The sequence below is a fragment of the Plantactinospora soyae genome (assembly GCF_014874095.1).
GTDB classification, from domain to species: Bacteria; Actinomycetota; Actinomycetes; order Mycobacteriales; family Micromonosporaceae; genus Plantactinospora; species Plantactinospora soyae.
The window spans coordinates 8,377,960-8,435,630 of the sequence record NZ_JADBEB010000001.1; the positions used below are offsets into that span (position 1 = coordinate 8,377,960).

Annotated in this window: 52 protein-coding genes and 2 riboswitches (2 of these 54 only partly in view); of the genes, 17 read left to right on the forward strand and 35 right to left on the reverse strand. The window is 71.8% G+C overall.

Features of this window, described 5'->3' with window-relative positions:
• The 4 genes in view from H4W31_RS36675 to H4W31_RS36690 are tightly spaced (at most 35 nt apart) and all read right to left on the reverse strand, a layout consistent with a single transcriptional unit that may run on beyond the window.
• Positions 1-514 carry the 5' portion of a carbohydrate ABC transporter permease gene (locus H4W31_RS36675; protein ID WP_192770788.1) on the reverse strand. Its footprint begins 329 nt before the window's first position, so the window shows 514 of its 843 coding nt (coding positions 1-514); its start codon is at positions 512-514; its stop codon lies beyond the left edge, outside the window.
• A 35-nt stretch (positions 515-549) separates the two neighbouring features.
• Complete coding sequence (locus H4W31_RS36680) at positions 550-1,590, reverse strand: ABC transporter ATP-binding protein (protein ID WP_192772688.1); 1,041 nt, start codon at positions 1,588-1,590, stop codon at positions 550-552.
• Positions 1,591-1,613: 23 nt separating this feature from the next.
• Entirely contained in the window at positions 1,614-2,900 is a 1,287-nt protein-coding gene (locus H4W31_RS36685) for an ABC transporter substrate-binding protein (protein WP_192770789.1), read from the reverse strand.
• The gene (locus tag H4W31_RS36690; protein ID WP_192770790.1) at positions 2,897-3,730 is read right to left on the reverse strand and encodes a carbohydrate ABC transporter permease; all 834 of its coding nucleotides are present in this window, start codon (positions 3,728-3,730) and stop codon (positions 2,897-2,899) included. Before H4W31_RS36690 ends, H4W31_RS36685 begins: the two co-directional genes overlap by 4 nt.
• 162 nt (positions 3,731-3,892) lie before the next feature.
• Here H4W31_RS36690 and H4W31_RS36695 point away from each other — a divergent pair, with 162 nt between their 5' ends.
• On the forward strand, positions 3,893-4,405 hold the full coding sequence (locus H4W31_RS36695) for a hypothetical protein (RefSeq protein WP_192770791.1): 513 nt from the start codon (positions 3,893-3,895) through the stop codon (positions 4,403-4,405).
• 141 nt (positions 4,406-4,546) lie between these two features.
• Positions 4,547-4,807 (forward strand): hypothetical protein, encoded by a 261-nt coding sequence (locus H4W31_RS36700; RefSeq protein ID WP_225945875.1) that lies wholly within the window; start codon positions 4,547-4,549, stop codon positions 4,805-4,807.
• Positions 4,808-4,923: 116 nt separating this feature from the next.
• Here the strand turns inward: H4W31_RS36700 and H4W31_RS36705 are convergent, their stop codons facing one another.
• Positions 4,924-5,289: a MerR family transcriptional regulator gene (locus H4W31_RS36705; protein ID WP_192770792.1), complete on the reverse strand. Its 366-nt coding sequence runs from the start codon at positions 5,287-5,289 to the stop codon at positions 4,924-4,926.
• Between the two features lie 91 nt (positions 5,290-5,380).
• On the opposite strand from H4W31_RS36705, the gene H4W31_RS36710 reads away from it, so the two are divergent.
• A complete protein-coding gene (locus tag H4W31_RS36710; protein ID WP_192770793.1) occupies positions 5,381-5,821 on the forward strand; it encodes a hypothetical protein in 441 nt (146 codons plus the stop codon).
• Between the two features lie 25 nt (positions 5,822-5,846).
• On the opposite strand, the gene H4W31_RS36715 is transcribed toward H4W31_RS36710, so the two are convergent.
• On the reverse strand, positions 5,847-6,521 hold the full coding sequence (locus tag H4W31_RS36715) for a sulfotransferase family protein (protein WP_192770794.1): 675 nt from the start codon (positions 6,519-6,521) through the stop codon (positions 5,847-5,849).
• 185 nt (positions 6,522-6,706) lie between these two features.
• Here H4W31_RS36715 and H4W31_RS36720 point away from each other — a divergent pair, with 185 nt between their 5' ends.
• Entirely contained in the window at positions 6,707-7,834 is a 1,128-nt protein-coding gene (locus tag H4W31_RS36720; protein ID WP_192770795.1) for a hypothetical protein, read from the forward strand.
• A 30-nt stretch (positions 7,835-7,864) separates the two neighbouring features.
• Here H4W31_RS36720 and H4W31_RS36725 read toward each other — a convergent pair whose 3' ends face one another.
• Genes H4W31_RS36725 through H4W31_RS36735 form a run of 3 tightly spaced genes read right to left on the reverse strand, consistent with a single transcriptional unit; the run spans position 7,865 to position 9,493 of the window.
• Positions 7,865-8,467, reverse strand: a complete 603-nt coding sequence (locus tag H4W31_RS36725) for a histidine phosphatase family protein (RefSeq protein ID WP_318783627.1) — start codon at positions 8,465-8,467, stop codon at positions 7,865-7,867.
• A 2-nt stretch (positions 8,468-8,469) separates the two neighbouring features.
• Entirely contained in the window at positions 8,470-9,276 is an 807-nt protein-coding gene (locus H4W31_RS36730) for a CbtA family protein (RefSeq protein ID WP_192770797.1), read from the reverse strand.
• Positions 9,277-9,289: 13 nt separating this feature from the next.
• Positions 9,290-9,493: a CbtB domain-containing protein gene (locus tag H4W31_RS36735; protein ID WP_192770798.1), complete on the reverse strand. Its 204-nt coding sequence runs from the start codon at positions 9,491-9,493 to the stop codon at positions 9,290-9,292.
• Between the two features lie 35 nt (positions 9,494-9,528).
• Positions 9,529-9,669: riboswitch (cobalamin riboswitch) on the reverse strand.
• A gap of 151 nt (positions 9,670-9,820) precedes the next feature.
• Between H4W31_RS36735 and H4W31_RS36740 the strand changes: the two genes are divergently transcribed.
• Entirely contained in the window at positions 9,821-10,573 is a 753-nt protein-coding gene (locus H4W31_RS36740; RefSeq protein ID WP_318783628.1) for a cobalt-precorrin-6A reductase, read from the forward strand.
• A 21-nt stretch (positions 10,574-10,594) separates the two neighbouring features.
• Here the strand turns inward: H4W31_RS36740 and H4W31_RS36745 are convergent, their stop codons facing one another.
• The 3 genes from H4W31_RS36745 to H4W31_RS36755 are packed head-to-tail and all read right to left on the reverse strand — an operon-like array spanning position 10,595 to position 14,057.
• Positions 10,595-12,166: a precorrin-2 C(20)-methyltransferase gene (locus H4W31_RS36745; protein WP_192770799.1), complete on the reverse strand. Its 1,572-nt coding sequence runs from the start codon at positions 12,164-12,166 to the stop codon at positions 10,595-10,597.
• Positions 12,163-12,792: a precorrin-8X methylmutase gene (locus tag H4W31_RS36750; protein WP_192770800.1), complete on the reverse strand. Its 630-nt coding sequence runs from the start codon at positions 12,790-12,792 to the stop codon at positions 12,163-12,165. The genes H4W31_RS36745 and H4W31_RS36750 overlap by 4 nt, the downstream gene beginning before the upstream one ends.
• Positions 12,789-14,057 (reverse strand): precorrin-3B synthase, encoded by a 1,269-nt coding sequence (locus tag H4W31_RS36755; RefSeq protein WP_192770801.1) that lies wholly within the window; start codon positions 14,055-14,057, stop codon positions 12,789-12,791. The genes H4W31_RS36750 and H4W31_RS36755 overlap by 4 nt, the downstream gene beginning before the upstream one ends.
• Positions 14,058-14,124: 67 nt before the next feature.
• A riboswitch (cobalamin riboswitch) is annotated at positions 14,125-14,200 on the forward strand.
• A 56-nt stretch (positions 14,201-14,256) separates the two neighbouring features.
• Between H4W31_RS36755 and cobN the strand changes: the two genes are divergently transcribed.
• On the forward strand, positions 14,257-17,913 hold the full coding sequence (cobN, locus tag H4W31_RS36760) for a cobaltochelatase subunit CobN (RefSeq protein ID WP_192770802.1): 3,657 nt from the start codon (positions 14,257-14,259) through the stop codon (positions 17,911-17,913).
• 179 nt (positions 17,914-18,092) lie between these two features.
• On the forward strand, positions 18,093-19,667 hold the full coding sequence (locus tag H4W31_RS36765) for a pectate lyase family protein (protein ID WP_192770803.1): 1,575 nt from the start codon (positions 18,093-18,095) through the stop codon (positions 19,665-19,667).
• An 84-nt stretch (positions 19,668-19,751) separates the two neighbouring features.
• Here H4W31_RS36765 and H4W31_RS36770 read toward each other — a convergent pair whose 3' ends face one another.
• A complete protein-coding gene (locus H4W31_RS36770) occupies positions 19,752-20,006 on the reverse strand; it encodes a hypothetical protein (protein WP_192772834.1) in 255 nt (84 codons plus the stop codon).
• A gap of 14 nt (positions 20,007-20,020) precedes the next feature.
• Between H4W31_RS36770 and H4W31_RS36775 the strand changes: the two genes are divergently transcribed.
• Entirely contained in the window at positions 20,021-20,179 is a 159-nt protein-coding gene (locus tag H4W31_RS36775) for a hypothetical protein (RefSeq protein WP_192772835.1), read from the forward strand.
• Positions 20,176-20,541: a GntR family transcriptional regulator gene (locus H4W31_RS36780; RefSeq protein ID WP_192770804.1), complete on the forward strand. Its 366-nt coding sequence runs from the start codon at positions 20,176-20,178 to the stop codon at positions 20,539-20,541. Before H4W31_RS36775 ends, H4W31_RS36780 begins: the two co-directional genes overlap by 4 nt.
• 7 nt (positions 20,542-20,548) lie before the next feature.
• On the opposite strand, the gene H4W31_RS36785 is transcribed toward H4W31_RS36780, so the two are convergent.
• On the reverse strand, positions 20,549-21,322 hold the full coding sequence (locus tag H4W31_RS36785; RefSeq protein WP_192770805.1) for an SDR family NAD(P)-dependent oxidoreductase: 774 nt from the start codon (positions 21,320-21,322) through the stop codon (positions 20,549-20,551).
• A gap of 160 nt (positions 21,323-21,482) precedes the next feature.
• Between H4W31_RS36785 and H4W31_RS36790 the strand changes: the two genes are divergently transcribed.
• Positions 21,483-22,388, forward strand: a complete 906-nt coding sequence (locus tag H4W31_RS36790; protein WP_192770806.1) for an AraC family transcriptional regulator — start codon at positions 21,483-21,485, stop codon at positions 22,386-22,388.
• Between the two features lie 69 nt (positions 22,389-22,457).
• Here the strand turns inward: H4W31_RS36790 and H4W31_RS36795 are convergent, their stop codons facing one another.
• From H4W31_RS36795 to H4W31_RS36805, 3 genes are read right to left on the reverse strand one after another with little or no spacing between them, the layout of a single operon-like run.
• Positions 22,458-23,918, reverse strand: a complete 1,461-nt coding sequence (locus H4W31_RS36795; protein WP_192770807.1) for a cobyrinate a,c-diamide synthase — start codon at positions 23,916-23,918, stop codon at positions 22,458-22,460.
• Positions 23,915-24,529 carry a cob(I)yrinic acid a,c-diamide adenosyltransferase gene (gene cobO, locus H4W31_RS36800; protein ID WP_192770808.1) on the reverse strand — a complete coding sequence of 205 codons (615 nt, stop codon included), beginning with the start codon at positions 24,527-24,529 and terminating at the stop codon, positions 23,915-23,917. Before cobO ends, H4W31_RS36795 begins: the two co-directional genes overlap by 4 nt.
• Complete coding sequence (locus H4W31_RS36805) at positions 24,529-26,763, reverse strand: magnesium chelatase subunit D family protein (RefSeq protein WP_225947589.1); 2,235 nt, start codon at positions 26,761-26,763, stop codon at positions 24,529-24,531. Before H4W31_RS36805 ends, cobO begins: the two co-directional genes overlap by 1 nt.
• Before the next feature lie 287 nt (positions 26,764-27,050).
• Here H4W31_RS36805 and cbiE point away from each other — a divergent pair, with 287 nt between their 5' ends.
• The 4 genes from cbiE to H4W31_RS36825 all read left to right on the forward strand — a co-directional run bounded on the left by cbiE (position 27,051) and on the right by H4W31_RS36825 (position 30,867).
• Complete coding sequence (gene cbiE, locus H4W31_RS36810) at positions 27,051-28,277, forward strand: precorrin-6y C5,15-methyltransferase (decarboxylating) subunit CbiE (protein ID WP_192770810.1); 1,227 nt, start codon at positions 27,051-27,053, stop codon at positions 28,275-28,277.
• On the forward strand, positions 28,274-29,035 hold the full coding sequence (cobM, locus tag H4W31_RS36815) for a precorrin-4 C(11)-methyltransferase (protein WP_192770811.1): 762 nt from the start codon (positions 28,274-28,276) through the stop codon (positions 29,033-29,035). The genes cbiE and cobM overlap by 4 nt, the downstream gene beginning before the upstream one ends.
• 13 nt (positions 29,036-29,048) lie before the next feature.
• A complete protein-coding gene (gene cobF / locus H4W31_RS36820) occupies positions 29,049-29,822 on the forward strand; it encodes a precorrin-6A synthase (deacetylating) (RefSeq protein WP_192770812.1) in 774 nt (257 codons plus the stop codon).
• 124 nt (positions 29,823-29,946) lie between these two features.
• Positions 29,947-30,867, forward strand: a complete 921-nt coding sequence (locus H4W31_RS36825; RefSeq protein WP_192770813.1) for a glutathione S-transferase C-terminal domain-containing protein — start codon at positions 29,947-29,949, stop codon at positions 30,865-30,867.
• Positions 30,868-30,907: 40 nt separating this feature from the next.
• On the opposite strand, the gene H4W31_RS36830 is transcribed toward H4W31_RS36825, so the two are convergent.
• The 11 genes from H4W31_RS36830 to H4W31_RS36880 all read right to left on the reverse strand — a co-directional run bounded on the left by H4W31_RS36830 (position 30,908) and on the right by H4W31_RS36880 (position 42,939).
• Positions 30,908-31,390 carry an NADPH-dependent FMN reductase gene (locus H4W31_RS36830; RefSeq protein ID WP_192770814.1) on the reverse strand — a complete coding sequence of 161 codons (483 nt, stop codon included), beginning with the start codon at positions 31,388-31,390 and terminating at the stop codon, positions 30,908-30,910.
• The gene (locus tag H4W31_RS36835; protein ID WP_192770815.1) at positions 31,387-32,451 is read right to left on the reverse strand and encodes an aldo/keto reductase; all 1,065 of its coding nucleotides are present in this window, start codon (positions 32,449-32,451) and stop codon (positions 31,387-31,389) included. Before H4W31_RS36835 ends, H4W31_RS36830 begins: the two co-directional genes overlap by 4 nt.
• Before the next feature lie 7 nt (positions 32,452-32,458).
• Positions 32,459-33,805: an LLM class flavin-dependent oxidoreductase gene (locus H4W31_RS36840; protein WP_318783630.1), complete on the reverse strand. Its 1,347-nt coding sequence runs from the start codon at positions 33,803-33,805 to the stop codon at positions 32,459-32,461.
• 2 nt (positions 33,806-33,807) lie between these two features.
• A complete protein-coding gene (locus H4W31_RS36845; protein WP_192770816.1) occupies positions 33,808-35,163 on the reverse strand; it encodes an LLM class flavin-dependent oxidoreductase in 1,356 nt (451 codons plus the stop codon).
• Positions 35,160-35,924 (reverse strand): ABC transporter ATP-binding protein, encoded by a 765-nt coding sequence (locus tag H4W31_RS36850; protein ID WP_192770817.1) that lies wholly within the window; start codon positions 35,922-35,924, stop codon positions 35,160-35,162. Before H4W31_RS36850 ends, H4W31_RS36845 begins: the two co-directional genes overlap by 4 nt.
• Positions 35,900-36,823, reverse strand: coding sequence for an ABC transporter permease (locus tag H4W31_RS44600; RefSeq protein ID WP_318783631.1), 924 nt, complete (start codon positions 36,821-36,823; stop codon positions 35,900-35,902). Before H4W31_RS44600 ends, H4W31_RS36850 begins: the two co-directional genes overlap by 25 nt.
• Complete coding sequence (locus H4W31_RS36860; RefSeq protein WP_192770818.1) at positions 36,820-37,911, reverse strand: ABC transporter substrate-binding protein; 1,092 nt, start codon at positions 37,909-37,911, stop codon at positions 36,820-36,822. The genes H4W31_RS44600 and H4W31_RS36860 overlap by 4 nt, the downstream gene beginning before the upstream one ends.
• Before the next feature lie 142 nt (positions 37,912-38,053).
• Positions 38,054-38,551, reverse strand: coding sequence for a flavin reductase family protein (locus H4W31_RS36865; protein WP_192770819.1), 498 nt, complete (start codon positions 38,549-38,551; stop codon positions 38,054-38,056).
• A 543-nt stretch (positions 38,552-39,094) separates the two neighbouring features.
• Positions 39,095-40,225 carry an MsnO8 family LLM class oxidoreductase gene (locus H4W31_RS36870; RefSeq protein ID WP_192770820.1) on the reverse strand — a complete coding sequence of 377 codons (1,131 nt, stop codon included), beginning with the start codon at positions 40,223-40,225 and terminating at the stop codon, positions 39,095-39,097.
• A 129-nt stretch (positions 40,226-40,354) separates the two neighbouring features.
• Entirely contained in the window at positions 40,355-41,713 is a 1,359-nt protein-coding gene (locus tag H4W31_RS36875; RefSeq protein ID WP_192770821.1) for an NtaA/DmoA family FMN-dependent monooxygenase, read from the reverse strand.
• Positions 41,714-41,730: 17 nt separating this feature from the next.
• Positions 41,731-42,939, reverse strand: coding sequence for an LLM class flavin-dependent oxidoreductase (locus tag H4W31_RS36880; protein WP_192770822.1), 1,209 nt, complete (start codon positions 42,937-42,939; stop codon positions 41,731-41,733).
• 464 nt (positions 42,940-43,403) lie between these two features.
• Between H4W31_RS36880 and H4W31_RS36885 the strand changes: the two genes are divergently transcribed.
• Both H4W31_RS36885 and H4W31_RS36890 read left to right on the forward strand, forming a co-directional pair.
• Entirely contained in the window at positions 43,404-43,829 is a 426-nt protein-coding gene (locus H4W31_RS36885) for an RrF2 family transcriptional regulator (RefSeq protein ID WP_192770823.1), read from the forward strand.
• Between the two features lie 42 nt (positions 43,830-43,871).
• Complete coding sequence (locus tag H4W31_RS36890; protein ID WP_192770824.1) at positions 43,872-44,816, forward strand: sulfite exporter TauE/SafE family protein; 945 nt, start codon at positions 43,872-43,874, stop codon at positions 44,814-44,816.
• Positions 44,817-44,950: 134 nt separating this feature from the next.
• Here H4W31_RS36890 and H4W31_RS36895 read toward each other — a convergent pair whose 3' ends face one another.
• From H4W31_RS36895 to H4W31_RS36925, 7 genes are all read right to left on the reverse strand, one after another.
• On the reverse strand, positions 44,951-45,841 hold the full coding sequence (locus tag H4W31_RS36895; protein WP_192770825.1) for an META domain-containing protein: 891 nt from the start codon (positions 45,839-45,841) through the stop codon (positions 44,951-44,953).
• Positions 45,841-47,394, reverse strand: coding sequence for an MFS transporter (locus H4W31_RS36900; RefSeq protein WP_192770826.1), 1,554 nt, complete (start codon positions 47,392-47,394; stop codon positions 45,841-45,843). The genes H4W31_RS36895 and H4W31_RS36900 overlap by 1 nt, the downstream gene beginning before the upstream one ends.
• Before the next feature lie 115 nt (positions 47,395-47,509).
• Complete coding sequence (locus tag H4W31_RS36905; RefSeq protein WP_192770827.1) at positions 47,510-50,257, reverse strand: discoidin domain-containing protein; 2,748 nt, start codon at positions 50,255-50,257, stop codon at positions 47,510-47,512.
• 152 nt (positions 50,258-50,409) lie between these two features.
• Entirely contained in the window at positions 50,410-53,250 is a 2,841-nt protein-coding gene (locus tag H4W31_RS36910) for a hypothetical protein (protein WP_192770828.1), read from the reverse strand.
• Complete coding sequence (locus tag H4W31_RS36915; RefSeq protein WP_318783632.1) at positions 53,247-54,179, reverse strand: carbohydrate ABC transporter permease; 933 nt, start codon at positions 54,177-54,179, stop codon at positions 53,247-53,249. Before H4W31_RS36915 ends, H4W31_RS36910 begins: the two co-directional genes overlap by 4 nt.
• Positions 54,176-55,120, reverse strand: a complete 945-nt coding sequence (locus tag H4W31_RS36920; protein ID WP_192770829.1) for a carbohydrate ABC transporter permease — start codon at positions 55,118-55,120, stop codon at positions 54,176-54,178. The genes H4W31_RS36915 and H4W31_RS36920 overlap by 4 nt, the downstream gene beginning before the upstream one ends.
• Positions 55,121-55,262: 142 nt before the next feature.
• Positions 55,263-56,534, reverse strand: a complete 1,272-nt coding sequence (locus tag H4W31_RS36925) for an ABC transporter substrate-binding protein (protein WP_192770830.1) — start codon at positions 56,532-56,534, stop codon at positions 55,263-55,265.
• A gap of 212 nt (positions 56,535-56,746) precedes the next feature.
• On the opposite strand from H4W31_RS36925, the gene H4W31_RS36930 reads away from it, so the two are divergent.
• Positions 56,747-57,671: the 5' portion of a LacI family DNA-binding transcriptional regulator gene (locus H4W31_RS36930; RefSeq protein ID WP_225945876.1), read on the forward strand. It continues 110 nt past the right edge of the window; only the first 925 of its 1,035 coding nucleotides appear in the window; its start codon is at positions 56,747-56,749; its stop codon lies off the right edge, out of view.

Below are 57,671 nucleotides of genomic sequence, written 5' to 3' on the forward strand. Positions count from 1 at the left end.
GCCCGTCCAGCATCCGACGGGCCGCGAGGACCACGATGAAGCCCTCCCCGATCGGGAACAGCAGCATCAGGATCACTCCCACCCGCGCGGTCGTGGGCTCGGCGAGCCAGGTGAAACCGGGATGGCCGACCAGGCCGAGGAGCTGGTTCAGCGGGCCGTAGAGCGGGTTGAGCACCCAGAGGAACAGCACCGCCAGCGCCACGTCGGGAATCACCGTCGGCAGGTAGACGGCGGTCCGGAACCACCGACCACCGGGGCGTGGGGCGGCGAGCAGCAGCCCGAGCCCGACCGCCGCGAGCAACCGCAGCGGGACCGAGACCGCCACGTGGAACAGTGACGCCTCCAGGCTGTCGAGGAAGAAGTCGTCGGCGAGCAGCCGGCGCAGGTTGGCCAGCCCGACGAACTGCGGATCCCGGGTCAGTCCGGTGTGGTCGGTGAAGGCGTAGCCGAAGTTGAGCAGTGCCGGCAGCGCGATCAGCAGTACGACCGCCACGCCGTACGGGGCCAGGAACATCCACGCTGATTGGGGACGCCGGGTCCGCGCCGCGGTCATCGACGGCGACCCGTCTCGGTGTCGAACCGATGGATCCGGGCCGGGTCGGGCCGCAGTCGCAGCCGGTCGCCGGGACGAACACCGTGGCGTGGACCGGTCCGGACCGTCAGCCGGACACCGGCACCGGCAGCAGCAGCGGCAGCAGCAGCAGCAGGGTCGCGGGTGCTGGCACGGGCGCGGGTCAGCAGGATCGCCTCGCTGCCGAGCGTCTCCATCGCCTCGACCGTGACCTCGATTGGGCCCTCCGGGTCGAGCGCCAGGTCCTCGGGACGCACCCCGAGAGTGAGCCCGGGGGCGTCGCCCAGCACACCACCGCCGACGACGAGGTTCATCGGCGGGCTGCCGAGGAACCCGGCCACGAAGACGTCGGCGGGTTCGTCGTACACCTCCTGGGGTGGGCCGACCTGCCGGACCCGACCCCGGTCCAGCACCACCACCCGGTCCCCGAGCGTCATCGCCTCCGCCTGGTCGTGCGTGACGTGGACCATCGTCGTCCGCAGTTCCTGGTGCATGGCGAGCAGATCGGTCCGGGTGGCGAACCGCAACTGGGCGTCGAGGCTGGCCAGCGGCTCGTCGAGCAGGTACACGCTGGGGTCCCGGACCAGGGCCCGGGCCAGGGCGACGCGCTGGCGCTGCCCGCCGGACATCTGGTCCGGGTACCGGTCGAGCAGGTCGGCGATCTCCAGTCGTTCCGCCGCCGCCCGGGCCTGCCGGTCGGCCTCGGCGCGCGGCACCCGGCGGACCCGCAACCCGAAGAGCAGATTGTCGCGTACGGTCAGGTGCGGGTAGAGCGCGTAGTCCTGGAAGACCATCGCGATGGCCCGGCGGTGCGGCGGGACCCGGCCGACGTCCTTCCCGTCGACGAGGACCCGACCGGCGTCCGGCCGGTCCAGTCCGGCGATCAGGCGCAGGATCGTCGACTTGCCCGAGCCCGACGGTCCGACCAGGGTGATCAGCTCACCGGCCCGTACCTCCAGGTCGACACCGTCGAGGGCGGTGACCCGCCCATAGCTCTTCGACAGCGATTCGAGCCGGATCTGCCCTGGCGCGACGCCCACCCTCACCGGGGCGGTTCCGCAAAGAGCGGACGGATCTTCTCCTCCAGTTCCCGCAGTCCCTTCTCACGCTCGACCCGGCCGTAGAACAGCTCTTCGAGCAGGGCGTCCGTCTCCCGCTCCACCCGGGACCAGGTGGCGGTGCGCGGGGTGGCCCGCAGATGCGGATCGGCGTCGAGATAAACCTGTGCCGAGCGCGGCGGCAGACTCGGCTTCAGGAAGGCGTCGGACCTGGCCACGTCGAGCCGGGACGGCACCGTCCGGCCGGACTCCGCGAGGATTCCCTGCCCCTTCGGGCCCATCGCGAACTCGATGAACCGCCAGGCGTCGGTGTGGTTGGGCCGGCCGGCGCTCATGCAGTAGGCGTCGCTGTGCAGGATCGAGGCGGGGGCGCCGCCCGGTGCGACCGGCAGCGGCGCCACGTCCCAGCCAAAATCCTTGATGGTACGCAGCGTCGGCACCGCCACCCGGCTGTTCAGGTACATGCCCAGTGTTCCGCGTAGGAAGCGCGCCTCGCTCGACTCGCTCTGCTCCTCGGCGTCCGGCGGGACGACCTTGTGCACCAGTTGGAGGTCCAGGAACCAGTCGACGGCCTTCCTGGTCGCCGGCTGGCCGGTCAGGGTCAGCCGGGTGGGGCGGTTCGGGTCGTCGACCAGTTCGCCCCCGTTGGACCAGACGAACGGGGCGATCCGCGGCACCGACGGCTCTACACCCACGCCGTACCGTCCGTCGCCGGTGAGCGCCTTCGCCGTGACGAGGAAGTTGTCCCAGGTCCAGCCGGCCTTCGGCACCGGTACGCCCGCCTTGGCGAACAGGTCGGCGTTGTAGTAGACGACCAGGGACGACAGGTTCTGGGGCATACAGGTCAGCGCCTTGCCGTCGAATCGGAAGGCGTCCAGGGCGCGCGGGCTGAAGTCGCCCTCGTCCAGCGCCTCGCTGCCGTCCAGGTACGACTGTGCCGGCTCGATCGCCCCCTGCGCGGCGAACTGGCCGTAGCGGCGGTAGTTCAGCAGGAAGACGTCCGGCGGCGTCCCACCCGCGAACGACGTCGTCAGCTTGGCCATCAACTCGTCCTGGGTGGCAACGGGAGACAGCGTGACGTCGACGTCGGGGGTGGCAGCCTCGAAGGCCTCGACCATGGTGCGGTAGCCGGCGATCTCCTCGGCGTCACCGAACAGCACGACGGTGATCCCCGACGCGCCCTCGGTGCGGTCGTCCGCCCCACATCCGGCGAGCAGGGCGGCGACGAGCAGTCCCGCACACCAGCGCGGCCACGATCGGGTTCTCGTCATCTGCGTCCTCCAGATCTCAGTGCCACCAACGGGTTGTCGTTCAGCAGAATCCGCTGAGCCAGTAGGAACACCAGTACGCACGGCGCCGTCGCGATCACGCAGCCGGCCATCAGCAGCGGCCAGTCCGTCGGGTTCAGCAGCCGTAGGAACTGCAGGCCGAGCGCGTAGGTGTAGCGGTCGCCGCTGTGCAGGTACAGCAGCGGGTCGATGAAGTTGGCCCAGTGGAAGGTGAACGCGAGCACCGCCACCGCCAGGGTCGCCGGCCGTACCTGGGGCAGCGCCACCCGCCGCCAGATCGCGATCCACCGGGCGCCCTCCAGGCGGGCCGCCTCAAGCTGGGTGTTCGGTACGCCGCCGAAGCTCCAGGCGTAGAGCAGGACCAGGAACGGGCTACCCGCGAGCATCGCCGGCGCCAGCAGCGGGATGTACGTGTCGACCACCCCGGCCAGCCGGAACAGCTCGAACCGGGTCGCCCAGACCGCGGTGACGGGAACCAGGAGCACCACCAGCAGGCCGATGGTCACCCGCCGACGCGCCGACGAGGCGAGCAGTCGCAGCCCGAACCCGGTCAACGAGGCGACGACGACGGTCAGCGGTACGGCGAGCGCGACGACCAGCGCCGAGTTCGCCAGGTACCGGAACAGCGGCATCAGCTCGGGCAGCCGGGTGTAGGCGGCCACGGTCGGATCGGGCGGAAAGATCTCCAGCGTACGCGGCGGCGGCAGGCCGACGGGACGGAGCGAGCCGACCGCCATGAACCACAGTGGCGCGGCAAATAACGCCGCGAACAGGGCCGGTACGACGAACCGCCCGATCAGTCGAGATATCACGCGGTCCCACCCGTCGCCGCCAGGCGCCCATCCTACGCTGATGATCGACTATGTCATCCAGTGCTGGGGCCCGGCTCTGCGTTCCACCTGGACGAGTAGGGGCTCTGGGATCGGTGGCGGCTGACGTTGCAGCGGCAAACCGACTCCTCATAGGTTGATCTCATGGGACTCTTCGACAAGCTGACCGGAACCAAGCGCCCCGTCGACGGTGTCGCCCCGCGGTCCGCCGCCGAGGTCCACGCGGCGGTGCTCGGGCTCAACCGCCCCGACGTCCCGTACGTCATCCGGGACGGCCGCGAGGAGGGCGCGGATCTGGTGGCCGAGTGGCGCATCCTGGACCCGGCCTGGCGGACCTTCTTCGTCGGCACACAGGTGAGTCGAGTGTTCCAGGTCCGTATGCGCCTGGTGCCGGAGAAGAACGAAGTCCGCTCTCTCGACCAGCAGTACGAGGTCACCTGGGTCGGCGACACCCCGAGGCTGGCCATCGCGGCCGAGGCCCAGCGTGGCCAGGTGCGGACGGTCTCGAAGCGCTGGACGCTCGGCCGGGGCGAAGACAACGGCCTCGAAGCGACCGAGACGTTCAGCTTCGACAGCTCTGACCTGAAGAACCCCCTGCGGGACACCGTCCTGGGTGCGGGGTGGACCTGGCGCGGAGTCGTCATCGGCAAGCTGTGAGGTTGGCGAGCCCCTGACCGCCCTACCGCACCGCAGCGCGTACCCCCGGTCGGCGAACCGGCAGCGGAAGGTCCCCTGCCAGACGAGCGTTTCCGTGGCAAGCACGTCGAGCCGGCCGACCCGGTGCATGTGGTCCGCGTCGTGGCCCCGGCGAGGCGCTGCTCTCCCCTGCCGGCGGGGCTCGCGGCGCTCCTCGACAACATCCCGTACCTCGCCACCATGGCGCCGGTGGTCGAGGGGCTGGTCGCGGAGGCGCCGGACCCGGGCACCGGTCAGGCGCTCTGGTGGGCCTTCGGCTTCAGCGGGGACTTCGGCGGCAACGGCACCGCAGTCGCGGCCAGCGCCAACGTGGTGGCTATCGGCATCGCCGCCCGGACGGGTCACCAGATCTCGTTCCGGTAGTTCACCCGGTACGGCATCGTCGTCACGATCATAAGCGCCCTGATCGCCTGGCTGTACGTCTGGCTGCAGTACTTCTAGCCTGGGCCACCCGGTACCCCGACCGGGTGGCCCGGTGTTCAGCCGGCCTGGCCGGCCGCCCGCAACGGGCATCCGGTGCCGATGCGCGTGTCGAGGTCGGCCCGCAGCGCGGCGAGTTCGGCCATGCGCGCGTCGATGATCCGGATCTTCTCCTCGAACAGCGCGGACAACGCCTCGGCGGCGTCGGGCGCGGCACGCAGCTCCTCGCCGAGCCGTCCGATCTCCGCCAGCGAGAACCCGAGTGCCTGCGCGGTACGGACGTACCGCAGCCAGGCCACGGTCTCGGGTGCGAAGTCGCGGTAGCCGTTGGCGAGCCGTCGTCCCTCGACCAGGCCGACCTTCTCGTAGAACCGGATGGTGTCCCTGGTCAAGCCCGCCTGGGCGGCCAGCTCTCCGATACGCATGATCCTCCGCCAGACGACGCGGCTTGACCTTGGAGCCTACTCCACTGTTTAGCGTGGATCGTCGCTGTCGCGAGACCAACGGGAGTCCATCGTGATCCGCCTGTCCACCCCTTCCCACCCCGGCTATCTCCGCGTCGTGCGCGCGAGTGCCTGGTACGACCTCGTCGTCACAGCGGGATTCGCGACACCGTGGACGTACGCGCTGCTGCACCGCGCACTGTCGTCGCTGGGCGGCGCGCTGGGCCTCGGCGTCCTACCCGCTCCCGACCCGGTGCTGACCCTGTACGCGAACCTGATGGGTTCGGTCGTGGTCGTCTGGGCCCTGTTGCGCATCGTCAGGCCGCTGTCGGTGTACGGACTGGCCGACGGCGTCGCCCGCACACTGTTCGCGATGTGGCAGGCCTACGCACTGGCCCACGGCGCCTTCCGGGTGCTGTGGCTGCTCCTCGTCGCCGAGGTGGCGTTCGGCGTCGTCCAGCTCGTGCCGTGGTGGCGGAGCCGGCACACCCACAAAGTCGCGCCGCTGAGGTGAGTACCCGACGTCGCCATCGGTCCGCTCAGGGTTCGCGCCGCAGGCCGGCCGGGTCCGCAAGCTGCCGCCGGAAAGCGGCCGTCGTGTTCAGCAGCGGAAACGGCGTCTCCGGTACCTCGACACCGAGGAAGTCGCAGAGCGGCTCCCAGCCCTGCGCCGGGTCGAATTCGAGCAGCCGCTCGGCCGGTACGGTGGTCCGTACCTCAGCGACGTGGTCGGCGTAGACGCGCAGCGCGTACTCCCGGTCGTCGAACCGGCCGTCGAAGATCCCCTGCCAGATGAGCGTCTCCGCCAGCCTCGGCTGGTCCCGCAACTCCGGTTGGGCCTCGACCGCCTGCTGCAGGCCGGGCGGCAGGTTCTCCGGATCGAAGGACTTGCCCCGGTAGATGGTGTTGCTGACGCTGTCGTACCAGCGTTCCGGGTCGCGTACGGTCAGCAGCACCTTGGCCTCGGGGTAGACCCCCATCAGCTCGCGCCAGTACGCGGCGCTGGGCCAGTCCACCGCCGAGCGGTAGCCGCCGAGCAGCCCGTCCCAGTCGGCCGACCCACCCTGTGCCACGCGCAGCCAGTCCCCGATCGTCTCCGGGTGCGCGAACAGTTCGGTCATGTGGTGGCAGGGCCCGAGGCCGAGCAGCTCCAGGGCTTCCTTCGTCGACTTGGTGCCCGTACGCCCGAAACCCGCACCGATGACCTTCAGCATGCCGTCCCTCGCCCGTAGTGACCGTCGATCGGCCACAGTCTTCACCAAGCAGGCGGGTTGGTCGACCCTGCTCGATCAGTCCCACGACGTCAGCCCTTGATGGCTCCGGCGGTCATGCCGGCCCCCGCGCCCCGGATCACCCGCACCGGCCCGACCGGACGTCCCCGTCGTGCCACACTTGGCCGATGCGGAGCCTGTCGGTCCCGGCGGTGGCCGCGATGCTGGTGCTCGGCGCCGGTGGCACGGCAGGCCATGCGGCCGTCGGCGGCCCGCCCGCGAGGTCGACGGCCACCGGCGACAGCACCCGGATCTGCGAGATCGGCGACAAGCGGCTGACCGAGATATCCGGCCTGGTGGCCACCGCCAACGGCTACATCGTGATCAACGACGGTTCCGACCGGGAGAGCAATCGGCGGATCTTCTTCCTCGACCGCACCTGCGCGGTGACCCGAGCCGTCGCCTACCCTTCCCGGCCGCGTGACACCGAGGATCTGGCCCGGGCGCCGGACGGCACGGTCTGGGTCGCCGACATCGGCGACAACAACCGGTCCCGGGAGAACGTCGCGCTCTGGAAGCTCGCCCCGAACGGACGCTCACCGGTACTGCACCGGCTCAGCTATCCGGACGGCCCGCACGACGCCGAGGCGTTCCTGCTGTCCGGCGACGGCACCCCGATCATCGTCACCAAGGATTCCGGCACCCCGGGCCTGTACGTGCCGACCGGCGCGCTGCGCGCGGGCGCGACCGTACCGATGCGCAGGGTAGGCGAGTTCAGGCTGCCGAGGTCCACCACCAGCAACCCGTTCTACGGCTTCGGAACGCGTCTCGTCACCGGTGCCGCGCTCGCACCGGACGGCGGCCGGGTCGTGCTGCGTACCTACGCCGACGCCTTCGAGTTCGACGTCACCGGCGGCGACGTGGCCGGAGCCATCACCAACGGCGTACCCCGGGTCACTGCGCTGCCCGACGAGCCCCAGGGCGAGTCGATCACCTACAGCGCCGACGGGAGGTCGCTGCTGACCGTGTCGGAGATCGCCGAGGGATCCCCGGCCACGAAGCCGGTCGTCCTCGGCTACACCCCGGCGGCGAATCCCCGCCCGGCGCCGTCGGCCACGCCGACCTCGGCCGCGCCCACGACCGCCACGCCGGCCGCGAGCGGCGGGGCCGGCGGCGAGCCCCGGCGATCGGGGTGGGGGGCGGAAAAGACCGGGTACCTGGCCGGAGCGGTGGTACTGGTCCTGGTCACGACCGGGGTCTTCGTCGTACTGCGACTCCGTGGCCTGGCCGCCCGACGCCGGGGACGTTCCGGATAGCGAGGCTGGCCGGAGCGGGAACGGGCGGGTTCAATCCGTCGCGGCGGCGGGCGCGGTCAGCTGGAGTTGCCAGCGGGAGCCGCGCCCGGTCAGGCGTACGACCGCCAGGGGCGCCACGTCCAGTTGCCAGAAGACCGGGGGCGGCAGCCCCAGCGCCCGTACCAGCACGGCGCGGATCACCACCGGATGGGTGACCACGCCGATTCGCCCGCCCCGGTCGGCCTGCCCGTCGAGCCAGCCACCGACCCGGCGCAGCAGCGCGCCGATCGACTCGCCGCCGTGTGGCGCCGCGTCCGGCTCGGTCAGCCAGCTCCGCACCGCGTCGGGCTCCCAGTCGGCAACCTCTTCCAGAGACCGTCCGGTCCAGCGCCCGTAGTCGCAGTCGGCCAGCGCCGGTTCCGGGGTGGGTCGCAGACCCAGCGCGTACGCGGTCTGCAACCCCGCCGCCGCCGGGGTGCTGAGGCAGACGTCGATCCGCCCGAGCGGTCCCCTGCCATCCGGTCCGGTCGGGGCGAGCGCGGAAGCGGCCCGGCTGCCGCCCTCGTCCAGCGGTTCGGCACCGCCACCGAACACCGCGCGCCGGAGCGCGGCGGTGTGGGCGTGCGCGACCAGCCGGAGGCTGGTCGCGGTCACACTCATGGTCGGGCGGGGGCGTCGACGCCGTCCCTCGCCTCGTCGGCTCCCACCGGTTCGCCGCCGGGCAACGGGGCGGCGGCGGTCGGACGCCGGCCGCTCCAACTCAACAGGGCGGCGAAGAGCAACCCGATGCCGGTCCAGAGCACCAGCTGGGTGCCGAGGGAGGCCAGCCGGAAGTCCCACAGCAGGGCCGCCGGGAAGTCGTCCGGCACCTCGTGGAACGACGGCAGCACGGTGTAGGCGACCACGGTGACGAGCAGGAACCCGCCGACCGCCGCCGCGGCACGCTGCCAGTCCGGTGCATCCGGCCGCAGCGCCCGGTGGCCGAGGGCACCGGCCCAGACGGCCACCAGACCGAGCACCACCAGCAGCAGATAGCTGCCGGTCCGCTGGTTGATGGTGTCGGGGTTGCCGACCGCCGGTGGATTCGCCGGGTACTTCAGGAACGGTACGACCACCGCGCCGAGCAGCGCGCCACCGGCCAGCAGCAGCGCCGCCCGACCGTCGTCCCGGGTACGCAGCCGGCGCCGCAGCAGGACGTACGCGGTGGCCAGCATGCCGCCCATGGCGACGCCGAACAGGCCGGTGGCCAGGAACAGGCCGGCCCGCTGGCCGTCCCGGCTGACCAGTTCGTCCTCGTGGTGGTCCTCGCCCGTGGTGGGCTCGGAATGGGTCGCCTGTTCCTCGATGGCGATCGCCGCGTCGATCCGCGGCTCACCGGCGAAGTAGGCGAAGGTCCCGGCGATCAGACCGGCGACCAGGCCTGCGAGCAGGCCACGCAGTAGTACAGACAGGAAGCTGGGCACCGGTACGCGGCGGTCAGTGGCAGGGAACGCCGAGGAGGTGCCGGCCGTCGTGCATCAGCTCGTGCAGGTACATGCCGCTCTGCGAGACGGCGCCCTGGTCGAACGCGACCAGGTAGGTCAGCAGCGAGAGGACGGCGACGACGGCGAGTGCCAGCCAGAGCAGGCGGGCGGAGATCGCGGGGTGGGCCAGGGTGCGGGCCGGAGTGGAACTGGACATGCGCGGTAGAACCTCCTTGGGGATGACGCGTCCCCTTCGACAGGCTGCGACGACCGAGCGTCCTGGCTCGCGGGCCCGAGTTACCTCGGGACCGCTCACAGTGGCGCGACCGCTCCGGATTCTCACCGGCTTCCCTCGCGACGCCGCAGATGGCGAGTTGACGGTATCCGCGCCGTACCCTGCGGTCAACCGGACGACGTGTCGATCCGGCGCTGTCCGGGATGGCTGCCGCGCCGGCCGAGGGAGCGTGCCGGGTAGTGGGGTGTCAGAGGTCACGGGTGGGTGGGCGCGCTTGTCGCCCGTCCGCACGGCCGATACCGTCGCGCCGTGACGACCCGGGTGCTGCTGCTCGGCGGCACGGCCGAGGCGAGAGAACTGGCCGCCGCCCTGGTCGGCCGCCCCGACACCGTCGTGGTCTCCTCACTGGCCGGTCGGGTCGCCAATCCCCGGCTGCCGGTCGGCGAGGTCCGGATCGGCGGGTTCGGTGGAGTCGACGGCCTCACCCAATGGCTCGTCGAGCATCAGGTCGATGTGCTGATCGACGCCACCCACCCGTACGCGGAACGGATCCGCTCCTCGGCGGTCCGGGCGGCCGAGGCGACCGGGGTGCCACACCTGCGGTTGGAACGTCCCGGCTGGACGAGCGGGCCGGGAGACCGGTGGCACCGGGTGCCGCACCTCGCCGCCGCCGCGGATCTGGTGCCCCGGTTGGGCGGCCGGGCCTTCGTCACCACCGGCCGGCAGGGGCTGGACGCCTTCCTCCCACTGCGGGACACCTGGCTGCTCGTCCGGGTCGTCGACGAGCCGCAGACGCCGCTGCCGGCCAACGTCTCGGTGATCCGGGACCGTGGCCCGTACCAGCTGGCGGCGGAGACGGCGCTGATGACGGCGCACCGGATCGACGTACTGGTCACCAAGGACAGCGGTGGCACGTACACGATGGCGAAGCTCGCCGCCGCCCGCGACCTCGGCCTGCCCGTGGTGATGGTCGACCGACCGGCGGCGGTGGCCGTACCGGTGCAGGCGTCGGAGATCGGCGCGGCGGTGGCCTGGCTGGAGACCGTGCTGTCGCGGCGATAGGCCACGACCGGCCCGGAAGGGTCAGCCCGGGTACGTCCGGGGCGTCCAGACCACGGTCGAGCCGTCCGCGCGCCGGTCCACTCGGGTGGTCGACGAGCCGACGATCAGCAGGCAGCGCATGTCCACCTCCGCCGGGTCGAGTTTGGAGAGTTCCACCACGCTGATCCGCTCCCCTGGCCGGCCGACGTCCCGGGCGATGACCACCGGAGTCTCCGCCGACCGGTGCCGCAGCAGGACGTCCCGGGCCGCCGCGACCTGCCACCGGCGGCTCGCGGAGGCGGGGTTGTAGAGCGCCAGCACCAGATCTGCGGCGGCGGCACCGGCCAGCCGCTGTTCGATCACCGCCCACGGCTTGAGCCGGTCGGAGAGCGAGAGCACCGCGAAGTCGTGACCGAGCGGGGCGCCGATCCGACTCGCCGCCGCCTGCGCGGCGGTCAGCCCCGGCAGCACCCGTACCGGGACCGGGCCGAACCGCTCGTCGGTGGTGGCGACCTCCAGCACCGCCGTGGCCATCGCGAAGATCCCCGGGTCGCCGGACGAGACCACGGCCACCCGCGCGCCGGCCAGGGCGAGTTCCAGCGCGTGCCGGGCCCGGTCGATCTCGACCTGGTTGCCCGAGGTGTGCCGGTGCTGGCCGGGGCGGTGCGGCACCCGGTCGACGTACGGGGCGTAGCCGACGAGATGTTCCGCCTCGCGCAGCGCCTGCGCGGTCTCCGGGGTGAGCCACTTCGTTCCGGCCGGACCGAGCCCGACCACGGTCACCTCGCCCGCCGGCCGCTCGGCGTCGACACCTGCCGACCCGTCGGTGCCGGTTGCCGCGTCCGCGCCGGCCTGGCCCGAGACTCCCGCCGCCACGGCCGCGCCCGTCGGGCTGGTCAGCACCGCCAGGGAGAAGTACGGCACCCCGTCCGGATCCACCTCGGCCAGCGGCAGTTCCCGGCCGATGTCGGTGGTGGCCCGCTCGACGTACCACGCGTCGTCGAGCCGTCCGGCGTCGGCGAACGCCGCCCGTACCTGGGGAAAGGTGCGGCCGAGCTTGAGTACGGCGGCGGCGTCGGTGTCGGCCAGCCGGCGGGTCAACTCGTCGGCGGGCAGGGTTCCGGGCAGTACGGTGAGCACCTCGTCCCGCTCGACCAGCGGCCGGCCCAGTACGGCGGTGGCGGCGCTGATCGAGGTGACCCCCGGCACCACCTCGGCCGGGAACAGGTGTGCCAGCCGTTCGTGCAGGTACATGTAGGAGCCGTAGAACATCGGGTCGCCGGCGCAGAGCACCACCACGTCCCGCCCGGCCGACAGGTGTTCGGCGAGCCGTTCCGCGCTGGCGTCGTAGAACTCGGTGATGGCCGCCTCGTAGCCGCCCGGATGATCGGTGGTCTCGGTGGTGACCGGGTACACCAGCGGCTCCAGCACCTGCCCGTCGCTCAGGTACGACGCGGCGATGGACCGGGCGATGCTCCGGCCGTGCCGGGCCGAGTAGTACGCGACCACGTCGGCGGCGGCGATCACCCGGGCCGCCTTGACGGTCAGCAGTTCGGGGTCACCCGGTCCGACCCCGACCCCCCGGAGCGTGCCCGGTTCCGCGTGGCTGTTCATTCGACCTCGTTCGCGATGGCGTTGACCGCGGCGACGGTGATGGCGCTGCCGCCCCGTCGACCGTGCACCACCAGGTACGGAATGCCGGCATCATGCGCGGCCAGGGCCTGCTTCGACTCGGCCGCCCCGATGAAGCCCACCGGGACGCCGATGATCACCGCCGGCCGGGCGGCCCCCTCGTCGATCATCTCCAGCAGCCGGAACAACGCGGTGGGGGCGTTGCCGATCGCCACCACCGCACCGTCGAGCCGGTCCCGCCACAGCTCCAGGGCGGCGGCGCTCCGCGTCGTGCCGAGTCGCTGGGCCAGGCCGGGTACGGCGGGATCGCGCAGCATGCAGAGCACCTGGTTACCGCTGGGCAGCCGGGCCCGGGTGATGCCGGAGGCGACCATCGCCGCGTCACAGAGGATCGGCGCGCCGGCCCGCAACGCCGTACGCCCGGCGGTGACCAGATCGGGGCTGGCCGCGATGTCGCCGACCAGGTCCACGCAGCCGGAGGCGTGGATCATCCGTACCGCCACCTGCGCGATGTCCGGCGGCAGCGCGGAGAGGTCGGCTTCGGCCCGGATCGTCGCGAACGACTGTCGGTAGATCTCCGCACCGTCGCGGATGTATTCGTAGCTCACTGTCGCCCTTCTGCCCGTGCGGCCAGTGCCGCCGACGGGTTGCCGATCCAACTACGGCCGGCCGCCTCGATGCGGTACCCGGAACCGGTGGCCACGGCCAGCACGGCGGGCCCGGCCGGGCGCCCGCAACACCGGTCACAGCCGACGACGTGCACCGGCAGCATCCGCCCTCCCACCGTTCCGCCCTCGCCCACCGTTGCCGGTGTCTCGGCCCCGGTCGCCGCGTCGGCCAGCGCGTCCGTCAGGTCCTGCCGCACGTCGGCGAGGGCGCTGGCGCAGCCGGGGCGGCCGGTGCAGGCGCTGACTCCCCGCCACGGCGACGACGGCTCGACCAGCAGCCCGGCCGTGGCCAGGCGGCCGACGGTATCCGGTCGCGTCGAGTCGAGCACGACGCTGCGCCACGGGGTGATGATGATCTCGTCCGTAGCGGCGAGTTCGGCCAGTTCCCGGGCCTGGCCGGCGGTCAGCCGTCCCAGCCGGGCACCGGCCACCACCAGGCCGTCCGGCCGGACACCCACCGTCGGCACCGCCTCCCCGCCCACCGCCGGCCCATCCGCCGGCAGTGGCGGGTCCGGTTGCGCGACCGGGCGGCCGAGCGCGGCGGTCACCCGGGCCGGCCCGTCCGGCAGGTCCGCCAGTCGCCACAGGTCGCTGCGGTCACCGCGTACCCGGAGGAAGGCTCGGGCAGCCTCGATCAGCAGCTCGACCGCCGCCGCCGGACCGGCCCGCAGACCCGTGTCGGTACCGGCGAGCCGGAGCGCGTCCTCGCCCGCCACCCAGCACAGGTCGGCGCCGAGGGTGGTCACGTCGTACCGGCCGTCGTCGAGGGCGAACAGGAACCTGCCGCTGAGCGACGCCAGGTCGGCGGCGCCCCGCAGCGCCGCGTCCAGGTCCCGCACCATCGGGCGTACGTCGAGCCGGCCGCGCCCGTCGCGACCGCTCAGCGGGGAGGCGAGCAGGTTGCGGACGCGTTCGTGGGTGGGGGTCGGCAGCAGGCCGGCGGCGGCGATCCGTTCGGCGGCCCGGCGTACGGCGTCGTCGTCGGCGAGCCCCCGGATCTGGAGGTTGGCCCGGGAGGTCAACTCCAGCGTCCCGTCACCGTCCGTGTCGGCGACGTCGGCGAGTACCCGGAGTTGGCCGGGGCGGAGTTGGCCGCCGGGCAGCCGTACCCGGACCAGCAGCCCGTCGGCGGCCTGGTGCGCCCGCAACGCGCCGGGACAGCGGTCCTCCGGCGATCGTGGGGACGGGGTGGCGGGGGCGGACACGGGCTCATCGTAGAGTCAGGGTCCTCGGCGCCTGCCGGCCCGAGAGAAGCATCACGCGGCGAACCCGGAGGAACCCGGTGCAAGTCCGGGGCGGTCCCGCCACTGTCACCGAGCTGGGAATTCAGCTCGGAAGCCAGACACTCCGGATCACCGCACGATCGACCACGACCACGGGCGCGGACCCGAGGAGGAGTCACCCATGTCTGCGGCGGACGCTGCCACCACGATTCTCCTGTTGTCGACTTCGGACACGGACCTACTTTCCGCCCGAGCCAGCGGCGCGGTCTACCGGCTGGCCAATCCGGCCCGGCTCGACCTCGCCGACCTGCCCGACCTGGTCGCCGGGGTCGACCTGGTGGTGGTACGGATCCTCGGCGGCCACCGGATGTGGGAGGAGGGCCTGGCGGCACTGCGCGCCGGTTCCCTACCCGTGGTGGCGCTCGGCGGTGAGCAGGCGCCGGACGCGGAGCTGATGTCCCGGTCGACGGTGCCGGCCGGAATCGCCGCCCAGGCGCACGCGTACCTGGCCCAGGGTGGGCCGGAGAACCTGCGTGAGCTGCACGGCTTCCTCTCCGACACGGTGCTGCTGACCGGTCACGGCTTCAACCCGCCCGTCGAGCAGCCGAACTGGGGCGTCCATCCCCGAACCCCGGGTACGTCGTCCGGGCCGGTGGTCGGCATCCTCTACTACCGGGCCCACCAGTTGAGCGGGAACGTCGGGTTCGTCGAGGCGCTGGCCGCCGCCGTCGAGGACGCCGGGGGGCAGGCCCTGCCGATCTTCTGCGCCAGTCTGCGTACCCCCGAACCGGAACTGCTGGCGGCGCTCGGCGCGGCCGACGCGCTGCTGGTCACGGTGCTCGCGGCCGGTGGTACCCGGCCGGCGGACGCCGCCGCCGGTGGCTCCGAGCAGGCCTGGGACGTCGGCGCGCTGGCCGCGCTGGACGTACCGATCCTCCAAGCGCTCTGCCTGACCTCGTCCCGGCAGACCTGGTCGGACAGCGACGACGGGGTCTCCCCGCTGGACGCGGCCACCCAGGTCGCGGTGCCCGAGTTCGACGGGCGACTGATCACCGTGCCGTTCTCGTTCAAGGAGACCGACGCCGACGGGCTGCCCCGGTACGTCGCCGATCCGGAACGGGCGGCCCGGGTGGCCGGCACCGCCGTCCGGCTCGGCCGGCTGCGCCACACCCCGCCGGAGCAACGCCGGCTGGCGCTGGTGCTGTCGGCGTACCCGACCAAGCATGCCCGGGTCGGCAACGCCGTCGGGCTGGACACCCCGGCCAGTGCGATCCGGCTGCTGCGGACGCTGCGCGACCTCGGTTACGACCTCGGGCCGGTCGACGGCCCGGACGCCCTGCCCGGTCTGATCCCCGCCCCGGACGCCGAACTGCCCGACGGTGACCGGCTGATCCACGCCCTGATCGCGGCGGGCGGGCAGGACCAGGAGTTCCTCACCGAGGAGCAGCTCGCCGCCAACCCGGTACGGGTGCCGCTGCGCAGCTACCAGCGGTGGTTCGACGCGCTGCCGGCCGATTTGCGGGAGGCGATGGTCGAACACTGGGGGCCGCCGCCGGGGCAGCTCTACGTCGACACCTCCGCCGATCCCGACGGCGAGATCGTGCTGGCCTGCCTGCGGGCCGGAAACGTGATCATCATGATCCAGCCGCCGCGCGGCTTCGGCGAGAACCCGGTGGCCATCTACCACGATCCGGACCTGCCGCCGACCCACCACTACCTGGCCGCGTACCGGTGGCTGGACGAGGAGTTCGGCGCCGACGCCGTGGTCCACCTCGGCAAGCACGGCTCGCTGGAGTGGCTGCCCGGCAAGACGGTCGGCCTCTCCGCCGCCTGCGGTCCGGACGCGGTGCTCGGCTCGCTGCCGCTGATCTATCCGTTCCTGGTCAACGACCCGGGCGAGGGCGCCCAGGCCAAGCGCCGGGCGCACGCGGTCATCGTGGACCACCTGGTGCCGCCGATGGCCCGCGCGGAGAGCTACGGCGACATCGCCCGGCTGGAACAACTGCTCGACGAGTACGCCAACATCGCCGCCATGGACCCGGCCAAGCTGCCGGCGATCCGGGGCCAGATCTGGACGCTGATCCAGGCGGCCCGGCTCGACCACGACCTGGGCCTGGACCAGCGCCCGCACGACGCCGAGTTCGACGAGTTCCTGCTGCACGTGGACGGCTGGCTCTGCGAGGTGAAGGACGCGCAGATCCGCGACGGCCTGCACATCCTGGGTGAGCCGCCGGCCGGCGAGGCCCGGGTGAACCTGGTGCTGGCGATCCTGCGGGCCCGACAGGTCTGGGGCGGACGGGCCGGCGCCGTCGACGGGCTACGCGCCGCGCTGGGCCTCGCCGAGTCCGGCACCGAGGACTCCGCCACCGTCGACCGGGCCGAGGCGGTGGCCCGGTCCCTGGTGGAGGCGATGGAGGCGTACGGCTGGTCCGTCGGGGCCGTACCGGCGGTGCTCGCCGACGTACTCGGCGACGACGATCCCCGGGCCGAAGCCGTACGGCCGGTGCTGGAGTTCGCCGCGACCGAGGTCGTACCCCGGCTGGCCCGCACCACCGACGAGATCGACCACATCGTGCACGCCCTGGGCGGCGGGTACGTTCCGGCCGGGCCGAGCGGGTCACCGCTGCGTGGCCTGGTGAACGTGCTGCCGACCGGCCGCAACTTCTACACCGTCGACCCGAAGGCGATCCCGAGCCGACTCGCGTACGCCACCGGGCAGGCGATGGCGACGTCGCTGGTCGAGCGGTACCGGCAGGACACCGGGGACTGGCCCCGCTCGGTCGGGCTGTCCGCCTGGGGCACCTCGGCGATGCGTACCGCCGGGGACGACGTGGCCGAGGTGCTGGCGCTGATCGGTGTGGCGCCGACCTGGGACGAGGCGTCCCGGCGGGTGAACGGGTTCGAGATCATCCCGCTCGCCGAGCTGGGCCGGCCGCGGATCGACGTGACGGTCCGGATCAGCGGCTTCTTCCGGGACGCGTTCCCGCACGTGCTGCTCCTGCTCGACGACGCGGTCCGGGCGGTCGCCGCGCTCGACGAGCCGGACGAGCAGAACTTCCTGCGGGCGCACGCCCGGGCCGACACCGCCCGGCACGGCGACGAGCGGCGGGCCACCAGCCGGATCTTCGGCTCGAAGCCGGGCGCGTACGGTGCCGGCCTGCTGCCGCTGATCGACAGCGGGAACTGGCGCGACGACGCCGATCTCGCCGAGGTCTACACGGTCTGGGGCGGCTTCGCGTACGGCCGGGGGCTGGACGGTCGGCCCGCCCGGGAGGACATGGAGAACGCGTACCGGCGGATCACGGTTGCGGCGAAGAACACCGACACCCGGGAACACGACATCGCGGACTCCGACGACTACTTCCAGTACCACGGCGGCATGATCGCCACGGTCCGGGCGCTGACCGGGCAGGCGCCCCGGGCGTACATCGGGGACAGCACCACGCCGGACGCGATCCGGACCCGCTCGTTGACCGAGGAGACCGCCCGGGTGTTCCGGGCCCGGGTGGTCAACCCGCGCTGGCTCTCCGCGATGCGCCGGCACGGCTACAAGGGCGCGTTCGAGCTGGCCGCCACGGTCGACTACCTCTTCGGGTACGACGCCACCGCCGGCGTGGTCGGCGACTGGATGTACGAGCAGCTGGCCCAGACGTACGCCCTCGACCCGGAGAACCAGGAGTTCCTGCGCCGCTCCAACCCGTGGGCGCTGCGGAACATCATCGAACGCCTCTCCGAGGCCGCCGACCGAGGCCTGTGGGCCAAGCCCGATCCGGCCACGATGGAGGCGCTCCGCGACACCTACCTCCAGATCGAGGGCGACCTGGAGGGCTCCGACTGAGGTGCAAGGAAGGGCCCCTTCTTATCGCTTTTTGTATAAGAAGGGGCCCTTCCTTGCACCCAGACTCGGGCGGGATCTTGCCAGACCGATCGACATCGTCCTATCCTTCGATTTCGGAAAGCGCTTTCCTGTCTGCCTGGCTCGTCCTGGTGGATGCGGGGACGAGAGGTGAGGCGAGGATGAGACGACCAGTCGTACTGCGGCTCTATGCGGCACTGGCCACCACGGCCATCGCGGCCGCGACCGGTGTGGTCATGTCGATGCCCGAGGCATCGGCGGCGACCGGCGGCGTCACCGGCTACGCCACCCAGAACGGGGGGACCACCGGCGGGGCCGGCGGGCAGACGGTGCGGGCCAGCACGGGTACCGCGATCCATGCGGCCCTGTGCGGCCGGGCCAGCAGCAGCACCCCGATCATCATCGAGGTGTCCGGGACCATCAACCACGGCAACACCACCAAGGTGTCGGGCGACAGCTGCAACACCGCCGCCGGCGTGATCGAGCTCAAGCAGATCAGCAACGTCTCGATCATCGGGGTCGGCGGCGCCGTCTTCGACCAGCTGGGCATCCACATCCGCGACTCCAGCAACATCATCATCCAGAACGTGACCGTCCGGAACGTCAAGAAGTCGGGCTCGCCCACGTCCAACGGCGGTGACGCCATCGGCATGGAGAGCACCGTCCGCAACGTCTGGGTCGACCACGTCACCCTGGAGGCGTCGGGCGGGGAGGCAGAGGGCTTCGACGGCCTCTTCGACCTGAAGGACAACGTCCAGTACGTGACCCTGTCCTACGCCACCCTGCGCAACTCCGGCCGGGGCGGTCTCGTCGGGTCCAGCGAGAGCGACACGTCGAACGGCTTCATCACGTACCACCACAACCTGTACGAGAACATCGACTCCCGTACGCCCCTGCTGCGCGGCGGCATCGCCCACATCTACAACAACTCGTACGTGAGCCTGCACGAGTCCGGCATCAACTCCCGGGCCGGGGCACGGGCCAAGGTGGACAACAACTACTTCCGGAACTCCAAGGACGTGCTGGGCACCTTCTACACCGACCAGGCCGGCTACTGGCAGGTCAGCGGCAACATCTTCGACAACGTGACCTGGTCCAGCCCGGGCGACGACACCAACCCCGCCGGCCCCAACCCGCAGTCCAACACCAGCGTCAGCATCCCGTACTCCTACACGCTCGACGGGGCCAGTTGCGTGCCGAGCATCGTGAGCCAGACGGCCGGCGCCAACAAGGGCAACCAGGTGTCGAACGGCAACTGCTCGCCGACGACGCCGACGACGGGGCCGACCAACCCCACGCCACGGCCGACCACGCCGACTCCGACCAACCCCACGCCGCAACCCACCACTCCCACGCCGGGCCAGCCCGGCGGGACCAACCTCAGCCTCGGGGCCGGTGCCGACGGCTCCAGCAAGGCCAGCGGAACGAGCTACGGCAACGTGCGGGACGGCAACATGAGCAGCTACTGGTCGCCGGCCGGCGCGACCGGCTCCATCTCGATCAAGTGGGGCTCCGCCACCACGGTCTCCAGGATCAACATCCGGGAGGCGGCAGGCTCCACCGGAGGCATCGGCTCCTGGCGGGTCGTCAACGCCGACAACGGCGCCGTCCTGACCTCGGGCAGCGGGGCGGGCGTCATCACCTTCGCCAGCACCTCGCTGACCAAGATCACCTTCGACATCACCGGTTCGACCGGGGCGCCGAGGGTCGCCGAGTTCGAGACATACGCCGGATAGCGGCGCGGTTCCACCGGCCGTCCGGGACCGGGACGCGGGTTGCCCCCCGCGCCACGGCTCGGGCGGCCGGCCGCGTGCACCCGGTCAGCGGCCGTCCGGCCGTACCCGGTCGAGACGATCGCGAGTGACGGCGGGCACTCCGGCGTACCGAGCCGCCGCCGTGACGAACCGGGCGGCCAGCTCCGGGTGCCCGGCCCAGTGCACGTGCAGGTAGGACGCGTGCAGGCTGGTGTCGACGATGCCCTCCTCGACCGCCGTACCGAGCCCGTGCGGGCGGGACGGCCGGGGGCCGACAGCCTCCTGCTGGCCGCGTTCCTGATCGGCGCGGCACTCACGCACGCGTGGAGCCTGGTGTGGTCGCTGCCCGCCATCTCCTGTACGGAGAATCGCTCGGCTGGTGGAACGCAGTCTCGCTGGCGCTCGTGGTGGCGGGCGCCATCGCGTTCTGCCTGATCCAGATCCGGACCACGGGTGTCGGGACGGCGGCACGGCGAGCCATGGCCACCGGATGATCGTCATCGACGCGGCCTCGCCGACGCCGCCGTACGAGCAGCTCCGGGCCCAGCTCGCGAGGCAGATCCAGGACCGCTCGCTCGCCGTCGGCACGAGACTGCCGACGATCCGCCGGCTCGCGGCCGACCTCGGCCTCGCCGTGAACACCGTCGGTCGGGCGTACCGGGAGCTGGAGGAGGCCGGGCTGATCGAGACCCGCAGGCGGGCCGGCTCGTTCGTCTCGGCCGCCGGCGAACAGGCCCTCGAGCAGGCCCACCGCGCCGCCCGCGACTACGCGGCGGTCATCGCCAGCGTCGGCATCGACCCCACCGAGGCGATCCGGATCGTCGAGGCGGCACTGGGCCATGCTTCGACGCCGTAAACCACCGTCAGAGGTCGAAGCCGCCGGAAACCTCGATGTTCTGCCCGGTGATCCAGCGACTCTCCTCGCCGAGCAGGGTGGCGATCACCATGCCGACGTCGTCGGGTTCGCCGATCCGGCCGAGGGCGGTCTTGGCGGCGAGCATGGGGATCACCTCGGGGTACGCCTCGAAGCCGACGACCCCCGATGAGTCGGCGAGCCGGGTACGGGTGGGGCCGGGCGAGACGGCGTTCACCCGGATGCCCCGGGTGGCGAACTCCTTGGCCATGTAGCGGCTCAGCACGTTCAGGCCGCCCTTCATCGTGGCGTACGCGGAGTAGCCGGCGTCCACCAGGCCGGTGGGCAGCGCAGAGTTGCTGCTGACGTTGACGATGGCGCCGCCGTCAGTCAGTAGTGGCAACAGCGCCTGGGTCAGGAAGTACGGTCCCTTGAGCAGGACCCGCATGAACTTGTCGAACAGTTCCTCGGTGGTGTCCTCGAACATCGCCATCCCGCCGAAGCCGGCGTTGTTGACCAGGTAGTCGAACGTGTCCTGCTGCCAGGTGTCGCGCAGGATGGCGACGACCTGCTCGCGGAAGGCCGGGAAGGTTTCGCTGCGCCCGACGTCCAGCCGTAGCGCGACGGCGGCACCGCCGTCCTTCTCGATGGCGGCCACCGTGTCCTGCGCGCCGGCCTGGTTGCCGCTGTAGGTCAGGATGACGGCCGTTCCACGCTTGGCGAGCTGGATGGCCGTACTCTGCCCGATGCCGGAGCTGGCGCCGATCACGATCGCGATCCGCACGATTTCACCTACCTGTTCATTCGTGGAGCGACGTTTCACTCCCTGCGATTTCGATGTATTTATCAGACCATCTAGACCAGGTGAAACATTAGAACAATGCTCCTCGCCTCTTGCCTGATCCTCTCATCGCCGAGAACAGGTCGGGTGCTTTAATCGATCCGTGCTGCTCGACGAACTACGCGCGTTGCTGACTCGGCACGCCCGAGCCGACCGGACCACCCCCATCGACGGTGTCCTGGTCGGCACGGCCGAACGGGCGCACGAGTCCTCGGCGTCGATGTCCGGCACGGTGATGGCGCTCATCGCGCAGGGCGCGAAGACGCTCGCACTGGGCGACCGGATGTACGAGTACCGCGCCGGCCAGTACCTGATCGCCTCGATCGACCTGCCGGTCACCGGCCACTACACCGAGGCCAGCCGCGAGCGGCCGGCGCTCGGGTTCGGCCTTGCCCTGGAGCCGTCGGCGATCGCCGACCTACTGCTCCAGGCACCCCCCGGCAACCTCCCACGCGCGGGCGGCGGCACACCGTCCGCGCTGGCGGTCAGCGACGCGCCGGTCGAACTCGTCGACGCGGCGGTACGGATGCTTCGCCTGATCGACCGGCCGCGCGACATCCCGGTGCTCGCACCGTTGATCAAGCGGGAGATCCTGTGGCGGCTCATCACCGGCGAGCAGGGCGCGACCGTCCGCCAGCTCGGCCTGGCCGACAGCAGCCTGGCCCACATCGCCCGCGCGGTCCGGTGGATCCGCGACAACTACCGGGAGTCGTTCCGGGTGGAAGATCTGGCGCAGATGTCCGCCATGAGCCCGTCTGCGTTCTACCGCAACTTCCAGGCGGTCACCGCGATGAGCCCCATCCAGTTCCAGAAACAGATCCGGCTCCAGCAGGCCCGGCTGCTGCTGGCCACCCACCCCCACGACGTCACCGCGGTCAGCCAGCGGGTGGGATACGACAGCCCGTCACAGTTCAGCCGCGAGTACCGCCGCCAGTTCGGCGCGCCACCGAGCCAGGACGCCGCCCGCCTGCGCGACGCCGCGCTCACTCCTGCGCCGTCTGTGCCGTAACAGCCCGTTGCCCTGCCCACGGGACGCCACGCCAACCTGTACCACACAACTCCCGGCAGCCTGGGCACCTCAGCCAGGGCCCGGCCGCACCGGGCTCCGGGTCGGCCGGTCCGCCGGACGGTCCGGGAGAGGCGCCCCGGCGTACCGGGCCGCCGCCGTGACGAACCGGGCGGCCAGCTCCGGGTGCCCGGCCCAGTGCACGTGCAGGTAGGACGCGTGCAGGCTGGTGTCGACCACGCCCTCCTCGACCGCCGTACCGAGCCCGTGCGGGCGGGACGGCCGGGGCCGGAAGCGCCACGCGGGGGTCCGGTCGGGGGCGTACTCGACCTGGGTGCGGTGGAACTCGTGCCCGGTCACCACCGTCCCCGGCTCGGCCAGCAGGCTGGCGCCGACCGCGACACCCTCCCGGTAGCCGAGGGTGAGCCGCCCGGTCATCCGGGCCGAGGCGTCCAGCACGCCGGTCATCGGATGGTCGTCGAGATCCCGGCAGAGATAGAGCAGGCCGGCGCACTCGGCCACCACCGGCAGGCCGCCCCGGGCCGCCCGGCCCACCGCCTCGCGCAGCCGGCCGTTGGCGGAGAGTTCGGCCGCGTACACCTCGGGGAAGCCGCCGCCGAGATAGAGGCCCGCGCAGCCGGCGGGCAGTTCCTCGTCGCGCAGCGGATCGAGCGGTACGACCCGCAGCCCGGCGGCGCCGAGCAGTTCCTCGGTCTCCGGGTAGCGGAAGGTGAACGCCGAGCCTCCGGCGACCGCGACGGTGACCGGCGGTCCCGCCCCGACGAACGGCGCCGACCCGTCCGGCTCCCACGGCCGGCCCGGCAGCCCGGGTGCCCGGCGGGCGACGGCCAGTACGGCGTCCAGGTCCACCGCGCGGGCGAGGTGACCGGCGAGCGCCTCGACGGTACGTCGGGCCTCGGCGCCCCGTTCGGCGGCCGGAACCAGCCCGAGGTGTCGGCTCGGGGTGTCCAGGGCGGCGTTCCGGCGCAGCGCCCCGAGCACCGGTACGCCGGTCCGGGCGACCGCCTGCCGCACCTCCGCCTCGTGGGTCTCCGAGCCGACCTTGTTCAGGATCACCCCGGCGATGGTCAGCCCGGGGTCGTACGTCGCGAAGCCGTGCACCAGCGCGCCGATGCTGCGGGAGCTGCCGGAGACGTCCACCACCAGCAGCACCGGGCTGCCGGTCAACCGCGCGACGTGCGCGGTGGAGGCGAACCCCTCCCGGCCGACCGCACCGTCGTGCAGCCCCATCACCCCCTCGACGATGGCGACGTCGGCCGGCGCCGGCACGGTCGCGCCGTGCAACAGCAGCGGGACGATCCGCTCCTCCCCCTGCAGGTGCGGATCCAGGTTGCGTCCCGGTCGGCCGGTCGCCAGGGCGTGGTAGCCGGGGTCGATGTAGTCCGGCCCGACCTTGTGCCCGCTGACGGCCAGCCCGCGTTCGCGCAGCGCGGCCATCAGCCCGGTGGCCACGGTGGTCTTGCCCTGCCCGGAGGCGGGTGCGGCGACCACCACCCGGGGCAGCGGGGTCACCACTCGATCCCCCGTTGTCCCTTCTGTCCCGTGTCCATCGGATGCTTCACCTTGGTCATCTCGACGACCAGGTCGGCCGCCTCGACCAGCCGGGGGTCGGCGTCCCGACCGGTGATCACCACGTGCTGGTGGCCGGGCCGGTTCCGCAGGGTGTCGACGACCTCGTCGACGTCGATCCAGCCCCACTTCATCGGATAGGTGAACTCGTCGAGCACGTAGAACTGGTGCCGCTCCCCGGCCAGCCGGCGCTGGATCTCCCGCCAGCCCTCGACGGCGTCGGCGGCGTGGTCGGACTCGGCGCCGGCCTTGCGGCTCCAGCTCCAGCCCGAACCCATCTTGTGCCACTCGACCGGCCCGCCCTCGCCGGTCTGTTCGTGCACCCGGCCGAGGGCGAGCAGACCGGCCTCCTCGCCGACCCGCCACCGGGCCGACTTCACGAACTGGAACACTGCGATCGACCAGCCCTGGTTCCAGCCCCGCATGGCCAGGCCGAACGCCGCCGTCGACTTACCCTTCATCGCTCCGGTGTGGACGATAAGCAGCGGGCGGTTGCGGCGCTGTCGGGTGGTCAGCCCGTCCTGCGGTACGACCTCGGGTTGTCCCTGCGGCATCAGGCAGCCCTTCCGGTACGTCGCCGCGGTACGCCGACCTCAGCCGGTCGCTGCGGTACGTCGATGTCAACCGGTCCGGCGGAACGCGCTCCGTCCCCGGGTCGCCCGGCGGTACGGGTGCGTACGGCGGTGGTCAGCGTTCCCGCCGCGACCTGTTCCAGCGGCAGGTGTTCCGCGTCCAGCGCGTCGGCCAACGCGGAGCCCAGCCCCAGCCGGATCCGTCCCGACTCACAGTCGAGCACCACCGACCGTACTCCGCTGGCGGCCAGCAGCCGGGCGGCGTACCGGGCCCGGGGTACCGCGTCCGGACCGGCGGTGGCCCGACCGTCCGTCACCACCACCAGTAGCGCGCGTCGGCGCGGATCCCGGATGCCCTCCACCCGCAACGCCTCACCGGCCCGCAGCAGCCCCTCCGCCAGGGGCGTACGGCCACCGGTCGGCAGGTCGTCGAGTCGGGCGGCGGCGACGTCCACACTGGAGGTCGGCGGCAGCGCCAGTTCGGCGGTGTGGCCCCGGAAGGTGACCAGACCGACCTTGTCCCGCCGCTGGTAGGCGTCCAGCAGCAGGGACAGTACCGCGGTCTTGACCTCCCGCATCCGCTGTCGGGCCGCCATCGAGCCGGAGGCGTCGACACAGAACAGGATCAGGTTGCCCTCCCTCCCCTGCCGGACCGGCACCCGGACGTCCTCCGGCCGCAACTCCAGCCCCGGTCCCCGCCGGCCCCGCTGCCGCTGGTGCGGGGCCGCCGCCCAGAGCGTGGCGACCAGGTGCGGGCGGCGTACCGGTCCGGCGCCCGGCAGCGTGGTCCGGACCGTCTGGCCCACCGTCGTCACCGCCGGTGACCGCCGGCCGGCCGCACCCGCGCCGACCCCGGGTACGACGAGCAGCCGGGCCCGGTACGGCTGGTCCGCGCCGAGCGCGTTCGCGCCGGTCGGAGCGGTCTCGCGGCCCTTCCCCGGCTCGCCCGCTCCGGTCGGTTCCGCCGGATCGCCGGACGGCACCGGACCGTCGCGGTCACCCGGGCCGGCACCGTGCTCCGCTTCCGGTGCCGAGTCCGGCGCGGCTCCCGGTGCCGACTCCGAGCTGGCCTCGCCGTCGTCGGGAACCGGTGCGCCGCCGGGGCCGCCGGGATCGGGATCGTCGGGACCGGACCCCGGTGGCGGCGGATCGATCTCCGGCATCGGTGGATCGGTCGGCTGGTCCAGACCGGCATCGGCGAGTGCCTGGTCCAGCCGCTCCTGCTCGATGCCCGGCGGATCGAAGGGGTTGCGCCGACGTCGGTGCGGCAGGGCGAGCCGGGCCGCCGCCCGGATGTCCCCTGCGGTGACGGTGGTCCGCCCGCACCAGGCGGCGTGCGCCATCGCGGTCCGCGCGGTGACCAGGTCGGCGCGCATCCCGTCGACCTCGAACGAGGCGCAGAGCGTGGCGATCCGGAGCAACGTGTCATCGTCGAGCCGGACCGAGGGGAGCAGTCGACGGGCGGCGGCGATCCGGCCGGCCCGCTCGGCGTCCGCCGCCGCGTACCGGTCGGCGAACCCGTCCGGGTCTGCCTCGTACCCGAGCCGTCGGCGGGTCACCTCGGCCCGTACCGAGGGATCACGGCTGGCCGCCACCTCGACCGTCAACCCGAACCGGTCGAGGAGCTGCGGCCGGAGTTCCCCCTCCTCCGGGTTCATGGTGCCGACCAGGACGAACCGGGCGGCGTACGCGATCGACACGCCCTCCCGCTCCACCGTGGCCCGGCCCATGGCCGCCGCGTCGAGCAGTACGTCGACCAGGTGGTCGTGCAGCAGGTTCACCTCGTCGACGTAGAGCAGTCCCCGGTGTGCGCCGGCGAGCAGCCCAGGCTCGTACGCGGTGACGCCCTCCCGCAACGCCCGTTCCAGGTGCAGCGATCCGAGTACCCGGTCCTCGGTCGCCCCGACGGGCAACTCGACGAGCCGGGCCGGCCGGGTGATGGTCGTGCCGGCGGGGTGGGCAACGCCGTCCGGCGTACCGGCGGGGTGAGCGCCGTCCGGCGTACCGGCGGGGTGGGCGCCGTCCGGGCAGTCCGGGTCCGGTGCGGCCGGGTCGCAGGAGAACCGGCAGTCGGAAAGTACCGTCACCGGCGGCAGCAGTGTGGTCAGGGCCCGGACGATGGTGGACTTCGCGGTGCCCTTCTCGCCCCGGACCAGCACCCCGCCGATGGCCGGCGAGACGGCGCTGAGGGTGAGCGCGAGCACCATGTCGTCCATGCCGACGACGGCGGAGAACGGGTACGACCGCACGGGCCAACCTCCTACCCCGTGGGTGTCCGCGCCCACGACCGGTTCGGTACCGCGTCGCCCGGAGACCGACACGGGACGGGGGCGGAGTGTCTGGCTTCCGACCCGCAGGGCCGGTCACAGTGGCGGGACCGCCCCGGATTCGCTGGCCTTCGCAGACCAGCCCACCGGTGTTCCTCGCGCGCCGTCGCCGCCGATAATGACACAGCCCACCCGCCAGGGCACCATCGGCGGCAGGTCGGCTAACGTTCCGCGACGTGACCGCGACGAGTGCCAGACCTGCGCTGACGGTGGTCGGGATCGGCGCGGACGGCTGGGCCGGGCTCGGCGAGACCGGCCGACTCGCGCTCCGCGCGGCCGAGGTCGTCCTCGCCGGCCGCCGGCACCTCGACCTGATTCCACCGGACCTGACGGCCCGCCGGGTGGTGTGGCCCAGCCCGTTGCTGCCCGCCCTGCCCGGCCTGCTCGACGAGCACGCCGACCGGCGGGTCTGCGTGCTCGCCAGCGGCGACCCGATGTGGTTCGGCATCGGCGCGCGCCTCGCCGAACTGGTCGGCGCCGACCGGCTGACGGTGCTGCCGCATCCGTCGGCGATCACCCTGGCCTGCGCCCGGCTCGGTTGGCCGGTCGAGCGGGTCACCGTGGTCAGCGCCGTCGGCCGGAACCTGGCCCGGGTACGCCGGGTGCTCACCCCCGGCCGCCGGATCCTGGTGCTCAGCGCCGACGCGTCGACGCCGTCCGCCCTGGCCGCCCTGCTCACCGACGCCGGCTACGGAACGAGCCAGCTGACCGTGCTGGCGTCGCTGGGCGCCGGGCACGAGCACCGGGTCGACGGGATCGCGGAGAACTGGGCGCATCCGGAGGGCGACCCCCTGAACGTCGTGGCCGTGCACGCCACCGCCGGGCCCGACACCCGGCTCCGGTCGACGGTGCCGGGCCTGCCGGACGAGGCGTACGCGCACGACGGGGCGCTGACCAAGCGGGAGGCCCGCGCCCTGGCGCTGTCCCGGCTCGCCCCGGCCCCCGGCGAGCTGCTCTGGGACGTGGGCGCCGGATCGGGCAGCATCGGCATCGAGTGGCTGCGGGCCGAGCCGAGCTGCCGCGCGGTGGCGGTCGAGGCGAGGGCGGACCGGGCGGAACGGATCGCCGGCAACGCGGCGGCGCTGGGCGTACCGGAGCTTCGGGTGGTGCGGGGCCGGGCCCCGGCGGCCCTGGCCGGGCTCCCGGCTCCGGACGCGGTCTTCGTCGGCGGCGGACTCGCCACCGACGGTCTCCTCGACGCCTGTTGGGCCGCGCTGGCTTCCGGCGGCCGGCTGGTGGCGCACGCGGTGACCGTCGAGGGGGAACGGGAGTTGACCACCCGGGCCGGCCTGCTCGGTGGCGAGCTGACCCGGCTCGGTGTCGAACGGGTCGAGCCGCTGGGCGGCTTCACCGCCTGGCGTCCGGCCCGGACCCTGGTGCAGTGGATGGTGGGGAAGCCATGACGGTAACGTTCATCGGCGCCGGTCCCGGCGCCGCCGACCTGATCACGGTACGCGGCCAGCGGGTGCTGACCCGGGCGCAGGTCTGCCTCTACGCCGGAAGTCTGGTACCGGCCGAGTTGCTCGACTCCTGCCCGCCGGGCGCCGAACTGGTCGACACGGCGGACCTCACGCTGGACGAGATCGTCGCCCGGATGGTCGAGGCGGACCGGGCCGGCCTGGACGTGGCCCGGCTCTGCTCCGGTGACCCGTCGATCTACAGCGCGGTGGCCGAACAGATGCGCCGGCTCGACGAGGCGGGCGTCGCGTACGACGTCGTGCCCGGGGTGCCGGCCTTCGCGGCGGCGGCCGCGACCCTGCGCCGGGAGCTGACCGTGCCGACGGTCGGCCAGACGGTGGTGCTGACCCGGGCCCAGTCCCGGTCGACGGCGATGCCGGCCGGCGAGGACCTCGCGGTACTCGGGGCCACCCGGGCAACCCTGGTGCTGCACCTCGCGGTCGGCCGGACCCGGGCGCTGGCCGAGCGGCTCGTGCCGCACTACGGCGCGGACTGCCCGGTCGCGGTGGTGGCCAGGGCCAGCCGCCCCGACGAACTCGTGCTGCGCGGCACCCTCGCCGACATCGCCGACCAGGTCGAACAAGCCGGGGTACGCCGAACGGCAGTGATCATCGTCGGCGAGGTGCTGGCCGCCGAGGGCTTCCCCGACAGCTACCTCTACTCCGCCGGCCGGGACCGGTCGGCGAAGCGCCCGGTCGGTTAGGGGACGTCGACTCATGCGAAAGATCCTGGTCATCGGCATCGGTGCGGGTGATCCCGAGCAGCTGACCCTGGAGGCGGTCCGGGCGCTCGGTGAGGTCGACGTCTTCTTCGTGCTCGACAAGGGCGCGCAGAAGCACGACCTGGTCGGACTGCGGCAGGAGATCCTGCGCCGGCACCCGACGAAACCCGGGCACCGGGTGGTGGAGTTGCGGGATCCGGACCGGGACCGGAGCGACCTCGGCACCGCCGGCTACGTCAGCGCGGTGGACGACTGGCGTCGACGGCGGGCCGAGTTGCTGCGGGTGCTGATCCGCGACGAGGTGCCCGAGGACGGCTGCGGCGCCTTCCTGGTCTGGGGCGACCCGGCGTTGTACGACAGCACCCTCGGCGTCGTCGAGGAGATGCTCGCCGACGAGACCGTCCACTTCGACTACACGGTGATTCCCGGGGTGAGTAGTGTCTCGACGCTGGCCGCCCGACACCGGATCGGGCTGAACCGGGTCGGCCGGCCGTTCCAGGTCACCACCGGTCGGCTGCTCGCCCAGGGCTGGCCGTCGGAGGTGGACGACCTGGTGGTGATGCTGGACGCGCACTGCACCTTCACCCGGGTCACCGAGCCGAACGTGGACATCTACTGGGGGGCGTACCTCGGCACCCCGGACGAGATCCTGGTCGCCGGCCCGCTCGCCGAGGTCGGCACCCGGATCGTGGACGTACGCCGGGCGGCGCGGGAGCGCAAGGGTTGGATCATGGACACGTATCTGCTGCGGCGCCGTCGAACGGACTGACTGACCGACGGACTGACCGACCGGTCCGGGGCAACCGGAAGACCGATGCGCACGCTGGATCCAAATCCTACAGTGGAGATAGGCTTTAGGACGGCTGCCACGCTCCGGTCCATCGGAGGTACCCATGCCAACACTGTCGCCCTTCAGCCGCCTGGCCAGCCCGGTCGACACCGCGACCTACGGCGAGTACCGGATCACCCGCCGGGCCGACGACCCCCGCCCGCTCTACCGCTTCACCGGACGTGTCGGCGAGAACAGCCGGGCCGGCTTCACTCCCCGGGTCGGGCGCTACCACGTCTACGCGGGCTGGTTCTGCCCGTGGTCGCACCGGGTGACCATCACCCGCTCCCTCGCCGGGCTGGACGACGTCGTGAGCGTGTCGTACGTGGACAACGCGCGGGACGGGCGCGGCTGGGCCTTCCGCGAGCGGTACGGGCCCGATCCGGTGAACGGCTTCACCCTGCTGCGCCAGGTCTACGAGGCGACGGAGGAGGGCTTCGACGGCCACGTCTCGGTGCCGACCCTCTGGGACCGGGCCACCGCGAGCGTGGTCAGCAACGACTTCCGGACGATCGGGATCGACCTCGCCACCGAATTCCGGCGGCACGCCACTCCGGTCGTGGAGACGTACCCCGAGGAGCACCGCGCCGAGATCGAGGACCTCGACGCCTGGCTCGGCCCGGTGGTCAACCGGGGCGTACCCGCGGCCGGCCGGCCCGGTCCGGCCGGCGCCCGCGCCCGGACCGCGCTGCTCGACGCCTTCGCCGCCCTCGACGAGCGGCTGGCCATCCGGCGCTACCTGGTCGGATCGGCGCCGACCGAGGCGGACGTCCGGCTCTGGGTGACCCTGGTCCGCTACGACGCCGGCCCGAACGCCCACCGCACCATCAACCCCGGCCTGTCCGCCTATCCGCACCTGTGGGCCTACGCACGGGATCTCTACACACTGCCCGCCTTCCGGAACACCACCGACTTCGACTCCTTCACCGCACCCGGCGTCGACGTCCCCGACTGGCACGCGCCAGCCGACCGGCCGACGCCGTAGCCGCCGGCCGGCATCGGCGGTCCCGTCGACCGGCGTCGACTCAGACCCGGTCGGCCAGTTCGGCCACGTACCCCTCTGCCAGACCCGGATCGGCCAGGTCCGCCTCGGTCACCGCCAGGCCGGGGCGTACCTCGGCCCCCAGTTCGGCGAGCAGGCCCCGCAGATGCCGCTCCGACTGCCCCGCCTGCTCCCGCGTCGCACCCACGGTCACCGGCACCGCCACCACCCCGGCCAGGCCACGGTGCGGCAGGTTGTCCAGGAACACCTTCAGTATTCCGGTGTAGCTGCCCTTGTAGGTCGGTGTCGCCACCACCAGCACCCGGGCGGCGCGCGCCCTGGCCAGCCCACCGGCCACCCGTACCTCGTCCGGGGCGAGCAGCGCCGGCCCGTACGCCGCCAGGTCGACGACCGCCGGCGCCGCGGCACCCTCGCGTCGGGCCACCGCCGCACCCACCGACTCGGCGAGCACCCGGGTACGTGACCCGGGTCGCGGGTTACCCGAAACGACGACGACCTCGCTCACCCGGTCCTCCCGTCGATGTCGCCCGGACGCCCCGATCGACGGCGCAGGGCGGGATCGGCCAGGGACGGCGGCAGGTATCCGGCGTCGGCCGGGTTCAGCGTCGTACCGGGCGGCACGATCTCGTCGATCCGGTCCAGCACGTCCCGGGACAGGGTCACCTTGGCCGCGTCGAGCTGCGACTCCAGGTGCTCCAGGGTCCGTGGGCCGATGATCGCGGAACTGACCGCCGGATGTTCCAGCACGAAGGCGATGGCCAGGTGGATCAGGGACAGGCCGGCCTCCTCGGCGAGCGCCGCGAGCTGCTGCACCGCGTCGAGCTTCCGTACGTTCTCCGGCAGCCGCGGGTCGAACCGGGCCGGAAAGCGCTCCGCCCGCCGGGAGATCGGCTCGGTCAGCCCCGGCCGGTACCGGCCGGCGAGCCAGCCGCCGGCCAGCGGGCTCCACGGGATCACCGCCAGGCCGTACCGCTGGGCCACCGGCAGCACCTCGCGCTCGACCTCCCGGGCCAGGATCGAGTACGGCGGCTGCTCGCTGACCACCCGCTCCCGGCCCCGGCGCTGCGCGATCCACTGTCCCTCGACGATCGCCGACGGCTCGAACGTGGACGTGCCGAGGTAGCGCACCTTGCCCTGGTGCACGAGATCGCTGAGTGCGCCCAGGGTCTCGTCGAAGTCGGTTCCCGGCTCCGGCCGGTGCACCTGGTAGAGGTCGATCCACTCGGTACGCAGCCGGCGCAGGCTCTGCTCGACCTCGCGGATGATCCACCGCCGCGAGTTCCCCCGGTGGTGCGGGCTCTCGCCGATCTGGCCGTGGAACTTGGTGGCCAGGAACACCTCGTCGCGCCGGCCCTCGGCCAGGGCCTTGCCGACGATCTCCTCCGACTCGCCCTGGGAGTAGACGTCGGCGGTGTCGATCACGTTGATGCCCTCGTCGAGGGCCCGATGGATGATCCGGATGCTGTCGTCGTGGTCCGGATTGCCCCGGCTGCCGAAGTTCATCGCGCCCAGCGTCAACGGGCTGACGAGCACACCGGTACGGCCGAAGGGTCGGTAGTCGACCATGTCACTCCTAGGAGACGGGGGTCGGAACAGCGGTCGGAGGCTGGAACTGGTTGACCGGGCGCGGCAGCCCGTAGTGGTCCCGCAGCGTACGGCCGGTGTACTCGGTCCGGAACAGCCCACGCCGTTGCAGCACCGGCACCACGTGGTCGACGAACTCCTCCAGCCCGGAGGGGAGCAGCGGAGGCATGATGTTGAAGCCGTCCGCCGCACCGGAGCCGAACCACTCCTCGATCGTGTCGGCGATCTGCTCCGGGGTACCGACGAAGGTCCGGTGCCCGCGACCACCGCCGAGCCGGGCGAGCAGTTGCCGCACCGTCAGATTCTCCCGCCGAGCCAGGTCGGTGACCAGGGCGAACCGGCTCTGCATGCCCTGTACCGCGCTGACGTCGCCGACCTCCGGCAGTGGGCTGTCCAGGTCGGCCTCGGTCAGCTCGATCCCGGTGAGGCTGGCGAGCTGACGCAACCCGTACGCCGGCACCTGGAGCCGGGCCAGTTCGTCGGCCCGCTCCCGGGCCTGCGCCTCGGTCGTCCCGATCACCGGCACGATTCCGGGCAGGATCTTCACCAGCCCGGGGTCCCGGCCCTCGGCGGCCACCCGCGCCTTCAGGTCGGCGTAGAACGCCTGCCCCTCGGCCAGGGTCTGTTGGGCGGTGAAGACCGCCTCTGCGTACCGGGCGGCGAACTGGCGCCCGTCCTCGGAGGAGCCGGCCTGGACCAGCAACGGATAGCCCTGTGGTGTCCGAGGTACGTTGAGCGGGCCCTGGACCCGGAAGAACCGACCCTCGTGCGCGATGGGCCGGATCCGGTCCCCGTACGCGAACCGGCCGTTCGCCTTGTCGCCGAGCAGGAAGTCGTCCGCCCAGCTGTCCCAGAGCTTGCGGCAGACGTCGACGAACTCGGCCGCGCGCTCGTACCGGTGCCGGTGCTCGGGCACGTCGTCCAGGCCGAAGTTCCGGGCGGCGTCCCGGCCGGCGGTCGTCACGATGTTCCAGCCGGCCCGGCCGGCGCTGACGTGGTCGATGGTGGCGAACCGCCGGGCCAGGTTGTACGGCTCGTTGTAGGTGGTCGACGCCGTGGCGACCAGGCCGATCCGCTCGGTCGCGGCGGCCAGCGCCGGCAGCAGCACCGTCGGATCGAGCCGGCCCACCGGTCGGTACCGGATATCGCCCTGAAGCGACGGGCCGTCACCGAAGAAGACGGAGTCGAACCTGCCCCGCTCGGCGACCTGGGCGAGGTGCCGGTAGTGCGCGACGTCCCAGGTGCCGGTCAGACTGCTCTCCGGGAACCGCCAGGCCGACTCGTGGTGGCCGATGGTCATCAGGAAGGCGTTCAGGTGCAGTTGTCGCCGTGCCACCGTCACACCGCCTGCCCGACGAGCCGCCGGTCCGCCGCGTTGCGGTTGACCGGGCGCGGCAGCCCGTAGTGGTCCCGCAGCGTACGGCCGGTGTACTCGGTCCGGAACAGCCCACGCCGTTGCAGGATCGGCACCACGTGGTCCACGAACGCGACAAGTCCGGAGGGCAGCGCCGGCGGCATGATGTTGAAGCCGTCGGCGGCACCGTTGTGCCACCAGTCCTCGATGGCGTCGGCCACCTGCTCCGGGGTGCCGGCGAAGGTGTGGTGCCCGCGACCTCCGCCCAGCCGCCCGATCAACTGGCGGACGGTCAGCCGCTCCCGGCGGGCCAGCGCGACGATCAGGGTACGACGGCTCTTCGCCCCCTCGATCTGGTCCTCGTCGGGCAGTTCCGCCGGCAGTTCCCGGTCAAGGTCCAGGTCGTCCGGCGGGATGCCGAGCGTGGTGGCGAGCTGGCGCTTGGCGTACTCCGGTTTGATCAGCCGGTCCAGCTCGTCCGCCAGAACGTGCGCCTGCGCCTCGGTCGCGCCGAGAACCGGCACGATGCCCGGCAGGATCTTGATGCCGTCCGGATCCCGTCCCACCGCTCGGGTCCGGGCCTTGAGGTCGGCGTAGAACGCCTGCGCCTCGGCCAGGGTCTGTTGGGCGGTGAAGACGGCCTCGGCGTACCGGGCGGCCAACTCCTTGCCGTCGGTCGAGGAGCCGGCCTGCACCAGCAGCGGGTAGCCCTGGGGAGCGCGCGGCAGGTTGAGCGCACCGGCCACCTTGAAGAACCGCCCGACGTGTCCGGGCGGGAAGATCCGATCCTGGTCGCCCCAGATCCCGGCCGCCTTGTCCCCGAGCGCGGCGTCGTCGGCCCAGCTGTCCCAGAGCTTGCGCGAGACGTCGATGAACTCGGCGGCCCGCTCGTACCGGTCCCGGTGTGCGGGCAGGTCGTCCAGGTTGAAGTTGCGGGCCGCGTCCGCACCGGCCGTGGTCACGATGTTCCAGCCGGCCCGGCCGCCGCTGACGTGGTCCACCGAGGCGAACCGCCGGGCCAGGTTGTACGGCTCGTTGTACGTGGTGGAGGCGGTCGCGATCAGCCCGATGTGCCGGGTCACCCCGGCGAGTGCGGTGAGCAGTACGGTCGGCTCCAGCGCGCCGGACGGCCGGCGGCCGACGTTGTTCCACAGCACTGGACTGTCGGCCAGGAACAGCGAGTCCAGCTTGCCGCGTTCGGCGATCCGGGCCAGTTCCTGGAAATGCGCGACGTCGGTGTGCGCGAACGGGTCGCTCTCGGGCAGCCGCCAGGCCGCCTCGTGGTGTCCCACCCCCATCAGGAACGCGTTGAGGTGCAGGGTTCCCGGTCGTCGGCTCATGCGGGGATCTCCTCGGTCTGGGTGACGCCGAGCGCGGCGAGCAGCCGTTCCCGGTAGGTCAGGAAGTGCGGATGCCGGTGCTCGCGCGGCGCGGGCAGCTCGATGGCGGTGTCGACGGTGATCCGGCCGGCGTCGAGCACCAGTACCCGGTCGGCGAGGGCGACCGCCTCGTCGACGTCGTGGGTGACGAGCAGCACCGCCGGCCGGTGCCGCTGGCACAGCTCGCGCAGCAGGCCGTGCATCCTGATCCGGGTCAGCGCGTCCAGCGCGCCGAAGGGCTCGTCGGCGAGCAGCAGCCTCGGCTCGCTGACCAGTGACCGGGCCAGCGCCACGCGCTGCTGCTCGCCGCCGGAGAGCTGGTTGGGCCAGGCCCGCTCCCGACCGGCGAGGCCGACCTCGGCCAGCCGCTCCCGACCCCGCTGCATCGCCCCCGGCCCACCGAGTCCAAGTACGACGTTGGCCAGCACCCGCTGCCAGGGCAGCAGCCGGGCATCCTGGAAGATCACCGAGGAGTTCTCCGGTACGTCGACCTGCCCGTCGCCGGCCACGTCCGGGTCCAGCCCGGCCAGCGCCCGGAGCAGGGTGCTCTTGCCCGAGCCGCTGCGCCCCAGCAGGGCGACGAACTCGTTCTCGCCGATCTCCAGGTCCAGGTCGTCCAGCACCGTACGCCCACCGAACCGCCGGCTCAGCCCGCGTATCCGTACCACCGGGTCGAGCGCGGTGCTGCCGTCGGCGGTCAGTCCGCCAGGGTGCGTCGCCATGAGAGCGCCCTCCGCTGCACGAGTCGGACGGCGCCGTCGGAGAGCAGTCCGAGGATGCCGTAGAGGACCAGCCCGACGACGATGATGTCGGTCTGGCCGTACTGCCGGGCCAACTCCATCAGGTAGCCGATCCCGCTGGTCGAGTTGATCTGCTCGACCACCACCAGGGAGAGCCAGGCGGAGACCACCGCGAACCGCAGCCCGAGCAGGAAGCCGGGCAGCGCACCCGGCAGCACCACCCGGCGGAGGAACTGGCCAGGGCTCAGCCGCAGCGCCTCGGCGAGTTCGACGTAGCGTTGGTCGATGCTGCGCAGCCCGTTGTGGGTGTGGATGTAGACCGGTACGAAGACGCCGAGGGTGATGGTGACGATCTTCATCTGCTCGTCGATGCCGAGCCAGAGGATCAGCAGGGGCAACAGGGCCAGCGCCGGAATCGCCCGCTTGATCTGCACCGGTCCGTCGATCACCGCCTCGCCCCACCGGCTGAGTCCGGCGATCACGGCGAGGACCGTTCCGATCAGGACGCCGAAGGCCAGCCCGAGCCCGGCCCGCTGGGTTGAGATCAGCAGGCTCTCCTGGAGCCGACCGCTGGCGATCAGGTCGCCACTGGTGGAGACGACCGTCCACGGCGCCGAGAGGGTCCGCTCGTCGAGTACGCCGGTCAGCGAGCCGAGCGACCAGAGCGCGAGCAGCAGCAGCGGCCCGAGCGCGGCGCCGAACGGGATCGGCCGGCCCGGTCCGAGGCGTCGTCGACGCCGTGTTCCCGATCGTCGGCCGGCGGAAGTGCCCGTTCCCCGGGCGGGGCGGGAGGACTCGACCCGCTCCGGCCGGGCCGTCGGCGCCGGCTGGGCCGTCTGCGCGGGTGTCCGGGCGGCCACGGGGTTCACCTGGGTGGTCACTTCAGCCCCTCCTCGAACGCGGTGGCGCCGACCGACTCGTAGCGGCGGTCGTAGAGGTCGGCGGCGTTCAGGGATTTGTTGCCGGTCTCCTTGGCGAGCAGGTCGATGGTCTGCTGGTGTCGGGCGATCACGTCCGACCAGCTCGGCGGGATGTCCGGTACCCCGGCGTTGTCGACCAGCCACTGACCGTCCGCCCGGGACAGCCCCTGGTCCTTGACGTAGTACCGGTCGATCCACTCGTCCGGGTGCCGCTCGATCCAGACCCAGGCTCGGGCCCAGGCCTGGACGTACTCCCGGATCGCCGCCGCCTTGGCCGGGTCCTGGAGGGTCTCGGCCCGGACGTAGAGGTGGCCCGGGTCGTCCCGGAGTCCGTGCGAGATGGTGGTGGCGCCGTCCCGGGCGTACTTGGCCAGATAGCGCTTGATGTTGATGCCGCCGATCGGTGCCACGTCGACCTGGCGGCTGGCCAGCGCGGTCGGGTACACATCGCCGGTGCTGGCCAGTTCGACCAGTTTGACGTCGCCCCTGGTCAGTCCGGCCTGGTGCAGCACCCGCAGCACCAGCGCACCCTGGGCCTGCCCGGGGCTGTAGGCGATCCTCTTTCCGCGCAGGTCGGCGACGGTGGAGACGCCGGCTCCGGGCGCGATGCCGAGCTGGTAGATCGGGTGGTTCACCGGGTCCTGCCGGAACTTGGCCGCGACGATCTTCGTGGCCAGCCCGGTCCAGGCGGCGTGGATCGGCGGGATGTCGGCCACCGAACCGATGTCCAACGCGTCCGCCCGGAACGCCTCCAGGGTCTCCGGACCGCCGCTGATGTTCGCCCACGAGACGTCGAAGCTGAGCTTCGCCGCCTCACCGGAGAACTCGATCGCCTTCTGTAGTTCCTTGTCGCCGACCCGGAGCACCGTGCCGCCCGGCACCTGCGCCGGCAGCGGTGCGTCGAGGGCCAGCCGGACCGTGGGCCCGTCGTCCCCCGCGCAGCCGGTCAGTCCGGCGGCGGCGACCCCGAGCGTGGCCGCGAGGAGGGTACGCCGACGGAGCACCGGCGGGCCGGAAAACGGAGTAGCGGAACTGTGCGGAGGTGACATGACGGAACTCCCGTGCGAGGGGCCCGATGGGCCGGCGAAGTGGCGCGGAGGAAGGGCGGCGCGGGTCGGAGGCGGCGGAGGGGCGGCGCGGGTCGGAGGCGGCGCGCGGCGGAGGGACGGCGCGGGTCAGGCGGCGACCGGGTCAGGCGGCGAGGGACGCGTACCGGCCCATGTGGTAGAGCAGCGGCGCGTCGTCGTCTCCGCCGTGTCCGCCGACCAGTGGCTCGGCCAGCACGATCGCGTGGTCACCGGCGACGACCCGCTCCACGACCCGACACACCAGCCAGGCGACGGGCCCGTCCAGCAGCGGCACGTCGTACGGGCCGAGCCGCCATTGCGGGTGGGCGGCGAACCGGTCGATGCCACTGGTGGCGAACGTCCGGGCCACCTCGTGCTGTCCCTGCGCCAGCAGGTGTACGCCGACGTGTCCGGTGTCGGCCACCGTCGGCCAGCTCGACGACGTCCGGGAGAGGCAGAAGGAGACCAGCGGCGGATGCAGCGAGACCGAGGTGAACGACGTCGCGGTGAAGCCGACCGGTGGCTGGCCGGCGGCGGTCACCACGGTCACCGCGGCGGCCTGCCGGCGGAGCAGGGACCGGAACCGTGTCGCGTCGATCGGGGTCAGGTCGGTGATGCTCATGACGTCTCTCCTAACCGTCCGGGAACTGCCACGATCGGCGGCAGTTGGGCAGCGACCATCCCCGGTACCGGGATGCGTGCGATGGCAGCGGCCGGTACCAGCGGGGTGGTTCACGAAGGCGGGTTTGCCCGCACGACGGTGTGCGGCGGGATGACGTGGGCTGGAGTCAGCGGGCGTCGGCCCGACGACGCGGCCGGCAGTGTGCCGGTCCGGTCGTGGTCAGCGGGGACAGCCTGCGCTGGCGTGACGCACCAGATCGATGTGCAGGCGGCTGACGAGGTGGAGGATGTATCGCCGCTGCATGTGATCTATCCTCCGCGACCGGCCCAACGCGGTCAACGATGTTCCATATTCTGGAAGATAAGCATCTCTGCTTCGCCGCAACCGTGTCCTCATCCACCGTCCGATTCGGAACTGCGAGCAAAACCCCAGCTCTTCTGCCATACAGGCGCGATCGCTCCGCCCTCCACCACGTGCTCGTATTACCTACTGCACCGATGGGATTTCGGAGATTTTTCTCCGGATCGGCGGCACCGCCGGCCGTCACTCGAACCACTCCTTGGCCAGCAGTTCGTACGACTCGACCCGGGCGCCGTGGTCGTGGGTGATCGTGGTGACCAGCAGCTCGTCGGCCCGGGTGGCGTCCCGCAGGATCCGCAGCCCGGCCGCCACCGTCGCCGGTGAGCCGACGAACTGGGTCGCGATCCGGTCCGCCACCAGTTCACGATCGGCCACACTCCACTCGTGCGCGGCGGCCTGCTGCGGTGTGGGGAACGGAATCGCCCCCTCCCCACGGCGGATGCTCCGCACCCAGAGCCCGTACGGCGCGGCCTGTTCCCGAGCCGTCCCGGTGCTGGCCGCCACCACCGCGTCGGCGGAGACGACGACGTACGGCTCGGCGAGTACGGCGGAAGGCGTGAACGCCGCCCGGTACGCCCGTACCGCCTCCAGCACCGTCGCCGGACTGACGTGGTAGTTGGCGACGAACGGCAGCCCGAGCGCGCCGGCCAGCTGGGCACTCTGGCCGGCACTGCTGCCCAGCAGCCAGACCTGGAGGTCGGCCCCCTCCCCCGGCACCGCGTGCGCGTCCAGCTCCGACTCGTCGCGGTACTCCCCGCGCAGCAGAGCCAGGATGTCGCCGACCTGCTCGGCGAAGTCCGGCGGCTCGGCGCCGGGCTGCTGCAACAGATTGGAGTAGAGGGCGAACCGGGGCGAGGCGATCAGACTGGCGAAGGAGAACGGGGCCGGAATCAGCAGCCCGTCGACCACCCGGGCCTCGGGCGGTGGCGGTGCCGGCGTTCCCGTCGCCAGTTCCCGGACGGCCTCGGCGCGACGCTGGCCGGACCGGCCGAGACCGAGGTCGATCCGACCGGGAAACAGCGCGTCCAGGGTGCCGAACTGCTCGACCACGGCCAGCGGCGTCTGGTGTCCCAGTTGCACCGCGCCCGAGCCGACCCGGATCGACCGGGTCGCGGCCGCGACCTGTCCGATCAGGACTGCCGGCGCCGCGCTGGCGACCCCGGCGGCGAAGTGGTGCTCGGCGAGCCAGTACCGCCGGTAGCCGAACTGCTCGGCCCGGCGGGCCAGGTCGATGGTGTTGCGCAGGGCGTCGCCGACCGTACCGCCGGCGGGCACCGGCGAGAGATCGAGCACGGACAGTGGCGTCGGTGACATGGCGATTCCGATCCGGTCAGGCCGCGACCGCGGCGGAACAGGTGACCTTCTCCCCCAGCCGGAGCCGGCGGAACAGCTGGTAGCCCTCCCGGATCCGCTGCCGCTGCCGGTCGGCCGACGGAAACGTCGTCATCCGACGACGGCGGGCTCGGCCGCCACGCGGGCCGGGCCGAGGCCGAGGTGACCCCGCAGCGTCCGGCTGGTGTATTCGGTGCGGAACACCCCGCGCCCCTGGAGCAGCGGCACCACCCGGTCGACGAAGTCGTCCAGCCCGCCCGGCGTCAGGTGCGGTACCAGGATGAAGCCGTCCGCCGCGTCGGCCTGCACGAAGTGGTCCATCTGCTCGGCCACCCGGGCCGGGGTGCCGACGAACGACTGTCTACCCGTCACCTCGATGATCAGGTCCCGGATGCCGAGCCCCTTCTCCTGCGCCAGCGCCCGCCACTTCCGGGCCGTCGCCACCGGATCGGCGTACATCCGGGTCCGGCCGTCGGCGATCGACGAGTCCGAGACGTCAGGGTCCTCGGCCGGCAGTGGCCCGTCCGGGTCGTGGCCGGACAGGTCCCGGTTCCACACCTGTTCCAGCAGCAGGATCGCGGTCTGCGGGCTGACCTGCTGGCGGCGGATGTACTGCGCGCGCTCCTGCGCGTCGGCGTCGGTGTCACCGAGTACGAAGGTCACCCCTGGGATGATCTTCAACTCCTCCGGTGTCCGGCCGTACCGGGCCAGTCGGGACTTCACGTCGGCGTAGAACGCCCGGCCGGACTCCAGGGTGCCGTGCCGGGAGAAGACGACGTCGGCGTCGGCCGCCGCGAACTCCCGTCCCTCGGCCGAGTCGCCGGCCTGGATGATCACCGGATGCCCCTGTGGGCTGGGCGGCACCGTGAAGTGCCCGGCGATGTCGAACTGCTCGCCGTGGTGTGCGAAGGCGCCCGGATCGGGATGTCGGACGAACCGGCCGGTGGCCCGGTCACCCAGCACCGCGTCCACCGGCCAGGAGTCCCACAGCCGCCGGGCGACCCGGACGAACTCGGCCGCCCGCTCGTAGCGCAGCGGGTAGTCCAGGAAACCGCCCCGGCGGAAGTTCTCCCCGGTGAAGGCGTTGGACGAGGTGACCACGTTCCAGCCCGCCCGGCCGTCCGACAGGTGGTCCAGGGTGGCCAACTGACGGGCCAGCTCGTACGGCTCCCGGAAGGTGGCGTTCATCGTCCCGGCCAGCCCCAGGTGGGTGGTGACCGAGGCCAGCGCGGCCAACAGGGTGAGGCTGTCCGGCCGGCCGACCACGTCCAGGTCGTAGATTCTCCCGCGCTGCTCCCGCAGGCGCAGTCCCTCGGCCAGGAAGAAGAAATCGAATTTGCCGCGCTCCGCCGTCCTGGCCAGGCGGACGAAGGAGGCGAAATCGATCTGGCTGCCGGACTCCGGATCACTCCACACCGTCTGGTTGTTCACCCCGGGGAAGTGCGCGGCGAGGATCATCTGCTTGGGCATGGCTACCACCTTCGAGGTCAGGTTGGCGTTCCGACGGCGTACCGGTTGGCTGGTCGGGTCAGGCCCAGCAGGTCACGCAGGGTGCCGCCGGGGTAGGCGGCCCGGAACAGGCCCCGGTCGCGCAGGGCCGGCACCAGCGTCCGACTGATCGCGGCGAGGTCGTCCGGGAGCACGGCGGGACGCAGCCGGAACCCGTCGAGGCCGGCCCGGCGCCAGTGGCCGAGCAGGTCGGCGAGTTCGTCGGCGGTGCCGGCGAAGACCGGGGCGTCGAAGACCGGCTCCGCGCCGTGCAGCCCGTCGAGCCGGTCCCGACGGCGCCACGCCGCCGAGGCGTCCTCGTCGAGGAGTACGACCAGGTCGGCGAGGACCTTCAGCGGCTCACAGATCCGGCCGACCGTGTCCTCCGCCGCCCGGACCTCGGTCACGATCGCCTCGGCCGCGTCGGCGTCGGGCGGGGTCACGAAGACGACGTCCGCACTGGCTGCGGCGAAGGCGTACGGCACCGACGAGTGCGCCAGCGTGGCGACCACCGGCTGCCCCTGCGGCGGCCGGGGCACGATGGACGGTCCCTTGACGCTGAACCACCGGCCCCGGAAGTCGATGTAGTGCAACCGGTCCCGGTCGACGAAGCGACCGCTCGGCAGATCACGGATCACCGCGTCGTCCTGCCAGCTGTCCCAGAGCCGCCGTACCACCTCCACCACGTCCGCAGCCTCGGTGAACAGGTCGCCGACGAGTTCGACGTACGCCGGTTCGGCGAACAGGTCCGGGCGCAGCTCGGGCAGGTCGCGGCGGCCGAAGTGGCCCGTCTCGGACCGCCGAGCCGAGATCCTCGGGCGCCAGCCGGCCCGGCCGGAACTGACGTGGTCGAGGGTGGCGATCGCGGTTGAGACGTGGAACGGCTCGGTGTGCGTGGTGCTGGTGGTCGGGATCAGCCCGATGTGCCTGGTCAGCGGCGCGATCCGGGCGGCCAGCAACACCGCGTCGAGCCGGCCGCGCACCTGGTCGGTACGCCCGTCCGGACCGTCCGGGCGGGACGACTGCAGATCGAGGGAGTCTTCGATGGTGACGAAGTCGAGCAGTCCGCGTTCCGCCTCGGCGACCAGGTTGGCCCAGTAGGACGCGGACCAGAGTGCCTCGGGGGCGGTGCCGGCGAGCCGCCAGGCGGCCGGATGCCAACCGGCCCCGTCGAGGGCGGCGGCGAGATGCAGGGGTGGGTGGGGCATCGGATTCCTCCAGGTCTACGGCGGCGGGGTGTACCGGGGGTTTCCGCCGGAGTGGCTGGATCGGTGGAGCTACGGTGCGACCGCTGCGGCGCGATCGACCGCCGGAGCGGGGGCGGTTCGTCAGGAGATGACGCCGCGCCGTCCGGGACAGATCGGCGAGGCAACCCGCATCAGGTCGACAACCCTGCGGGAGGTGAGTCGGATGCCGGCCAGCATCTCCCCATTTTCCTATCGACTCAGTAGGTATTGCAAGGCCCCGTGCACGACAACCGGTCGGCCGTCCACCACCGGCGCGGCGCCCTCGGCCGTTCGGCGCCGAGCAGCGCCGGAAAGTCCACCCCGCTCGACCTTGCCTCTTCCCTACTAAGGCCTTAATCTCGATCGAGATAGTAGGGTTTTGAAGCGGCGCTCACCCCCGACGACTACGCCGGTAGCCGTCACCCCCAGCGAGGGATCCCGATGCCGTGCATGTCTCAGCTCGTAGCGACTACGCGGTCCAGGCGATGTTAGGCATCGCCGCCGCCGGCGGGGCCACCGGTTACCCCGTCACCGCAGCCAGTCTCTCCGACACCCAACACATCCCGTTGAGCTTCCTGCAGAGCATCCTGCTGGACCTACGCCGTGCCGGCCTGCTCGTCAGCCACCGAGGCACCGATGGTGGTTACGTACTGGCCCGATCCCCCGCCGAGATCACCGTCGGCGAGATCCTCCGCTGCGTGAGCGGCGAACTGAGCAGCATCCGTGGCACACCCGCACGACTGACCACGTACGACGGTGCGGCGTACGGGCTGCACGAGTTCTGGATGTCCGTACACCAGGCCATCACGGACCTCGTCGACGACACCACGCTCACGGATTTGCTGACCAGGCAGCGGCGCCCGGTCAGCTGACACCCCCATCGAAACCCCCACCCCGGACTGGTGGTACAGCACATGCGAAGACTCCTCCTCCTCGCCCTCGTCGGCCTCGGAGCCCAGCTCGTCGACGGCAGCCTCGGCATGGCGTACGGCGTGACCTCGACAACCCTGCTACTCGCCATCGGCACCAACCCGGCCGCCGCGTCGGCCACGGTCCACCTCGCCGAGATCGGCACGACCCTGGTCTCCGGTGCCTCGCACTGGAAGTTCGGCAACGTCGACTGGAAGGTCGTCGCGAAGATCGGCATACCGGGTGCGGTCGGCGCCTTCGCCGGTGCCACCTTCCTCTCCGGCCTCTCCACCGAGACCGCCGCGCCGCTGATGTCGATCATCCTGCTGGCTCTCGGCCTCTACATCCTGGTCCGGTTCACCACGTTCGGCCTGCCCAAGGGGAACCTCGGCAAGCCGCTGCGCAAGCGCTTCCTGGCCCCGCTGGGCGTCGTCGCCGGCTTCGTCGACTCCACCGGCGGTGGCGGCTGGGGTCCGGTCGGCACTCCCGCCATCCTGGCCAGTGGTCGCCTCGAACCGCGCAAGACGATCGGCTCGATCGACACCAGCGAGTTCCTCGTGGCCGTCGCCGCCAGTCTCGGCTTCTTCGTCGGCATCGGCTCGGAGAACATCAACTTCACCTGGGTCGCCGCGCTGCTCATCGGTGGCGTCATCGCGGCGCCGCTCGCGGCCTGGCTGGTCCGGCACATCCCGCCGAGGGTGCTCGGCTCGGCGGTCGGCGGAATCATCATCCTGACCAACATCCGCACCCTGCTGCGCAGCGACTGGATCGACGCCCCCGACAACGTCCGGTACACGGTCTACGCCGTGATCTACGTGGTCTGGGCTGCCGCGCTGGCGTACTCCATCCGGGCGTACCTGGCCAACCGCGAGCAGGAGCGGCTCGATCTCGAGACCGCCCTGGCCAGCGGACCGACGGACGACGAGAAGGCTGCCACTCCGGCCCCGTGACCGCACCGGGGTGGGGCCGGCGACCAAACCGTCGGCCCCACCCCGGCCTGCACAACCGCCCCCGCCACTCCCGGCACAACCACCCCCGCCATTCTCGGCGCGGCCGACCCGCCAGTCCCGACGCAGCCGGCCGGTCAGCCTCGGCGGAGCCGGCCGGTTTCGCCGCCCACCGCGTCGAGGAGCACCAACACCTCGCCGTCCAGGCCGGCCCGCCGGGTAGCGCCGAGCCAACTCCCCACCGGAACGTTGGCGCAACCGATCTCGGTACTCGGCCCGGTGGTGGCGAGCAGGGCACCCGCCGGGCCGGCGACCCACCGCCCGCCCTGGCCGTTGCAGCCGTCGGAGCCGCTCCAGCCGCCGTCCGCGCCCAGTTCCACGTACGCCTTGGGCGCCCGACCACCGATTGGCACCCATCGGCCGGTCAGCGCGGCGCGAGCGGGCGGGACCAGGGCCGACGGCAGCTTCGCCGCCGGTGCGAGGGATCGCCGTACCTCGTCGGTGACCACCGGCGGCTCCACCTCGGACTGTGCCAGGTCCGGTCCGGCCGTCGGTCTGGCACCGGGCAGCAGCCGAGCGATCTGGTCGCCCTGATCGTCCACGAGGATCCGGCTGTCGCCGTCGGACCGGAATCCGGTCACCTGACTCAGCCAGTGCGAGGTCGGATCGGTCGCCGGAGCGCAGCCCTCGGCCTCGTCGGGCCCGGGAAAGCCGTACAGTCCGGCGACGAACAGGCCGTTCGCGTCGGCCCGCCAGTCGCCCCGTCGTATCCCGCACCGACCGAACACCTGCGCGTCGTGCGGTGCCAGCCGCAGGATCGAACCCTCGTCCTCGTCCGCCTCGGCCACGGTCCACGAGCCGATCAACCTGGCCGGATCGGGCGGATCGGCCGGTGCCGAGGAAGTTGTACCGGATGCCGGCGGTACGGGCGGGGCCGAAGCCGTCCCGGCCGTACCGCCCCGATCGGCGCAGCCCGCGAGCAGCATCCCGACCACGAGCAGCGTCATGACGTACCCGATGCGCCTCATCAGATTCCCCTCGTCCCGCCGTCTTCGTCCTTCGACGTGGCGGAGCGGCCATCGGTTGCGATCACCTCGGGCAGCCGACGCAGGAAGGCGATGCCGAGCAGCGCGATCGTCCCCGCGACTCCGACGACGGCCCAACCGACGGCGTGCAGTCCCAGGACGTACGCCGTCCGCGCGGCGTCGAGCGCCGCGGGCAGGCCGGTGTCGACCGCTCCGGGAAGTCCGTCGTGGATTCGCGATTGCGCCGCCGGTGGAAGGTCCTCCGGCAGTACCAGTCGGGCGCGGTAGACGACGGTCGCCAGGCTGCCCAGGACGGCGACGCCGAACGCGAAGCCGAACTCCGTCCCGGTCTCGGCGATCGCTCCGGCGGATCCCGCGTTCCCGGTCGGCAGGGCGGCGAGGATGAGCGTCGTACCCAGGGCCACCACCGGGCTGTTGCCTCCGGTGGCGATCGCGAGGCCGACGATCACGGCGCTGGCGTCGCCGCTCGCGGCCAACGTAGTGAACAGCCACGCGCCGAAGCCCGCGACGAGCATGCCCGCCACGATGATCACGACCGGCCGGACCGTCCGGGCGAGGTACGGCGTGGCGGCGATGGCCAGCAGCGAGGTGACCGCGGCGGGCAGCATCGCGAACGCGGCCTCCAGCGCGGTCATCCGGGCGACGAGTTGCAGGTACTGCGCGGTGAAGAACATCAGCGCGCTGACCACGGTGACGAGGACCATGATCAGGGCGATCGCCGCGAACGCCCGGTTCGTGAAGAGCGAGACGTCGAGCAGCGGATCGTCGAGCCGACGCTGTCGCCGGACGAACCACACCCCGAAGGCGACCCCGAGTCCGACGGCGGCACCGACATGGAGCTGCGGACCCGAGTTCGCCAGTTCCTTGAGCCCGTGCACGGTCGGCAGGATCGCCCCGAGACAGAGCCCGACGCTCACCAGGTCGAGCCGGCCGGCTCCTCGGCGTCCACTCTCGACGATGGTGAACGGGCCGAGGACGAGCAGCAGCACCATCGCCGGCACGCCGAGGAGGAAGACCGAACCCCACCAGAAATGCCCGATCAGCAGGCCGCCCAGGACCGGTCCGACCAGCGCGCCGCCCATGAAACACATCTGCCAGACGCTCACCGCGACCGCGCGCTGCCGCGGGTCGGGAAACATCCCGGAGATCAGGCCGAGGGTGGCGGGGGCCAGCGTCGCCCCGGCGATCCCGAGCACCCCACGCGCCGCGATCAGCATCTCGGGGCTTCCGGAGAACGCGGCGACGATCGACGCCACCGCGAAGACCGTCGCGCCGGCCAGGAGCAGCCTGCGTCGCCCGATCCGGTCGCCCAGCGTACCCGCCGTGATCATGAACCCGACGAGCATGAAGCCGTAGACATCGGTGATCCAGAGCTGTTGCACCGCCGTCGCGCCCAACTCGCGGGAGATGTCCGGCAACGCGAGCAGCAGCACGAACACGTCGACGGAGGTCACGAAGGCGACCAGGCTCAACACGCCCAGCCCGAGCCACTCCCGCCCGGTGGCGTACCGGACGGAGACCTGCGGTCGGTACACCGGATCCTCCTCGTCGACGCACCCGGCGTACACCGGTGGGGTCCGGGCCGCCGTGAGACGGTCCGGACCCACCGGCGGACGTCGGCCGGCGCGGACGCCGACCGGACCCGACCAGCTACTGCGGTACGACGTTGTACGTGCCACCCGCCTGCGTGCTGAAACTGATCACGTTGCCGCTCACGGTGTGCGCGACCACCCCGCCGCCGACCCGGGTGACCACGACCGCCTGGCTGCCCCACGGGTTCTGCAACCGGACCGGCCTACCCGCCTCGCTGGTGACGTCCACGTAGCCGACCCGGCCACCGGTGAACACGCTCGACACCAGCAACGCGTCCTTGTCCCGCAGTTTGACGAAGCTCGCGTCGCGGCCGGCCGGCCAGACCGGGAAGACCCGCAGGATGCCGTCGTCGCTCTGCAACAGCAGGTTGTTGACCGCCTCGGTCGCGCCCGCCTTCTCCAGGCCGTGGAACGGATCCCGGATCCGGAGGTTCGGATCGATCTTGGTGTTGATCTGGTTCCGCAACTGGTCGATCAGCGCCTGTGCCGGGTAGCCGACCCGGGCCGCCTGGGTGAACACCTTGGGGAAGCTGTTGTCCTGTCCCCAGGAGTTCATCGCGTTCAGGGTGTTGACGGCGATCTGCCGGTCGCCGGCCGGCGAGTTGATCCCGAGCACCTCGCCCGGATGGATGAACTCCAGGTTCACCGTGTTGTCGCCCGGCCGGATCGCCCGTGTGTCGCCGCCGGTGATAGTCCCCGGATCGGCCAGGGCGAAGACCGGCTGGCCGTTGTGGGTGGTGGTCGGGGTGGGCGGCAGACCGGTCAGGATCTGCTGCCAACCGGCCCGGAGTCCGGCATCGGCGTTCAGGTCCACGCTCGCGTCGATCAGCGCCGCGAACAGGTACTTCAGCAGCCCCACGTCCGGGCTCGGGTTGCGGCCCCAGGTGCCCTCGTGCGGGCCGCCCCAGACCGTGTAGCGACCGGTACCCGAGTTGTACTCCAGGTAACTCCGGAAGAACGTGGCCACCTCCTTCATGAAGGGGTACGCCTTCGTACTCAGGAAGGTCCGGTCCTGGGTGTAGTCGTAGTACGCGATGAACTGCGACACCGCGAAGAGCGAGTTGACCACCTGCTGGTGGTAGTTGTCGTCGGCGGTCGAGCCGAACGGGCCGATGCCGACCGGGAAGAGCACGCCACCCGGGATCCCGCCGGTGCCGAACCGGCCACCGATGTAACCGGGGTTGACCCGGTTCAGGTCCTGCGTCGACCGGCGCCGCGCCTCCGGCAGGTACGCCAGCACCAGGTCGTGGTACGGCAACGCGTACTCGGCCCGGTTCGCGGAGTACGCGCCGTAGAAGTTGGCCATGAAGTTGTAGTTCAGGTGCATGTCGCCACTGAACTGGGGCGAGTCGCTGGTCGCCCAGATGCCGTACAGCCCGGGGGCGGTTCTGCCGTTCCGGGTGGACGAGCCGAAGTGGTAGAGCGCGCCGTAGTAGAACTTCTCCAGCACGTCGTCGTTCAGGTCGACGTACGACCGGAGCCAGTACTGCTTCCACCACTCGACGTGCTGGTCGTAGAGCGTGTCGAGCGAGCCACCGCTCTGTGCCTCGGCGAGACTCCGGGCCGACGGTGCCGGATCGGCCGGATTCTGCCCACCACCGGCCACGGCGGTGACCAGTCGGATCGTCTGGTTCGGCGCCAGGTCGAAGCTCAGCCGCGCGGTGTTGCCGCTCGCCGTCGGCGTGCCCACCGGGCTGCCGCCGACCAACCGGGTGGCCAGCGCCGCCCGGGACACCCACCGGCTGCCGGTCGGAGTGCTCCGGGCCGCCCAGGTGGTGCTGCCGGAGACCCCGGCGGTGTTACTGAAACCCGACCGGGCGTCCTGCGAGCCGGACCAGGTCTGCGCCTCCAGGCGTACCGGGCCGGTGCCCCGGGACTGAATCGAGGTCACCATCAGGTTGTCGTTGGCGGCGGTCCAGGTCCGCATGGTCACCGGCTGCCCGCCGATGGTCATCGTCGTGTCGACGTCGCCCCGGAGGATGTTCTGCTCCTCCAGGAACGGGCCGGCCGGCGGCGGGGTCGGCCCACCACCGGGGCCGTACAGCTCGAACTGGCCGATCCGGGCGCGCGGGTTGGCCGCCGAGTCCGGCGTACTGCCCTGGGTCGGCTCGCTGATCTGCAACCGGACGTACCGGGCCGTCGCCCCGGCCACCGTCCGGTCGGTGGTCGCGGCGGTGTTGTTGGTGACGGTGTCGAGCGTCGACCATGCCGAGCCGTTACCGGAGACCTGCACCTGGAAGTTCCGGGTGTTGTTCGCCGTCTCCGCCGGCCGGGCCGCGCTGTCGTGCCGTACCAGGTAACGGGTGAACGTCTTCGCCGTACCGAGGTCGACGGTCAGGGTCTGCGGCTTGCCGACCTCGGAGACCCAGCCCTCGTACCCGGAACCCCACTGCCCGCTCACCGCCCGCCCCGGCGGAAGACTCGGATGACTGCTCGACGCCGAGGCCGACGCGCCGAGGGCCAGGTTGGTCGATCCGGTGCCACCCCCGACCGGGACGATCGTCAACCCGCCCAGCGCGACGAAGCTCGGGTTCGGATTGCCCTGCCAGAAGTTGCCCTTGGAGACGTAGAAGGTCTTGAATCCGGCACCGCCGCCGGAGGTGACCCCGATGTCACCGTTGCCCAGCAGGGCGGTGCTCGGCATGGCCCGGGTCACCGCGCCGGCGTAGCTCTGGTCGGTCCAGCGGCCCCTGATCCCGGAGAGCAGTTGCTGGACCTGCGTCCACTGCTGCTCGGGGGTGGGGGTCGCGGCGTACGCCGCCGCCCCCGGAACGACCAGCCCCGCGGCGACGACCGCGGTGATCACGACTCCGCCGAGCGTACGTCGGTGGTGCCGCGGTAGTGGTGGTGAACCTCTCACGACGCTCCCTTCCTGGTACGGGTAGGGGGTTTGCAAGGAAGGGCCCCTTGTTATCGCTTTCTGTAGATGCGGGGGCCCTTCCTAACACCTGTGGGAAATCAGCGCGGTGCGACGGCCGGCAGGTGTGCCGGCGTGATGTTGAGGTTGGTCAGCTCCCCGACGTCCGGGCAGCGGACGGTGCCGGGCGGTACGGGGGTGCCGGTGCCGAGGTCAACGAAGCTGGGCTCGATCCCGAACAGCCCCGAGAGAACGGCTTCGGCCGTGGCCGCACCGCCGATCGAGTCCCGGTTGGCGACCCCGAGTTCGGCGACCCGGACCCGGAACCGGCCCGGGTCGTCCTCGACGAGTTCCATCGCCTGGCCCCACAGTGCGCCGGAGGCCGCCCCGGGGGTGGCGCCGAGCAGCGCGATCGCCAGGTCGCGGCGGCCCAACCGGGCCAGGCCATACGCGGTCACCCCGGGCCAGGCGCAGAACGCGCCGCTGGCGCCGTGGTCGGCCCGGTCGCAGAACGGCGCGATCGGGTCGTCGGCGGCCAGCGCCCGCATCCACGGTGCCCGGAGCAGCTTCTGCACGGCGAAGGTCACCATCTCGGTACGCTGCCGCTCGGTCAGCTCTGCGCCGAGAGCGGCGGCGACCAGGCCGAAGTCCAAGCTGTGCCCGATCGTGTCGGTGCCACCCGGATGCCGGACCTGCCAGCGTCCGGACCCGGCGTAGAGATCGAGGACGGCGGCGGCGAGCCGGTCCGCGTCGACCCGGGCCCGTTCAGCGTCGTCGTCGCGTCCCCGAAACCGCAGCAGCCCGGCGAGCGAGCGGAGCATGCCGACGTACGCGGCGTTGAACCCGGCGACCACGTTCGTGTAATTGGGTACGCACTCCAGTAGTTGCCAGGAGTCGTCGCCGAAGTCGGCCAGTACGCCTCCGGTCGCCGGATCGCGCCGGTCCCGCCAGCCGTACGCGAGCCGTTCGAGATGCTCCGCGACGGTGGCCGCCCCGGCGGGCTCGTCCAGGAACGCCAGGTCCCCGGTGACGCAGACGTAGTGCTCGGTCAGCCGGAACAGCGAGTAGTGGTTCGACGAGTAGTTGTTGCCCAGCGGCCCGCCACCGCGTACGTCGAACCCGAACGACGCGTCGTACGGGCCGGTCAGCGCCCGGAGCAGCCAGGATCGCAGGCCGGCCGGTTCGAGCAGGGCGTACATCCGGCTCCACTCGGTGTGGTCCCAGTAGAACGTCGTGGTGGGGCCGAGTCGGGGGCCACCGGTCAGGAACACCGGCTCGGTCGGGCTGGCGGTGAGGTTGCGCAGGTAGAGCGCGACGAGCGCACCCATGTAGTACGCCCGGGACAGGTCGGCGTTGGCGGTGCGCAGGGTCGGCAGGTGACCGCTGAAGTCGTCGTTGCCCGGGGTGAACATGTTCGCCCAGTGCCGCCGCATTCCCTGTTCGGTGCCGGACATCGTGGCCGGCAGGGCAGCGGCCGTACGCGCGGCCACCGTGGCGACGACGGCCGGATCGGTGCCGTACGCGCAGACCACGCCGAGGGTCCGGGTCTGGCCGGGACCGAGCGGCAGGGTCCAGGTCGCCGTCGCACCGACGCCGAGCGGAACGAGTGCGCTGGGCGGGGTGGCGAAGGCGTACCGGGCGCGGGCCGGGGAGAGCCGGTCGGCGATCTCGACCGTGGCGCCGGAGACCTCGGTGCCGGAGACCTCGGTGCCGGAGACCTCGGTGCCGGAGACCTCGGTGCCGGAGACCGTACTCGCCCATCGGACCGGGCGGGACCAGTGTCCGGTACGGGCGACCGGCCGGCCGTCGAGGCGGAGCACGATCCCGTGGTCGCCGACGACGACGGTTATGCCGTGCCACTGCCCGACCCGCAGGGGCTGGTCGGCGTACTCCCGTTCGCCGCAGATCCCGATCCAGAGCCGGTCACCGTCGAGTCCGAGTTGCAGCGAGTCGGGGTGGTTGCCGTGGGTGAGCAGGATTCCGGCGTGGCCGAGGCTGGCCGGGCGGAACTCGAAGCCGAGTGACAGGCCGGCCCGCAGTTCGAACTCGTCGAGGCTGACCGCGCTGTCCCGGTCCAGGTCGACGGCGGCGGGATGGTCGAGGACGACCGCGTCTGTGGGTACCGGATCGGCCGCGTCGGCGGGTAATGGATCGGCCGCGTCTGCGGGTGCCGGATCGGCCGCGTCGGCGTCCGTCCGGGCGCAGCGCAGGGCGCGCAGCGTGCCCTTCGCGGACTCCCGGTGCGGGTAGACCGTGTCCACGCTGACGTGCTGCGGCAACTCGTGTTCGAGCAGCATCGGCGCGACGTCGTCGTCGCGCTGGATGCCCGGCTGGCGCGGCCGGCCGAGGCGTAGCCGCCGGCTGCCGGAGCCGAGCAGGTACGGGGTTTCGGCCCGGCCGGCCCGGGTGGTGTCGCGGATCCGCTCCAGCGAGTGGTAGTCGTGGTGGTCGCCACCGTTCCACGGCACGTTGTAGAGCCAGCCCCAGCCGATCTCGCTGTGCGCGACCGGCGCGAAGAGGTCCTGTTCGACCGTGACGGTCGCGGCGTGGTCCCGCTCGTTGGTGATCTCGATCTGCCAGAGCAGGACGTCCTCGGCGAGCGCCAGCCGGGTGTCGGTGCACACCGAGAGACCGCCGGACCGGTGTTCGCGACGGACTCCCCACGGCTTCCACCGGAACCGCTGGGCGTCCACCATCGTCCCGTCCACCCGCAGGACCCCGGTGTGGTAGCCGAACGAGTACGGCGGTGCCGCCAGCCAGGACAGCGACGTCAGGTCGTGGTTGACGTGCGCCTGCCCACGCTGGTTGCGCAGTGACGGAAGGTGGGCGAGTTCGGCCGCCTCGACCCACTCCCCCGCCACCTCGTCGAGGTCCGGTACGCCGGGCGGCCGCTCCCCGGGCTCGGCGCCGCTGATCCAGTGCTCCCCGGGCTCGGCGCTCACTTGGTGGACCCCGCGGTGAGGCCGGCGACGAACTGCTTCTGCGCGGCCAGGTAGCCCAGCACCGGCAGCACCCCCGCCAGGAACATGATGCCGAAGAGCTGGCCGTAGTCCACTGAGTACTGTCCGATCGTCAGGTAGAGCCCGGTGGTGATGGTCTGGCCCTGCAACGGGCCGAGGATGAACAGCGGGTTGAGGAAGTCGTTCCAGATCCACAGCGACAGGAAGATCGCGACGGTCGCGCTGGCCGGCCGGACCAGCGGCATCACGATCTGCCACCAGATCCGCAGTCCGCTGGCGCCGTCGATCCGGGCGGCCTGGATGATCTCGTCGGGTATGCCGCGCATGAAGCCGACGTAGACGAAAACGGCGAAGGAGAGGTACCCGCCGCCGAGGTTCGACAGGATCAGTCCCGGGTAGCTGTGGTCGAGGCCGAGCCAGGTGAGGATCTGGATCGTCGGGAGCAGGGTCACCTGCGGTGGGACCATCAGGCCGGCGGCCAGCGCGACCAGGATGGCGGCCCGGGTCCGGGTCCGCCGCCGGGAGATGTGGAAGCTGAACGCGGCGCCGAGCGGGATGAGCAGCGCCACCGAGCAGACCACCACGATCAACGAGTTGCGCAGGCCGAGCGGGATCAGGTTGTCCGGTCGGGTCAGCGCGGTACCGAGGTTGTCCAGGATCGGCGGGATCGGCAGCGACGCCGGGTTCGCCACGATCCGGTCCTGCCCCTTGAAGGCGTTGACCAGCATCAGGTAGATCGGTGCGACGAAGACCAGCGTGACGAGCGCGGCGAGCACGGCCCGGACCCGCGCCCGGGTACGTCGGGCGGCGAGGCCGGCACCCGTAGGCCGGGCAGGCGACCCGGACCCCGGCCCGCCGGTACCGGCGGGCGGGCCGGCGTCCCGCGCGGTGTGGGCGTTCAGGGCGGTCACAGGCTCACCTCCCGGCGGCGCAGCGCACTGGTGACGGTCAGCGCGGCGACGGCGGAGAGCGCGAGCAGCAGCATCGCCACGGCCGACGCGTAGCCGACCCGGTCGCTGGTGAAGGCGAGCTTGACGATGTAGAGCGCCGTCGACTGGGTCGAGTTGGCCGGCCCGCCACCGGTGAGCACCGCGATGATGTCGTAGAGCTTGAGGACGGTGATCAGCGAGATCGTCACGCTGATGGTGGTGCCGGGCGCGATCAGCGGCCAGGTGATGGTGCGGAACCGTTGGCCTCCCCGGACGCCGTCGATCTCGGCCATGTCGTTCAACTCCACGGGAATGCCCTGTAGGGCGGCCAGGTAGACGACCGTGGTGAACCCGCTGAGCACCCAGGTGACCACGACGCCGATGGAGAACAGCGCCGCCCGGGGACTGCCCAGCCAGGGGTACGGCTCGTCGAGCAGCCCGATCCCGGTCAGCATGCTGTTGAGCAGGCCGTTCTGGGTCAGGATGGTCTGCCAGACGAAGGCGACGATGACGCCGGAGAGCACCTGGGGCAGGAACGCGATGGTCCGCATCACCCGGTAGCTCAGGCTGGTCCGGTTGAGCAGGATCGCGAAGGCGACGCCCAGGACGTTGGCGGCGATGGTCACCCCGACCGCGAGGGTCAGGGTGAAGGCCAGACTGGCCCGCAACTGCTCGTCGCCGGCCATCTCGGTGTAGTTGCGCAGTCCGATGAATTCGTTCGTGGCCCGCAGCGGGTTCTGGTTGGTGAAGCTGCTGCGCAGGCTGAGCAGCAGCGGCAGCACCAGGAACATCAGGTAGGGGCCAAACGCCAGGGCGGCCAGCAGGAACAGTCCACGGTCGCCCCGCGCCGCGGGTAGCCACGACCGGGTCCGGCGCGGGGCCGGCCGGGCCGGGTCGGGTGGGGTCGCCGCCCCGGTCAACATGTCAGATCCGTCAGCATGTCACTTTCCTCGACGCACCGGGCGGCTGCCCGGCGGGATTGACCGGGCCGGAGCCCGCCGTCTTCGGTCTCCCGTGCCGGCCGGGGATCCGCGATCGGCGCGCGGATCCCCGGGCGGAGAACGCCTACTGGGTCGCCGTCTTCCAGGCGCCGTCGAGCTTCGCCAGCTCGCCGGCGACGTCGTCGCTGGTGAACAGGGCCTGGCTGGCCGCGTAGAACTGGTCGTTAAGGCCCGGCGGGAGCGAGTCGTCGTTCGTCGCCCAGCCGATCGCGCTGACCTTGTTGTTCTGCTCGGTGACGTAGGCGTACGAGTCCTTGAAGACCTGGGTCACGGTGACGCCGTAGTCGTCGAGGGTCTTCTCCTTGAGCATCGGGAACGCACCGTCGGTCTCGATCAGCAGCTTCAGGTTGGCCGGGTTCAGCGACCAGGCCTGGGCGAACTTCGTCGCGCCCGCCGGATCCTTCGTCTTGGCGCTGATCGCCATCGAGCCGCCGACGACGAACGGCACGACGACCGAGCCGTCGTCGGTGGGCCAGGGGAAGGAGCCGAAGCTGTCGGCCTTGTCCTTGGGTACGGCGCCGAGGAACCAGCTGCCCATCGGGTACATCGCGGACTTGCCGCCGGTGAACCGGGTGATCGAGTCGGCGTACTTCACGCCCAGCGCACCCTTGTCGAAGTAGCCGTTGCTGACCAGCGTCCGGTACTTCCCGACCGCGGTGACGACGTTCGCGTCGGCGAACTTCACCTTGTCCGCGTACCGGTCCTGGAGCCACTTCGGGTTCTTGCCGAGGATGTCGGCGCTGATGATGCCGACCAGTGGCATCCCGGCGGCGAACGGGTCGGCGCCACCGAGTTCGATCGGGTTGACCCCGGCCGCCTTGAGCTTGGCGCAGGCGTCCAGGAACTCGGCCCAGTTCTTCGGCGGCTGGGCGATGCCCGCCTTGGCGAACAGTTCCTTGTTGTAGTAGACCTGCGGCACGATCTGTGAGTTGGTCGGCGGGATGTAGACCTCGCCCTTGAGCGCGTTCCCCTGCGGCAGCAGGAAGTTGGCCTCCACCCACGTCTTGTCGTACGGCTTCAGCAGCCCCGCGCCGACGAAGTTGGACGGGGTGATCGACTGGAGCAGGTCCGGGAACTGCCCGGAGGACTGCAACTGCTTGGCGTACGCGTCCCGGTCGGTGCTCGGTGCGGTGATCCGGTTGATCTTCACTCCGGCAGCCTCCTTCTGGGCCGCCGCTATCGAGTCGTTCCAGAAGGTCGAGGTGAGGCTCGGCGTCTCGAAGGTCAGGTAGGTCAGCGCGCCTGCGCCACCCTCGCCGCTGCCACCGCCGGAACAGGCTGCGGTGAGGGCGAGTAGACCTGCGACGCCAGCCGCCAACAGGGGCTTCCGTATCAAGGTGATCCTCCTACGGACGAATGTGGGGGTACGGATCGTTCAGAGGGTGCGGCGCCGCTTGTGTGGCGGCCGGTGCGTGTTGAATGATCATGTCTGCGATAACGTTATCCCGGAGCATAGAAAGTTTCGACGGCGTGTCAAGGGTGTTGCCCGGACCGGAACGTGACGGAGACGGGGCACGCTGATCGGCACGGAAGTAGGAGGATCGGGCGATGACCGAGCGTGCGGCCGAGGACCCGGCGGCCCGACGACGCCGCAAGCGTCCGACGATGCGGGACGTGGCCCGGGAGGCCGGGGTGGCGTTGCGGACCGTGTCCAGGGTGGTCAACGACGACCCGACGGTCGGCCCACACCTGGTCACCCGGGTCCGGGCGGCCATCACCGCACTGGACTACGCACCGGACGAACGGGCCCAGCAACTGCGCCGGGGGGTCAGCGGCACGATCGGCGCCGCGGTCCGCAACCTGGCCGACGCCCACCCGGTGCTCAGCGCCGTGGACCAGGCCGCTCGCCAGGCTCGGTTGACCGTACTGGCGATGTCGACCGAGGACGAGGAGGAGCGGGAACGCGAGGCCGTCATGTCGATGTGCCGGCGCCGGGTCGACGGGATCATCATCGAGCCGATCAGCACGAACCACCAGTACCTCGCCGCCGAACTGGAGTCCGGAATGCCGCTGGTGGCGGTCGACCGGCCCACCGGCGGAGTGGCCGCCGACGCCGTACTGTCGGACAACGCGGCCGGGATCGGGATGGCCTTCCGCCACCTCGTCCTGCACGGCCACCACCGGATCGCCTACATCGGCGACGACGAGCGGATCTTCACGGGACGGGAGCGGGCCGCCGCGTTCCGGGCCTGCGTGGCCGCGAACGGCGGCACAATCGACGGCCTGGTCCATCCCGGATTCGTCTCCCCCGACCGGGTCGCCGCGGCCCTGGACGCCGTGCTCCGGGGGAACCCGCCGGCAACGGCCCTGATCACCGGAAACGTCGCCACCACGATCGAGGTGCTGCGCCGGCTCGGCGCCGAGGCCGGGCGGCTGGCCATCGTCGGATTCGACGACTTTCCGCTGGCCGACATCCTGCGCCCCGGGGTCACCGTAATCGCCCAGGACAGCGCCGTGATCGGCCGTACCGCGA

Coding starts and splice junctions, on each gene's coding strand:
- H4W31_RS36685 (WP_192770789.1), bottom strand. CDS start 2,900: ATGACGAGAACCCGATCGTGGCCGCGCTGGTGTGCGGGACTGCTCGTC.
- H4W31_RS36695 (WP_192770791.1), top strand. CDS start 3,893: ATGGGACTCTTCGACAAGCTGACCGGAACCAAGCGCCCCGTCGACGGT.
- H4W31_RS36705 (WP_192770792.1), bottom strand. CDS start 5,289: ATGCGTATCGGAGAGCTGGCCGCCCAGGCGGGCTTGACCAGGGACACC.
- H4W31_RS36715 (WP_192770794.1), bottom strand. CDS start 6,521: ATGCTGAAGGTCATCGGTGCGGGTTTCGGGCGTACGGGCACCAAGTCG.
- H4W31_RS36720 (WP_192770795.1), top strand. CDS start 6,707: ATGCGGAGCCTGTCGGTCCCGGCGGTGGCCGCGATGCTGGTGCTCGGC.
- H4W31_RS36735 (WP_192770798.1), bottom strand. CDS start 9,493: ATGTCCAGTTCCACTCCGGCCCGCACCCTGGCCCACCCCGCGATCTCC.
- H4W31_RS36745 (WP_192770799.1), bottom strand. CDS start 12,166: ATGAACAGCCACGCGGAACCGGGCACGCTCCGGGGGGTCGGGGTCGGA.
- cobN (WP_192770802.1), top strand. CDS start 14,257: ATGTCTGCGGCGGACGCTGCCACCACGATTCTCCTGTTGTCGACTTCG.
- H4W31_RS36765 (WP_192770803.1), top strand. CDS start 18,093: ATGAGACGACCAGTCGTACTGCGGCTCTATGCGGCACTGGCCACCACG.
- H4W31_RS36780 (WP_192770804.1), top strand. CDS start 20,176: ATGATCGTCATCGACGCGGCCTCGCCGACGCCGCCGTACGAGCAGCTC.
- cobO (WP_192770808.1), bottom strand. CDS start 24,529: ATGCCGCAGGGACAACCCGAGGTCGTACCGCAGGACGGGCTGACCACC.
- H4W31_RS36805 (WP_225947589.1), bottom strand. CDS start 26,763: ATGGACGACATGGTGCTCGCGCTCACCCTCAGCGCCGTCTCGCCGGCC.
- cobM (WP_192770811.1), top strand. CDS start 28,274: ATGACGGTAACGTTCATCGGCGCCGGTCCCGGCGCCGCCGACCTGATC.
- cobF (WP_192770812.1), top strand. CDS start 29,049: ATGCGAAAGATCCTGGTCATCGGCATCGGTGCGGGTGATCCCGAGCAG.
- H4W31_RS36825 (WP_192770813.1), top strand. CDS start 29,947: ATGCCAACACTGTCGCCCTTCAGCCGCCTGGCCAGCCCGGTCGACACC.
- H4W31_RS36835 (WP_192770815.1), bottom strand. CDS start 32,451: ATGGTCGACTACCGACCCTTCGGCCGTACCGGTGTGCTCGTCAGCCCG.
- H4W31_RS36845 (WP_192770816.1), bottom strand. CDS start 35,163: ATGAGCCGACGACCGGGAACCCTGCACCTCAACGCGTTCCTGATGGGG.
- H4W31_RS36850 (WP_192770817.1), bottom strand. CDS start 35,924: ATGGCGACGCACCCTGGCGGACTGACCGCCGACGGCAGCACCGCGCTC.
- H4W31_RS36860 (WP_192770818.1), bottom strand. CDS start 37,911: ATGTCACCTCCGCACAGTTCCGCTACTCCGTTTTCCGGCCCGCCGGTG.
- H4W31_RS36865 (WP_192770819.1), bottom strand. CDS start 38,551: ATGAGCATCACCGACCTGACCCCGATCGACGCGACACGGTTCCGGTCC.
- H4W31_RS36870 (WP_192770820.1), bottom strand. CDS start 40,225: ATGTCACCGACGCCACTGTCCGTGCTCGATCTCTCGCCGGTGCCCGCC.
- H4W31_RS36875 (WP_192770821.1), bottom strand. CDS start 41,713: ATGCCCAAGCAGATGATCCTCGCCGCGCACTTCCCCGGGGTGAACAAC.
- H4W31_RS36880 (WP_192770822.1), bottom strand. CDS start 42,939: ATGCCCCACCCACCCCTGCATCTCGCCGCCGCCCTCGACGGGGCCGGT.
- H4W31_RS36890 (WP_192770824.1), top strand. CDS start 43,872: ATGCGAAGACTCCTCCTCCTCGCCCTCGTCGGCCTCGGAGCCCAGCTC.
- H4W31_RS36895 (WP_192770825.1), bottom strand. CDS start 45,841: ATGAGGCGCATCGGGTACGTCATGACGCTGCTCGTGGTCGGGATGCTG.
- H4W31_RS36920 (WP_192770829.1), bottom strand. CDS start 55,120: ATGTTGACCGGGGCGGCGACCCCACCCGACCCGGCCCGGCCGGCCCCG.